Annotated in this window: 40 protein-coding genes, 1 tRNA gene and 1 pseudogene (1 of these 42 running past the window's edge); 19 read left to right on the forward strand and 23 right to left on the reverse strand. The window is 45.4% G+C overall.

Translation table 11 applies throughout. The annotated features are described in order from the left end of the window. Positions 1 to 94 precede the first annotated feature (94 nt). The 4 genes and pseudogenes from JGK20_RS08350 to JGK20_RS08365 form a co-directional block, all read right to left on the reverse strand. Positions 95 to 535: pseudogene (locus tag JGK20_RS08350) on the reverse strand (reverse transcriptase N-terminal domain-containing protein); the annotation flags it as partial. Positions 536 to 1,030: 495 nt separating this feature from the next. After that, positions 1,031 to 2,224 carry a transposase gene (locus JGK20_RS08355; RefSeq protein WP_293230039.1) on the reverse strand — a complete coding sequence of 398 codons (1,194 nt, stop codon included), beginning with the start codon at positions 2,222 to 2,224 and terminating at the stop codon, positions 1,031 to 1,033. 346 nt (positions 2,225 to 2,570) lie between these two features. Beyond that, positions 2,571 to 3,044: a TspO/MBR family protein gene (locus JGK20_RS08360; protein WP_293175689.1), complete on the reverse strand. Its 474-nt coding sequence runs from the start codon at positions 3,042 to 3,044 to the stop codon at positions 2,571 to 2,573. A 366-nt stretch (positions 3,045 to 3,410) separates the two neighbouring features. Continuing rightward, positions 3,411 to 3,992 (reverse strand): hypothetical protein, encoded by a 582-nt coding sequence (locus JGK20_RS08365; protein ID WP_293175687.1) that lies wholly within the window; start codon positions 3,990 to 3,992, stop codon positions 3,411 to 3,413. A gap of 352 nt (positions 3,993 to 4,344) precedes the next feature. Between JGK20_RS08365 and JGK20_RS08370 the strand changes: the two genes are divergently transcribed. After that, entirely contained in the window at positions 4,345 to 4,659 is a 315-nt protein-coding gene (locus JGK20_RS08370) for a zinc ribbon domain-containing protein (RefSeq protein ID WP_293189773.1), read from the forward strand. 190 nt (positions 4,660 to 4,849) lie between these two features. Here the strand turns inward: JGK20_RS08370 and JGK20_RS08375 are convergent, their stop codons facing one another. Further along, on the reverse strand, positions 4,850 to 5,704 hold the full coding sequence (locus tag JGK20_RS08375) for a DUF1232 domain-containing protein (protein ID WP_293211161.1): 855 nt from the start codon (positions 5,702 to 5,704) through the stop codon (positions 4,850 to 4,852). A 111-nt stretch (positions 5,705 to 5,815) separates the two neighbouring features. Here JGK20_RS08375 and JGK20_RS08380 point away from each other — a divergent pair, with 111 nt between their 5' ends. Further along, positions 5,816 to 6,643 (forward strand): SDR family oxidoreductase, encoded by an 828-nt coding sequence (locus JGK20_RS08380; RefSeq protein ID WP_293230041.1) that lies wholly within the window; start codon positions 5,816 to 5,818, stop codon positions 6,641 to 6,643. Between the two features lie 175 nt (positions 6,644 to 6,818). Here the strand turns inward: JGK20_RS08380 and JGK20_RS08385 are convergent, their stop codons facing one another. From JGK20_RS08385 to lysS, 5 genes are all read right to left on the reverse strand, one after another. Continuing rightward, a complete protein-coding gene (locus tag JGK20_RS08385; RefSeq protein ID WP_293204516.1) occupies positions 6,819 to 7,451 on the reverse strand; it encodes a Uma2 family endonuclease in 633 nt (210 codons plus the stop codon). A 34-nt stretch (positions 7,452 to 7,485) separates the two neighbouring features. Then, the gene (locus JGK20_RS08390; RefSeq protein WP_293230044.1) at positions 7,486 to 7,893 is read right to left on the reverse strand and encodes an Imm1 family immunity protein; all 408 of its coding nucleotides are present in this window, start codon (positions 7,891 to 7,893) and stop codon (positions 7,486 to 7,488) included. Continuing rightward, on the reverse strand, positions 7,893 to 8,288 hold the full coding sequence (locus JGK20_RS08395) for a deaminase (RefSeq protein WP_293204510.1): 396 nt from the start codon (positions 8,286 to 8,288) through the stop codon (positions 7,893 to 7,895). The genes JGK20_RS08390 and JGK20_RS08395 overlap by 1 nt, the downstream gene beginning before the upstream one ends. Positions 8,289 to 8,421: 133 nt before the next feature. Further along, positions 8,422 to 9,684: a SufS family cysteine desulfurase gene (locus JGK20_RS08400; protein WP_293230047.1), complete on the reverse strand. Its 1,263-nt coding sequence runs from the start codon at positions 9,682 to 9,684 to the stop codon at positions 8,422 to 8,424. A gap of 430 nt (positions 9,685 to 10,114) precedes the next feature. After that, positions 10,115 to 11,668 (reverse strand): lysine--tRNA ligase, encoded by a 1,554-nt coding sequence (gene lysS / locus JGK20_RS08405; protein ID WP_293175673.1) that lies wholly within the window; start codon positions 11,666 to 11,668, stop codon positions 10,115 to 10,117. A gap of 473 nt (positions 11,669 to 12,141) precedes the next feature. Here lysS and JGK20_RS08410 point away from each other — a divergent pair, with 473 nt between their 5' ends. The 6 genes from JGK20_RS08410 to JGK20_RS08435 all read left to right on the forward strand — a co-directional run bounded on the left by JGK20_RS08410 (position 12,142) and on the right by JGK20_RS08435 (position 22,150). Continuing rightward, entirely contained in the window at positions 12,142 to 12,348 is a 207-nt protein-coding gene (locus tag JGK20_RS08410; protein WP_293175671.1) for a hypothetical protein, read from the forward strand. Positions 12,349 to 12,398: 50 nt separating this feature from the next. Continuing rightward, positions 12,399 to 14,414 carry a transketolase gene (gene tkt / locus JGK20_RS08415; protein WP_293204501.1) on the forward strand — a complete coding sequence of 672 codons (2,016 nt, stop codon included), beginning with the start codon at positions 12,399 to 12,401 and terminating at the stop codon, positions 14,412 to 14,414. Positions 14,415 to 14,831: 417 nt separating this feature from the next. Next, the gene (locus tag JGK20_RS08420; RefSeq protein WP_293230050.1) at positions 14,832 to 17,528 is read left to right on the forward strand and encodes a PAS domain S-box protein; all 2,697 of its coding nucleotides are present in this window, start codon (positions 14,832 to 14,834) and stop codon (positions 17,526 to 17,528) included. A 50-nt stretch (positions 17,529 to 17,578) separates the two neighbouring features. Further along, positions 17,579 to 18,025, forward strand: a complete 447-nt coding sequence (locus JGK20_RS08425) for a response regulator (RefSeq protein WP_293155910.1) — start codon at positions 17,579 to 17,581, stop codon at positions 18,023 to 18,025. Positions 18,026 to 19,056: 1,031 nt separating this feature from the next. After that, a complete protein-coding gene (locus JGK20_RS08430; RefSeq protein ID WP_293175663.1) occupies positions 19,057 to 20,556 on the forward strand; it encodes an ATP-binding protein in 1,500 nt (499 codons plus the stop codon). Positions 20,557 to 21,061: 505 nt separating this feature from the next. Continuing rightward, a complete protein-coding gene (locus tag JGK20_RS08435) occupies positions 21,062 to 22,150 on the forward strand; it encodes a response regulator (protein ID WP_293175659.1) in 1,089 nt (362 codons plus the stop codon). 355 nt (positions 22,151 to 22,505) lie between these two features. Here the strand turns inward: JGK20_RS08435 and JGK20_RS08440 are convergent, their stop codons facing one another. The 4 genes from JGK20_RS08440 to JGK20_RS08455 all read right to left on the reverse strand — a co-directional run bounded on the left by JGK20_RS08440 (position 22,506) and on the right by JGK20_RS08455 (position 29,922). Next, positions 22,506 to 25,112: a PAS domain S-box protein gene (locus tag JGK20_RS08440; protein WP_293189780.1), complete on the reverse strand. Its 2,607-nt coding sequence runs from the start codon at positions 25,110 to 25,112 to the stop codon at positions 22,506 to 22,508. Next, positions 25,109 to 25,504 carry a response regulator gene (locus JGK20_RS08445; protein WP_293175655.1) on the reverse strand — a complete coding sequence of 132 codons (396 nt, stop codon included), beginning with the start codon at positions 25,502 to 25,504 and terminating at the stop codon, positions 25,109 to 25,111. Before JGK20_RS08445 ends, JGK20_RS08440 begins: the two co-directional genes overlap by 4 nt. A gap of 124 nt (positions 25,505 to 25,628) precedes the next feature. Next, positions 25,629 to 27,065, reverse strand: coding sequence for a response regulator (locus JGK20_RS08450; protein ID WP_293175653.1), 1,437 nt, complete (start codon positions 27,063 to 27,065; stop codon positions 25,629 to 25,631). After that, the gene (locus JGK20_RS08455) at positions 27,058 to 29,922 is read right to left on the reverse strand and encodes a hybrid sensor histidine kinase/response regulator (protein ID WP_293204496.1); all 2,865 of its coding nucleotides are present in this window, start codon (positions 29,920 to 29,922) and stop codon (positions 27,058 to 27,060) included. The genes JGK20_RS08450 and JGK20_RS08455 overlap by 8 nt, the downstream gene beginning before the upstream one ends. Before the next feature lie 367 nt (positions 29,923 to 30,289). On the opposite strand from JGK20_RS08455, the gene JGK20_RS08460 reads away from it, so the two are divergent. Continuing rightward, a tRNA-Arg gene (locus tag JGK20_RS08460) sits at positions 30,290 to 30,362 on the forward strand. Between the two features lie 273 nt (positions 30,363 to 30,635). On the opposite strand, the gene kaiC is transcribed toward JGK20_RS08460, so the two are convergent. The 4 genes from kaiC to JGK20_RS08480 all read right to left on the reverse strand — a co-directional run bounded on the left by kaiC (position 30,636) and on the right by JGK20_RS08480 (position 34,185). Beyond that, on the reverse strand, positions 30,636 to 32,198 hold the full coding sequence (gene kaiC, locus JGK20_RS08465; RefSeq protein ID WP_293175649.1) for a circadian clock protein KaiC: 1,563 nt from the start codon (positions 32,196 to 32,198) through the stop codon (positions 30,636 to 30,638). A gap of 143 nt (positions 32,199 to 32,341) precedes the next feature. Continuing rightward, complete coding sequence (kaiB, locus tag JGK20_RS08470) at positions 32,342 to 32,656, reverse strand: circadian clock protein KaiB (RefSeq protein WP_265233654.1); 315 nt, start codon at positions 32,654 to 32,656, stop codon at positions 32,342 to 32,344. Positions 32,657 to 32,755: 99 nt separating this feature from the next. Continuing rightward, positions 32,756 to 32,899, reverse strand: a complete 144-nt coding sequence (locus JGK20_RS08475) for a hypothetical protein (protein WP_293189783.1) — start codon at positions 32,897 to 32,899, stop codon at positions 32,756 to 32,758. A gap of 230 nt (positions 32,900 to 33,129) precedes the next feature. Beyond that, positions 33,130 to 34,185, reverse strand: a complete 1,056-nt coding sequence (locus JGK20_RS08480) for a circadian clock protein KaiA (protein WP_366034548.1) — start codon at positions 34,183 to 34,185, stop codon at positions 33,130 to 33,132. Positions 34,186 to 34,491: 306 nt separating this feature from the next. On the opposite strand from JGK20_RS08480, the gene JGK20_RS08485 reads away from it, so the two are divergent. The 4 genes from JGK20_RS08485 (at position 34,492) to JGK20_RS08500 (ending at position 45,623) form a co-directional block, all read left to right on the forward strand. Next, positions 34,492 to 37,725, forward strand: coding sequence for a hybrid sensor histidine kinase/response regulator (locus JGK20_RS08485; protein WP_293230053.1), 3,234 nt, complete (start codon positions 34,492 to 34,494; stop codon positions 37,723 to 37,725). A 480-nt stretch (positions 37,726 to 38,205) separates the two neighbouring features. After that, the gene (locus JGK20_RS08490) at positions 38,206 to 43,101 is read left to right on the forward strand and encodes a DUF4347 domain-containing protein (RefSeq protein ID WP_293230056.1); all 4,896 of its coding nucleotides are present in this window, start codon (positions 38,206 to 38,208) and stop codon (positions 43,099 to 43,101) included. A gap of 80 nt (positions 43,102 to 43,181) precedes the next feature. Further along, on the forward strand, positions 43,182 to 44,057 hold the full coding sequence (locus tag JGK20_RS08495; RefSeq protein WP_293175643.1) for a tetratricopeptide repeat protein: 876 nt from the start codon (positions 43,182 to 43,184) through the stop codon (positions 44,055 to 44,057). A 399-nt stretch (positions 44,058 to 44,456) separates the two neighbouring features. Then, positions 44,457 to 45,623 carry a glutathione S-transferase family protein gene (locus JGK20_RS08500; RefSeq protein WP_293230066.1) on the forward strand — a complete coding sequence of 389 codons (1,167 nt, stop codon included), beginning with the start codon at positions 44,457 to 44,459 and terminating at the stop codon, positions 45,621 to 45,623. A 260-nt stretch (positions 45,624 to 45,883) separates the two neighbouring features. Here JGK20_RS08500 and JGK20_RS08505 read toward each other — a convergent pair whose 3' ends face one another. Beyond that, positions 45,884 to 46,357, reverse strand: coding sequence for a hypothetical protein (locus JGK20_RS08505; RefSeq protein WP_293189789.1), 474 nt, complete (start codon positions 46,355 to 46,357; stop codon positions 45,884 to 45,886). Positions 46,358 to 46,653: 296 nt separating this feature from the next. Here JGK20_RS08505 and JGK20_RS08510 point away from each other — a divergent pair, with 296 nt between their 5' ends. Further along, positions 46,654 to 46,872, forward strand: a complete 219-nt coding sequence (locus tag JGK20_RS08510; protein ID WP_293175639.1) for a helix-turn-helix transcriptional regulator — start codon at positions 46,654 to 46,656, stop codon at positions 46,870 to 46,872. Here the strand turns inward: JGK20_RS08510 and JGK20_RS08515 are convergent. Both JGK20_RS08515 and JGK20_RS08520 read right to left on the reverse strand, forming a co-directional pair. Next, the gene (locus tag JGK20_RS08515; RefSeq protein ID WP_293175637.1) at positions 46,859 to 47,059 is read right to left on the reverse strand and encodes a hypothetical protein; all 201 of its coding nucleotides are present in this window, start codon (positions 47,057 to 47,059) and stop codon (positions 46,859 to 46,861) included. The genes JGK20_RS08510 and JGK20_RS08515 overlap by 14 nt on opposite strands. A gap of 475 nt (positions 47,060 to 47,534) precedes the next feature. Then, positions 47,535 to 49,148 (reverse strand): radical SAM protein, encoded by a 1,614-nt coding sequence (locus JGK20_RS08520; RefSeq protein WP_293175635.1) that lies wholly within the window; start codon positions 49,146 to 49,148, stop codon positions 47,535 to 47,537. A gap of 336 nt (positions 49,149 to 49,484) precedes the next feature. Between JGK20_RS08520 and JGK20_RS08525 the strand changes: the two genes are divergently transcribed. Next, positions 49,485 to 51,047, forward strand: a complete 1,563-nt coding sequence (locus JGK20_RS08525) for a DUF1800 domain-containing protein (RefSeq protein WP_293230058.1) — start codon at positions 49,485 to 49,487, stop codon at positions 51,045 to 51,047. A gap of 428 nt (positions 51,048 to 51,475) precedes the next feature. Beyond that, complete coding sequence (locus JGK20_RS08530) at positions 51,476 to 52,714, forward strand: DUF1501 domain-containing protein (RefSeq protein ID WP_293189792.1); 1,239 nt, start codon at positions 51,476 to 51,478, stop codon at positions 52,712 to 52,714. A gap of 279 nt (positions 52,715 to 52,993) precedes the next feature. Here JGK20_RS08530 and lspA read toward each other — a convergent pair whose 3' ends face one another. Together lspA and JGK20_RS08540 are read right to left on the reverse strand one after the other, a co-directional pair. After that, positions 52,994 to 53,503 carry a signal peptidase II gene (lspA, locus tag JGK20_RS08535; RefSeq protein WP_293175629.1) on the reverse strand — a complete coding sequence of 170 codons (510 nt, stop codon included), beginning with the start codon at positions 53,501 to 53,503 and terminating at the stop codon, positions 52,994 to 52,996. 192 nt (positions 53,504 to 53,695) lie between these two features. Then, a complete protein-coding gene (locus JGK20_RS08540) occupies positions 53,696 to 54,274 on the reverse strand; it encodes a biotin transporter BioY (RefSeq protein WP_293175627.1) in 579 nt (192 codons plus the stop codon). Positions 54,275 to 54,638: 364 nt separating this feature from the next. Between JGK20_RS08540 and pstS the strand changes: the two genes are divergently transcribed. From pstS to pstA, 3 genes are all read left to right on the forward strand, one after another. Then, positions 54,639 to 55,823 carry a phosphate ABC transporter substrate-binding protein PstS gene (pstS, locus tag JGK20_RS08545; RefSeq protein WP_293197541.1) on the forward strand — a complete coding sequence of 395 codons (1,185 nt, stop codon included), beginning with the start codon at positions 54,639 to 54,641 and terminating at the stop codon, positions 55,821 to 55,823. 284 nt (positions 55,824 to 56,107) lie between these two features. After that, positions 56,108 to 57,064: a phosphate ABC transporter permease subunit PstC gene (gene pstC / locus JGK20_RS08550; protein WP_293175623.1), complete on the forward strand. Its 957-nt coding sequence runs from the start codon at positions 56,108 to 56,110 to the stop codon at positions 57,062 to 57,064. 32 nt (positions 57,065 to 57,096) lie between these two features. Next, positions 57,097 to 57,671, forward strand: partial view of a phosphate ABC transporter permease PstA gene (pstA, locus tag JGK20_RS08555; RefSeq protein WP_293189794.1) — the 5' portion only. Its footprint extends 319 nt past the window's final position; 575 of the gene's 894 nt are visible here — the first part of the coding sequence; it begins with the start codon at positions 57,097 to 57,099; the stop codon falls past the right edge of the window.

Genomic DNA, 57,671 nt, shown 5'->3' on the forward strand with positions numbered 1-57,671 from the left:
TGCCGAAGCCTCTTCTTTTGGGAGAAGATTCTTGTGTAGCTTGCGGGTAATCCTCTACCCATTTCAGGGTTAGTTTCTACCCAACGAATCGCACTCCAGGTCTGAACCCATATTGGTTCGGTTCAAATCGCGCTTCCCATTCTGGTTCTAATGCCAGTTTAACAAGCGCCTGCAATGCCCGGTCTTTCATTGTTGGGATTCCTAAAGGTCGCTTCTCTTCTGTACCAGGCTTGGGAATCCATACTCGCCTGGTTGGGCTGACCTTTGAACTCAGGTTTATATTACCTATTAGGTCAAGGCGTTGCTTTGGGGTTAGTGATTTGACACCATCCACACCTGCCGTCTTTTTTCCTTTGTTATCCTGAGTAACCCTACGAACCGCTAAGCATTTTGCAGCCCAGGACTTCATCAACAACTTTTGGAGTCTGCGAAGCGCCTTAATATCACCACGATTGGCGGCTTGATAGATTCTTTTCTGCAACTTGAACACAACTCTTTCCAGCTTTCGCCAAGGAGTCTTGTTCCATTCATACATCGGTTTTACCGTGCTCATGACTTTTATATTGCTACTGGAGGCTCTATCTTCCGAGACACCGTGGGTCTGTCTGCATATCTCCCTCGTTACAGGGGAGCTTTCGCTTTTGACCCAATCTCTCCTTGCCGTTGCATCCGGTTAGCACCTACTCTGAAAATCGACTTTTCCAGAGAGCAAACGGTAGGTTATTTCGTTCCTGTTCGTCTTTGTTTAGAGCTTTTAGGGTGGTACTTTCCACCGGGTTTATTACAGAGTGCTTGGTTGGTCAAACAAACAATTGCCAACCCTGTGGTAAATTGAAGGTAGAATCCCTTTATTACCAATCCTTGCCCTTTTGGGACTCCCAGCGTATCAACCTGTTTCGCTGGTTATCTCTCACGATGGTTCGGATGTACCTTTGCTTTTGCTACCCATAAACTCCTGCTCAACGGGATTCTAGAATAGGTTTTCCAGTTACCGCTTTTTCACCCCGCTTTACGGATTGATGGCTAATCGCTACCGTAGGGGTGATGCTTTCACCGCAGCACCAGCGGGATGGGACTTGAACAGTGTTCTCACCCACAAGACGAACAAGTTGTCATCTAACAAGGGATTAAAGTGCGAACTCAATCCATATTGGATTACCTTATTAGAGCCTGAATTCCCCCCATTTCTGGGTTTCTTCAGAACGAAACGCACGTTCGATTTGGAAGTATAGGATTCCTCTTGCTCTATTACCTTTATTCCAACCAATTCAGCTTTGTATTTCAACATTTCAATTAGCCGAGCATGAGGAATATTGACAAAGTTTTGATTGGTTCTCTTGCCTAAATTAATCTCATTTTGACCTTGTACGTTTTTGCCAATTACTAGCATCCCTATCTTTTGTGATGCGAGCAGATTGATTATCTGGCGACTGGTATGATGCAAGTAATTATCAACTTTTTGATGGCGGCAACGAGTTAGGCGCCCAAGACGTGATGACGAGCAGCGGTTTCCTTTTAATTGAGATTGCAGTTGTGCTTTACGTTTGTTGTAGAATTGATTAATTGATTTGAGTGGTCGCCCGTTTATCAGTAAAGGGACAAACCCCGGCTGATTTGAAGTTAGCGCTACTAAATTATTCAATCCTAAATCGATACTACCTACTAATTCTTTTTTGTTTTCGATGGTGGGCTCCGGCTGAGTACAGGCATTGTAAATTACCTCAATTACATAGGAATCACATTTTGGCACTAATCTAATTTGACAAATTTTCTCTGGTTTGACCTGGGTTTTAATTAAAATATTAGTACCGGAAAGCTTGATAATTCCTTTCTTGAGTTCCTTGCTACTAATGGCTTGAATCGTATAGACTAGAATATTCCGACCCTTGACTTTATCTTTGTACTTCGGTAATTTCGGGCGACCGCTAAATTTTGTGGGGTTATTTTTGTAAGCTTTGACTGCTTCAAAAAAAGACTTCCAATTTTTGTCTAATATCATTAATATTTGTTGACTTACCTTGGCTGGCAATTCTTTGTATGCTTGATGAGATTTCATCAAACGATTCATTTCGTTGTAATTGATATAACCCCATCCGTAAACAAAACTTTGACGGATAATGTAGTTAGCGGCGTTATACAAATTTTTGGATTTAAAGGCTAGTACATCAATTTCAATAAAACGGTGTTCGGTGGATTTAATGATGTGTCTCTCTGCTAGTTGCATTTAGACTCTCCATTTTTTAACGATCGCTATAATTCTCGCTTGTTGACCTTCTGACTATATGATACTACCATTGCTTACTATTGCTTGCAAACTTAATGAAGTTTTATAATACCATTTTGGATTTGGGATTTTTAAGTTTTCCGTAAGGTGTGTCGCCATAGCCAATCTTCAAAAAAGACCGACAATCTAATAGCGACGCACCAGGGAGCTTCAACAGTTATAAGACAACCCTCAGTGTGAGATTGTCGATTGAATATAAAAATTGTTGATGGCGACACACCCTAAAAATCTTTCCCTTTTCCCTTTTCCCTTTTCCTTCTTCCGACTTCCCTCGGACTTCTATCAATTAAACATCCGCCGGATTGAGGTGCATCATCGCCCAAGTCGTGTAAGTGCCGATCGGACTCCAGAGTATGTAAGGCAGCAATAACAAGGTCGCTGATTCAGAAGCAGCCAACACGCTCAAAGCTAGCAGCACGCTTAAAATTGCGCCAGTTCCGCCGATTATCGTACCGACTTTGAGGCTCCTAACTTTGCACATAACCGACGTATAAGACATAGTTACTATTTCTAAAAGCAGGTACAAACCCATTCTCAACCAAGTCTCCTGAGTTCCCGGTGCTTGCTCCCAAACAATCACTGCTGACCAAGCTCCACAAATAAAAATTACTGTCCAAATTATAGGAATTGCTGCTTCAATTTTTAGCCATCTCGGACGCACTAATCGGTTGAACCATTGGATGTCACTGGTCGAAATTCTGTTAATCGCCAAAGCTACTATCAAGACGACTGCTCCAATTACCATCCATGATTTAATCATTTCTCTACCTTTAGCTAGATTAACTGTTTCAATTAAACCTATATTTTAGGTAATTCCGAGGCAAAGCACATCTCTCTCCAGTCTTAAATTGATAATTGCAAGGTAAATTAGGCTGTTCAACAGTTGACAGTTGACAGTTGACAGTTGACAGTTGGAGAGCGACCTCTACCTATAAGTCCTAGGAATGAAACAGTGAATAATTTTGTTTTATTTCTCCCTCGAAGGAGGAGGCTCTAAACCCATTCTTCTTGGTTAAAAACAGCAAGTTTATTGCCTTCACAATCCCGGAAACATAACCTAATTATGTAGGGTGCGCGACGCGCACCTTACCGCGACAAGTAGCGCTTAGCCTTGCAAATCAATCCGCTAGCCGAGCCGGTGATGGTGTTCTAATTCTAAACTAGAGTCATCATCTTTTCTGGGAACCAGAAGCGTATTTTCACTGCTCGGTTGCAACACAGCTTTAATTACTTGGAGAAAACGGTTGGGTTTTTTAGTTTGGCCGTTGAGTGTGCGACGATCTTTAACTTTTTGAGAAAGGTGTCGCATCACAGATAAATCGAGTTCATCGATGAAATGATCTGCTATACGTTCTCCCATTAAATCAATAGCTTCTGAATACTGATCTGTCAGCATTTCTATGGCATCGTATGCTTCATCAGCAACTTGACTTGCTACTGTTTTATTTTGATCCCCTGATGTCTGAGAATGGCTGCGGCGCCGGTCTAAAAGACTTTGATACTCAGCAACACTCATTCCCAAATTGTAGAGGTGATGGTGAGCGTGATCCATCAAATCTACTTCACTAGGATAGAAGAAACCGCGAGTGCTGTTGATGCCGTGCAGTTTTGCCCAACGCCGCAGAATAGTCTCATCTTGTAGTTGGTATCGCTCCAACATTTGAGCTGTATTCAGCTCCACTTCTGGCGTAACTTTGAAATCGCTCATCGGTAAATCCTCACTGGTGAATAGATGAATACACTTGAAACTTAAAATCAGTAGTTTGGGCGCAGTCTGAAATGACGATAAATCCTTTGACGGCATTCAGAGAAGTCTTGGGGGCATTTGCTAGCCGTCGATCGAGTCAGAGGATTTCAGGGTAGCGTAGTATTGGGCTTGGTCTCGATCGCATTCGGGAGCAACTGCACAGGGTTAATAATATAGCTGATTTGCTGTTTCAACAACCATTAAAAATAGTAAACTTTGCTTTTTTGGCTTGAATTGTTAGTAATTTTGAGTTATAATACTCACTGTTACCGTGCAATTAGTAATTTTAGTAGTTGCAAGCGAGATTCTTAGTATGCCTGTATACGATTATTTTTGTCCCACAAACAACCAGCAGTTAGAAGTTTCGCACAGCATGAACCTGGAAGTTTCGACTTGGGCCCAACTATGCGAGTTGGCTAAGTGCGAACCCGGGGATACTCCTGGAGATACTCCGGTACGCCGAATGCTGAGCGCTCCGAGGTTGATGAAGCCGACATCCGACACTGATTACAAAAATCAGGGTTTCAGCAAGTATGTGAAGCGAGATGAAGGGGTTTATGAAAATGTCACGGCTAAAGATGGTGAAAGCCGTATTATCAATCGAGAAGGTAAGCCGCTGAAAGACTGAGAATCCACAATCACTAAGTTCGTAGTGAGGACTTCAGTCCTTCTTAAAAGTTCGTAGTGAGGACTTCAGTCCTTCTTAAAAGTTCGTAGTGAGGACTTCAGTCCTTCTTAAAAGTTCGTAGTGAGGACTTCAGTCCTTCTTAATTTTTAAGTTTAGCAGGACTAAAGTCCTTACTACAAACCTGATAAGATTATTTACCAAACCAATCACTCATTTTCTGCTGTGCTTGTGCTTTAGTTTCAGCATTAATGTATACTGAAACAGTCGCTATCGCCGCCAGCAACACCCCCAAATCATCTGTAAATCCGACACCGACTAATATATCTGGAATCGCATCAACCGGAGATATAAAATAGGTCAAAGCTCCCACAACAACGGTTTTAGCCCAAGCCGGTACGTTGGGATTTTGAGCAGTGTAATAAAGCGTCAAAGCTTTTTCAACTACTTCTCGGCCAGCGCTTAAAGCAAATTTTTTAAGTTTTGCCCAAAAACTTTCATCGGAATAATCTGGTTGCGGATTGCTGAGGTTTATGGTGGTTCTTTTGGGGTCGATTAAATCGAGAGGAATGCCCTTATTTTTGAGCTGGGAAACGGCAGTATTAAATGATGCTGATGCTTGATTTTTTTTGGGCGCAGCCTCCTGTATTTGTTTCATGTCTGCGATGAATTCTTGCATGGCTTGAATTTGCAAATCGGAAACTGCGAGCATTTTTTTCGCGGATTGAATCGCCTCGCTTTCTGTGGGATGCAGGGTATTATTTGCCAAAGCAATGCCGATCAAAAAATACATGACTCCCAAGCGCAGCGGTTCTTTTGACTGACTGAGAGTTTGCAAACAGTCGCCCAGAGATGGTGGAGTCGCTGTGTAGGATTGGATTTGAGCCTTGGCTGAATCCGAAAACTTGTCTAAATTTATGGTTTTAAAGAACAAATTTAGTTCGTCAATATCAACAGAACCGTCGGCGGCTGCGATCGCAAATAAAGAACCGTAAAAAGCTAAAAGTTCGGTTTCTGAAGATGTAGCAAAAATATCTTGTTCGGACATGATGCAACTGGGATCGCTCGCGACGATCTCGATCGTACCACAAACCTGACCTCGAATCTTCGCAAAAACCGGCAATAATCTTAAAAGCTAGGACAAAATGGAGAATTTTTGATGAAAGTTGCGATCGTCGGGTGCGGCTATGTGGGTACTGCGACAGCCCGACATTTACGCGGTAAATCTGATTGTACCGTGACGGCGACAACTACGACGGCGAGCCGAGTTAGTGAATTGGAGGGTGTCGCCCAGCGGGTAGTTGTGCTTAAGGGAAATGATGCAGGTGCGATCGCGAGTTTACTGCAAGATCAAGATGCTGTTATGCTGTGCGTCGGTGCTCGAAATGCTGATGCTTACCGGGAAAGTTACTTAGAGACTGCGACAACTTTGGTATCGGTTTTACAGCAGACACCGAAAGTCAAGCAGGTGATTTATACGGGTACTTATTCTGTGTACGGCGACTGTCAAGGTAAACTGGTAGATGAAGAATCGCCCGTCGCGCCCGCCAATCCCAACGGTGAAATTCTCGCCGAAACCGAACGAGTTTTATTAGCAGCATCGAATCCAAACCTGCAAGTTTGCATTCTCCGTTTGGGTGGCATTTACGGGCCCGGGCGAGAATTAGTTAAAATCTTTGGACGTTGGGCTGGGACAACTCGTCCGGGCGCCGGGGAAGATGCGACAAATTGGGTGCATCGAGATGATATTGTTGGGGGATTGACCTTTGCATTGGACAATCGATTGCAGGGGATTTACAATTTAGTCGGGGATGTGTCGCTATCCAGTCGCGAATTAGTCGATCGCATTTTTGAAACTCACAATCTACCGAAAGCTACTTGGGATACATCTGTGAGCAGCGTGCGGCCTTATAATGCGAGGGTATCGAATCAAAAAATTAAGGCGGCTGGCTATCAGTTTATCCATCCTGAAATTAGTGAGTTTTAATTATCTAAATTTAGATCGTGTCCGCCGTTATAAAGTTCGTAGTGAGGACTTTAGTCCTCATAGTTTAAAGAGGACTAAAGTCCTTACTACAAACCTATTTTATCGTGCTACTGACTGCGGACACGATCTTGCCAACTCGCCACAATAAAAGCCAGTTTGTCCGTAATTCCTGATGCTATATTTTCCCTTTAACCCAAGTCCTAAAAGATTTCAGCAAAGCAATTTCCCCCATCGTTTGAGTGCGAGTGAAAAAAATAGCCATTTCCGCTGCTGATACAAAGGGAAAAGCAATACTAAAGTCGCGCTCAATATATTCTGTTTCTACCAACTGATAAAATTTCAAAACTCGCCCGTTATATAGCCAGAGTTCCGGGACTCCAAGTGCTGAGTAAATGGCAAACTTATTAATTGAACTGCTGGTAATATCTATTTCAATGGCTAAATCTGGCGGTGGGGCAGTTTCTAAGTCTAGTTCTTGCCTACCTCTAACTGCTGGTTCATTTGGGATATAATAACAGTTATCTGGTTCTATGCCTTTTTTAGCATTTTTGAGTTTGAGAGTAGTTGAGCCAGCACTTTTAATTTCAATGTCGAGTTCTTCTGCTAAAGCAATGATGAAATTACCGAAATTGCTCTTGTAGTTCTCATGTTCAAATAATGGCGCCATAATTTCCAGTCTCCCTTCATCGTAAGCTATGCGATAACCTCGCTTATCGCCTATTTCTTTGAGCAAGGTTTCAAAGGTTGACCAGCTAATATTTTCTAGCAGGGTTCTCTGTTCGGCTAAACTTGAAGTGGTAGCAATCATCTCAAAATCTCCTTGAGCTGAGAAAACTCTGGTTTTATTGTAGCACGGGCAAAGTTAGTTCCAGCGATTTTTGAAGTTCTCCTGATGCTGTAAATGTTTGGGCTGCCAACAGTGCAGTCTCTAAATTCACACACATTTTGGCGGAATAATTGCCTTCTTGTCCGCCGACAACTAGCTTTTCTATTGCATCTGGTTTTGATGGCTCTACTAAATTATAGAAGCTAACGTTATCAAAAGTTATGTTAACAATATATTTGCCGAATTCACCACCACCAATGCTCATATAAGACTCGTCATCTGCACCCAAGGTAACTAAAGTTTTAGTTTTCCCATTCAACTCGCGAATGGCTTGTTCTATTTGATTCCAAGTAGGACTTTTTATTAAATTACCTTCATCCTGGTTGCCAACCCAATTTTCTGCTGACAGGTTTAATACAAACATTATTGCCTCCTTGTATTTGGCGGTTTAATGGTTATTGTCTTACTTCCACTGGGAGTAATAATTTCTAATTCTTCTATATTTAACTGCCAAGCCATAGAGTTTACTCCACCTCTTAAGCCGCAGGCGGCACAAAGTTCACGATCGCAAATCAAACGTGCTTTACCTCCTCTAATTCCCGCATCGGCTGCTTGTTGAAAAGCATCGGCTTCAGCGTGGGTTTTGGTGATAGGATTGACATTAAAGGTTATTTGCCGACGATTGGGGTTGCTGCCAGAGTTGATGCCAAAAAAACTTTTACCCGCTATTTCTACTTTAGCTATGGTTGATTTATCGGTTTCGCTGCCAGCCGGTGGTAAACCTAGGCTTTGTCTATATGCACCTAGTTCATCTAACACACTTTATATTTTTGCCTTTCCTTTGGGTTGACAGCCCAATTTTACCATGTTACGTTCTGGTTTTGGGATTTGGGATTGCGAATCTGAGATTTATCATATTACTAGGGGGTGGGCAAAAGCCCACCTCACCAAATTACCCCATCATCTCACCAAAAAAGTCGATCGTCTCTTTCAACGCTTTGACAAACACATCAATCTCCTCATAGGTATTGTAAAAATACACACTCGCCCGTGCAGTAGATGAAATGTTCAAATAGCGGTGCAAAGCTTGCGTGCAGTGATGCCCGGAACGAATCGCGACGCCCTCCTGATCCAACATCGTAGACAAGTCTTGAGGGTGAAGTTCTCCGGCGCTAAAGGATGCTAGCGCTGCTCTACCTTCGCCGTTGCTGTCTGGTTGTGGCCCGTAAATCTTGATCTGGGGAATTTGCCGCAATTGTTGGAAGAGATAAGCTGTCAAGTCGGCTTCGCAGGCGTGAATCTGCTCCATGCCTATGTTACTAAGATAGTCGATCGCAGCACCAAGGGCGATCGCCTCACCGATTGCCGGAGTCCCCGCCTCAAACTTGTGCGGCAAATCAGCATAGGTGGAATATTCGAGAAACACATCAGCAATCATCTCGCCGCCGCCGAAAAACGGAGGCATTTCTCTCAGCAAGTTTAGTTTACCGTACAGAAAACCGATACCAGTCGGAGCGCACATTTTGTGGCCGGAAGCAACCAGCCAATCGCAATCCATTGCTTGCACGTCTACTACCATGTGCGGCACGCTTTGGCAAGCATCAATTAAAACTTTGGCGCCGAAACTGTGGGCAATTTTGCATATTTCTTTGACTGGATTGATGCAGCCTAAAGTATTGGAAACGTGAACCACAGATACCAACTTAGTTTTGTGGGAAACCAGCGTTTTAAACTGTTCCAAATCAAACTCGTAAGTTGCAGTCAACTCTACAAACTTTAACACCGCACCAGTTTTTTGAGCAATCATTTGCCAGGGAACGAGATTGCTGTGGTGTTCCATCACCGACAGGATAATTTCATCTCCCGCTTGCAGATTGCTTAAACCCCAAGAATAAGCAACTAAATTAATTGCTTCCGTGGCGTTGCGAGTGTAAACAATTTCTTGTCGCGATGCTGCATTGATAAATGCTGCAACTTTGTCTCTCGCACCTTCGTAAGCATCAGTTGCTTTGGCGCTGAGAGTGTGGGCGCCGCGGTGGACGTTGGCATTGTATTGTTCGTAGTAATCGCGCCAAGCGTTGAGTACAGCTAGGGGTTTTTGGGAAGTCGCTGCGTTGTCTAAATAAATTAGCGGTTTACCGTTGACTTTTTGCGTCAAAATGGGGAAGTCGGCGCGAACTTTTGAGGCTAGAGTTTTTTCTTGAATAAGTGTCATATTTTCTGAGTTAACAATGAGAAGTTATTTTTTTGCAAGATTAGGGCGCAATTCCATTTTAAACGATTTTTTGCATCAATAGGTACGTTGTTGGGCTTTAGCCCTTTTTATATATGTCTAAAGAGGGCTAAAGCCCAACAACGTACTTTAATTAATTCCGCTTTTTGGCTGCGGACTGAAGTCCGCACTACAAACGAATCTTACTGCGGTTAATTGATCGGACACGGCTTTGAGGGGGAAAAGTCAATTTGGATTTTGGGATTTGAAAATCCAAAAGCCTTTCGAGTCTAACTAGAGCTTTTCTCTAAAAGATGAGGTATGACTGACAGCTTATATAATACACTAAGAGGGCTAAAGCCCAACAACGTACCTCACCTATCTGAGAAGGGCTATAATCTTGATAAATCAAGACACCACCTACAAAATTTGACTAATCTTTCACTGGCCGCATTGTCGGGAACATTACGGCATCTCGGATGCTTTGAGTATTAGTTAAAAGCATCACCAATCTATCTACGCCGATGCCCATTCCCGCACAATTCGGCATTCCCAAAGATAGCGCTTGGATGAAGTCTTCATCCATGGGATGCGCTTCGTCGTCGCCTGCGTTTTTCTGCGCTAGCTGTTCTTCAAAGCGCTTTCTTTGCTCTTTCGGATCGTTCAATTCTGAGAAGCCGTTCGAGTATTCTGTGCCATTAATAAATAGCTCGAAACGTTCGACAAATCCCGGTTTGCTGCGGTGTCCTTTGGCTAGAGGACTGACTTCGACGGGATAGTCGATGATGAATGTCGGTTGAATTAGTTTGGGAACAACTAATTTGTCAAAAACTGCGTACAAGACGTAGCCTAAACTTTGTTGTTCTAACTTTGACAGATGCAGTTCTAGCTTGCTTGCAGAGCCGATCGCACTTTCCAAGTCCAAACTGTCAAAATCCAGCCCAAACTCGTCTCTGACAGCTTCCACCATCGTTTTAACTTGCCAGTGTTTGCCGCTAAAACCGGGATATTTGTCGCTGTAGTCGAACTTGCGCTCTAAACTGATGGTTTCTCCCTGATTTTCAATTTCCACGACATCTCCAAAGACAGCCGCCGCCGCAAAACACATCACATCTTCGACAACTGTTAAAATGTCGAACACATCTGCATAAGCTTGGTAAACTTCTAAGGAGGTAAACTCGGGATTGTGAGTGCTGTCAATACCCTCATTTCTAAAGGCTTTTCCTAGTTCAAATACTCGCTCAAAACCGCCGCAAATAGCTCTTTTTAAGAACAGTTCCGGTGCCACTCGCAAATATAAGTCTACTTCCAAAGCATTGTGGTGCGTCATGAACGGCTTAGCAGCAGCACCACCGTAAATAGCTTGGAGTGTCGGTGTTTCTATTTCGTAAAAATCTGCTTTCCAGAGATAGGAACGGATGCTTTGAACGATGCGGCTGCGGAGCATGAAACGGTTGAGCGCATCTTGGTTGCTAGCCAAATCCATTTCGCGGTGGCGGCGGCAAACTTCGGGGTCGTTAATGCCGTAATAAGCATCGGGAAATTGGATTGTAGCTTTTGATAAAAGGGTGAATTCCCGCACTAAAATAGAAAGTTCTCCCCGTGGCGTGCGGCAGCCAATACCTTGGACGCCGACAAAATCGCCGATATCAAGCAATTTTTTAATTTGTTCAAAGCTCAAACCGACTTCACCGGTGACGATTGCTTTCTCGATTTTGAGTTGAATTTTGTCTGTGGCGTCTTTTAAATCGATGAAACCAATTTTGCCGCTGTCTCGCTTGGAAATAATCCGGCCTGCTAATCGCAGGGAAATTTCTTCGGGATCGCTTTCTCCATTGGCGAGTTCTTTTCCCGGCTGACTAAATATTTCGCGAACTTGTTGGGCTGTGTGCGATCGCGCGTAGGATTGGCTAGGATACGGTTCTATGCCTTGCGATCGCAGTTCGTCTACTTTTTGACTGCGGACTTCGGCTTCACTCAGAGTCATTACTTATTGCCTGGTTAAAATTACCAATATCTTACATCTTGCACTATTCTCGTGCTGGCGCTTCGGGCGGGCTCGCCTGCTCACCCCACCAGAAAATTCACTCTTTGTGGGACAAGCATCTTGCCTGTTCCTGACCAAGCTGCAAAATGTGAGAAACACTAGACTTTATCATAACCGCGCAACAGGGATGAATTTTTCAAACAACTAAGATACACTTGCGATCGTCAGGCGTGCCTTAACTGTTGACTAACATCTGCGATCGCAACCGCCACATCCGGCGCAGACGTAAATAATCTCACAAAAAAAAACTAAACTCCTTACAGATAAACGGTTTGATTCCCACTCTCAACTGCCAACTGTCAACTGCCAACTGCCAACTGCCAACTGCCAACTGCCAACTACCAACTGTCAAAGCGGGCGAAACCTTAAAAAATTAAGTTGTCTGTCGATCGCAAGTGGTGAGATGATATGTAGTGCAGCCTCACGGCAGTTCCACAGAAACTGAACAGCAGAGACGCGGGCGATCGAACTCGACTCATCGCACCTCTGCCACAATCGACCACACATATCATGTCCGGTCGATCGATCGTACTATTTGGGTCGGGGCGGGTTTACTAAAACTCTGGTTTTCATTGGGGATTATTGGTGAACCCGCCCCTACAAGAATTACGATCGATTGACCCGATATGATATCACACACACTCTCTCTTAACATATAAAAACCAGAATTATGGCTGTTGCAACTCAATCACTCGAAGAACTCTGCATCAACTCTATCCGCTTTCTCGCCATCGATGCGGTAGAAAAAGCAAAATCAGGACACCCGGGACTGCCGATGGGCGCTGCTCCTATGGCCTTCGTGCTGTGGGATCGGTTTATGCGGTTCAACCCCAAAAACCCCAAGTGGTTCAATCGCGATCGCTTCGTCCTCTCGGCCGGACACGGCTGTATGCTACAGTACGCCCTCATGCACTTGACCGGCTACGATAGCGTCAGCCTCGACGACATCAAGCAATTCCGTCAGTGGGAATCCAAAACCCCCGGACACCCAGAAAACTTTGTCACCGAAGGCGTAGAAGTTACTACAGGCCCTCTGGGACAAGGCATTGCTAACGCCGTCGGTTTGGCAATGGCAGAAGCTCACCTCGCTGCCAAGTTTAACAAGCCCGGTAACACCATTGTTGACCACTACACCTATGTCATCATGGGTGACGGCTGCCACATGGAAGGCATTTCCGGCGAAGCTTGTTCCTTGGCTGGACACCTCGGACTCGGCAAATTAATTGCCCTGTACGATGACAATCACATTTCCATTGAAGGCGACACTAGCTTGGCCTTTACTGAAGATGTCGGCAAGCGTTTTGAAGCTTACAACTGGCACGTTATTACAGTAGACAATACTGCTCTAGACAACGATACTAACCTAGAAGCAGTTCACAAAGCTATTGAAGAAGCGAAAAAAGTCACGGACAAACCGTCCATGATTAAAGTCCGCACCATCATTGGTTACGGTTCTCCCAACAAGCGCAATTCTTACAGTTCTCACGGTGCTGCTTTGGGTACCGATGAAGTGAAAGCAACTCGCGATTTCTTGAAGTGGGAATACGCACCGTTTGAAATTCCTAGCGATGCTTTGTCACACTTCCGCAAAGCAGTTGAACGCGGCGCTCAATCTGAGCAAGAATGGAATCAAGCTTTTGCTGATTATAAAGCAAAATATCCCGCAGAAGCAGCGGAATATGAGCGCACCGTTGCTGGCACACTTCCCGAAGGTTGGGATAAAGTTCTCCCGACTTACAAGCCGGAAGATAAGGCAGATTCCAGCCGGAATCATTCTGGAAAATGTTTGAATGCTTTGGCTGCTGTCCTACCTGAATTGATCGGCGGTTCCGCTGACTTGGCATCTTCTAACATGACTTTGCTCAAGGGTGAAAAAGATTTCCAAAAAGGTCAATACGAAGGACGCAATCTGCGGTTTGGTGTGCGGGAACACGCTATGGGCGCGATCGCCAATGGTATGCTCCTCCACGGTGGCTTAATACCTTACTGCGCCACATTCTTGGTATTTGCCGACTATATGCGCGGCGCAATTCGCCTCTCCGCACTCTCCGAAGCCGGAGTCATCTATGTCATGACTCACGACTCCGTAGCCTTGGGCGAAGACGGCCCCACCCACCAACCAGTCGAAACCATCGCTTCCCTGCGCGCCATCCCCAATTTATTGGTAATGCGCCCTGCGGATGGAAACGAAACATCCGGTGCTTACAAGGTGGCAGTTGAAAGCCCCAAACGCCCCACTTTGATGGCTTTGTCTCGTCAAAACTTGCCCAATTTGGCCGGAAGCTCGATCGAAGGAACAGCCAAAGGCGCTTACACTTTGTCAGACGACGGCGGTACTCCCGACATCATTTTGATCGGCACCGGTGGCGAAACATACCTCTGCGTTGATGCCGCTGAAAAATTGCGCGCCGCCGGCAATAAAGTCCGCGTCGTTTCGATGCCTTGCTGGGAATTGTTCGACTTGCAAGATGCCGCTTACCGCGAATCTGTACTACCAAAAGCTGTTACCAAACGGTTAGCAGTTGAAGCAGCTTCTAGCTTCGGCTGGGGACGTTATTTGGGTTCCGAAGGCGACAGCATCAGCATCGACACCTTCGGCGCTTCTGCACCAGGCCCCGTTGCTCTAGAAAAGTTTGGCTACACCGTTGATAATGTCGTAGCTAAGGCTAAAGCGCTGTTGGGTTAATCAATAGCAGCAGCATAATTTTGGATGGGGCGGGCTTGGGGCTCGCCCCTTTTTTTATGGGTGAAGGAAGAAGGAAGACGGAAGAAGGAAGACGGAAGAAGGAAGAAGGAAGACGGAAAAAGATAAAACTTCAACCCGCGGAGGCGGGTTTTGTTTGTGTAGCCGCGAATGACCTTCGCCCGGTCTTCTGTAGATTTTTGAATTTTGAGATAACTTATAAGTTATTGGGTTAAATTTTCCATTCCCCATTACCCATTCCCAATTACCAATTACCAATTCCCAATTCCCAATTCCCGATTCCCCATTACCCATTTCTTTATCATGTGGACTGTTTTAAATAACCTCTTATTCATCGGGAATTACATTCCTCACGGCCACTGTTACCTTTGGCAGCGAGAGCTTGTCGCGCTGCATATAGTGTCAGACTCGATAATTGCCCTGGCATACTATTCAATACCCCTATCCCTAATTTATTTTATCAGTCAGCGAAAAGACTTGCCATTTCGCAACATTTTTTGGCTGTTTGCCGCCTTTATTATCTCCTGCGGTACTACTCATGTAATGGAAGTTTGGACGCTTTGGCATCCTGTTTATTGGGTTTCTGGCTGTCTAAAAATGATTACCGCCGCGATTTCTGCTTACACGGCTTTTGCATTAATTCCTTTAGTTCCCCAAGCATTAACTCTCCTGAGTCCAACTCAATTAGGGATGATCGATCGCATACTGCAACAAGAAATCATCGAACGCCGAGAAACAGAAGCTCGCTATCAAACCTTAACTGAAGCTTCGCCGGTGGGAATATTTTATGCAGACGCTATAGGAGATTGCTTGTATGTCAACGAGCGCTGGTGTCAAATTTCGGGAATGGGCTGCGATGAAGCTTTGGGTAAAGGGTGGTTCCAAGGCATTCATCCAGACGACCGCCAGCGGGTTTTTGACCAATGGTACAGCGCCGCTGCCGAGAAATTGCCGTTTAAATCTGAGTACCGCTTTCAAGGCATCGATCGCACTAAAATCAGTTGGGTATTCGGTCAAGCTGTCGGTCAAGTCGGAGAAAATGGGAAGGTTAAAAGTTATGTTGCTACTATTACTGATATTACAGAACGCAAGCAGGTAGAAGAAGAAAATCGACTGCTCAATGAAACTCTGGAGCGTCGAGTAGTCGCTCGCACTGCTCAAATTGAAATTTACAACCACAAATTGCAAAAAGAAATCGCCTACAGACAAAAAATTGCGTTCACTTTGTTAGAATTGACGCAACTGCAAAATGCAATTCTTAATAGCCCTAACTACACAATTATTTCTACCGAACCAGACGGTACGATTAAAACATTTAATCTGGCAGCCCAGAAACTTTTAGGCTATTCCTCCGAAGAAGTGGTGGGAAAATTTACGCTAGCAATCATTCACGATCCTGTGGAGGTCGGTAAAAGAGCAGAAATTCTTTCTCAAGAATTGGGAGTAAAAATAGAGCCTGGGTTTGAGGTTTTTGTTGCCTGGGCGCGTCGGGGAATAGCTGACGAAAATGAATGGAGTTACATTCGCAAAGATGGTTCGCGGTTTCCGGTACTGCTGTCTGTGACTGCCTTATTTGACAACAACGGAAATATTAACGGTTTTTTGGGTATCGGTCAGGATATTAGCGATCGCAAACAAGCTGAAAAAGATTTCCGCGACCTCACCATTGCCCTGCAAAATGCCGTGGAAGGCATTTCGCGACTGGACATTGAGGGACGCTACGTCAATGCTAACCGAGCTTACGCTCATACCTGCGGTTACGAACCCGAAGAAATGGTCGGTATGGAATGGATACTCACCGTACATCCTGATGATATTGAGATGCTAATCTCAGCTTATGAGGAGATGCTAATTTCTGGCAAAGTAGACGTGGAAGCTAGAGGAGTCCGGAAAAATGGAACGTTTTTTTACAAGCAAATAACTCTGGTAAAAGCTTGCGACGCCCAAGGGACATTTAACGGTCACCACTGTTTCATGAAAGATATCACCGATCGCAAACTAACTGAAACAGCTTTGCAGGAAAGCGAATTCAAGTACAGACAAATAGTTGAATTAGCAGAAGAAGGTATTTGGGTAATTGACAGCAATTCCCTCACGACTTATGTCAATCACGCAATGGCACGAATGCTTGGCTATAGTGAAGTAGAAATGTTAGGTAGACCGCTTTTGGATTTCACGGACGAACCGGAAAGAACATCAAATCTCTATCCTGTGGATTGGCGCCAGCAAGCTATTGGTGAAAAACGTGAAGTACAACTAAAAACTAAGGAGGGTAAAGATGTTTGGACTTATATTTCTACCAGTCCAGTATTCGACAATCTGGGGAATATGCTGTCTTGTTGTGCGTTGGTTTACAACATTACAGGCCGCAAAGAAGCAGAGGAGCAAATGCTGCAACTTACAGAAGATTTGAAGCGTTCTAACGAGGAACTAGAACAATTTGCTTATGTGGCTTCCCACGATTTGCAAGAACCGCTCCGAGCCGTTACCAGTTACACTCAATTACTCGCCCAGCGCTATCAAGAAAATTTGGACGATCGCGCCGATAAGTATATTAATTATATTGTTGACGGCGCGACCAGAATGCAACAATTGATTAATGATTTGTTGGCGTATTCGCGACTGGGAACGAGGGGTCAGGAGTTTGAGCCAGCCGACTGCAATGCTGCTGTCAAGCAAAGTTTGTGCAATTTGCAAATTGCGATCGCCGAAACAAAAGCTGTCATCACCTGCGACGCGATGCCAACGGTGATGGCAGATGAATCTCAACTGGTGCAATTATTCCAAAATTTGATCGCCAACGGCATCAAATTTTGCCGCGAAGACATCCCGTTCATTCAGATCGCAGCCCAAAGGCAAGAGGGCGAATGGCTGTTCAGCGTCCGCGATCGTGGCATTGGCATCGATCCTGAGTATGCCGATCGCATTTTTATCATTTTTCAACGCCTGCACGGACGCCGCGAATATTCCGGTACTGGCATAGGTTTGGCGATGTGCAAGCGCATTGTGGAACGCCATGGCGGGCGGATATGGGTGGAATCTCAGGAGGGAAAAGGAGCGACTTTTTACTTCACTATTCCTATAATTAATAGCTGAAGGGTCAAAGTTCAATTTTTTTTTCCTCTAATCAAAAGGATACGCCAGTTATGAGCGATCGAAGCACTGTTAGACCCGTTGAGATTCTGCTGATTGAGGATTCGCCCAGCGACGCCGATTTGGCAATAGAAGCCTTCGGTCAGGGTAAAATATTGAATAACTTACATTTTGTGGAGGATGGAGTTGAAGCAATCAAGTTTTTACACAAAACAGCACCCTACCTGGGCGTACCCCGTCCTGATTTAATTTTGCTGGATTTGAATCTGCCCAAAAAAAGTGGCGTTGAAGTGCTAGAAGAAATTAAAACTGACCCTAATTTAAAATTAATTCCTGTAGTGATTCTCACCACTTCAGCAGCTCCGGAGGATATTGCCAAGTCCTACTCGCTCCACGCCAACTGTTACATAACTAAGCCTGTAGACTTCGTACAATTTACTAAAGTAGTCAGGTTAATTGAGGAATTCTGGCTCGCAGTCGTCAAACTTCCTCTAAATTAAACAACAGATACTTTGCTGATGGCCAATAGAAAATTTTTTCAACTTTTTGAAATTCGGTATAGGAGGATTCACCCAGCAGTCCTGATATCGGTAAAAAATGCAAATGTAGGCTAACTGCAAACCCCAGAGCCATTTCTCATGCCAGAATCGCAAATAGTATCACTTGGCTAGAAAAAGTCTGGCAAAAAGCATTTTTTTCACAAGTGGCATAAGAGTGGAAGATGGAGTTTGATACTCCCCATGCCTAAAGGCGAGGGGATTCTTGAAGAAACCATAATCGGATCTACAAAGGCGCTATCAATTCGCCGCTACTCGCTCAACTTGAATTTCTTCAAGCATTGCGTATACTTTAGTTTTTTTTGCTTTCAGAGTCCATCACTAGCCAAAAGTTACGGTACGCTCAACAACCAGCCTTTTGTTTGCCCTTTAACTATTCCGAATCAAGTCGGATATGTCCGTTGCCGGGATTGCACCGTACTAGGTTGTTTCAACACGTAGATGGTTATTCCTACTCAATCTTCTTAATCATAACATCAATTTTCGATATGTTTCATTGATCGATAGTTCGGACAGTTTTTTAACGACTCTGTAAGCGTTACAGACTAAGCCCTGGCATTTTTAATGATTTTTTGAAACGAGCGGGCTAGACTTAAAGATTGAAAAAATAGTCAGCCCTATAGCCATCAAGGGTTTGAGATACTCGATCAGATCTAAAACTGTCCTTCGTATTGATTGATGTATGTAAAGAAATATTGAAGGCGGTTGAAACCGCTACCGACTTGGATCCGTGTCGTTAGCCCGGGGCTTGCGTTTCGCTCTTCGGTCAGCAAGGATTTTTTTCCAGCCAGAAAGTTTGTAGTGGGCGTACCCCGTCTTGATTGCATTATGCTTGACTTGAATTTGGCTAAATAAAGTGGTTTGGAAGTGTTACCAAATAATAATTTTCAAGTTGCAAATGGCAGGGTCAAGAAAAAAAGTTTAAGCTGAGATTGATACGCCGTGAAAATGTTACAGCCAAAAACCTCTAAGCTATGTGGATTAAGATTCTGTTAATAGAAGACAATCCCGCTGATGCTGATTTGCTTGCAGAACTTTTAGAAGTATCTGGGGGCGTTCAGTGGGAACTCGTGTCTGTTGAGTTCCTGCATGAGGCGATCGCCCAACTGTCCAAACAACACTTTGATATAGTATTGCTCGACCTTTCTTTACCCGACAGCCGCGGTTTGGAAACCCTAACTCGCCTGCGAGAAGTTGCTCCCGATACAGCAATGGTGGTAATGACAGGCTTGGACGATGAGGCGATCGCCCTGGAATCAGTTCGCTTGGGAGCTCAAGATTACATTGTTAAAGGTCAAATTACTACTCCATTATTAGTGCGGACTATCCGCTACGCGATCGAACGATCGCAAACATTCCAAATGCTGCGGGAAAGCGAGCGACGTTTTCGGGCGATTTTTGACTCTTCGTTTCAACTCACCAAGCTGCTGACTCCCGAAGGAGTCGTGCTGGAAGTCAACGAGACAGCCCTCGATTTTGCCGGAGTGCGATCGCAAGATATAGTCGGCCGCCCGATTTGGCAAATGGTGATTTGGCCTCAAACCCGAAATTTTTCCGAACAACTGCAATTTGCGATCGCCAAAGCCAGCCGCGGCGAGTTTTTCCGCAGCGAAATCGACTTGGTAGGCAAAAACGGCCAAATTGTCACAGTTGATTTCTCACTCAAACCTGTTAAAAATGAGACAGGACAAGTTTTGCTACTCATTGCTGAAGCCCGCGACATTAGCGATCGCAAACGCGCAGAAGCTGAAATTCTCAAAGCCCTCGCACGAGAAAAAGAACTTTCCGAACTGCGAGCCAAATTTGTCACCATGGTTTCCCACGAATTCCGCACCCCCCTGACAACCATCCAATTTTCCGCTGGATTGCTCCAAGATTACAGCGCTAAGTGGTCAGAAGAAAAAAAATCTACTCATTTTGTGCGGATTCAACTAGCCATCAAACGCATGACAGAGTTATTAGAAGATATCCTCGTAATTGGCAAAATAGAAGCAAACACCTTACCATTTCAACCGATTTCCTTAAACCTCGAAAAATTTTGCCGTCAACTCGTAGAAGAACAGCAGCTCAACGATAGCAACCAACATCCGATCGCCTTTATACATGAAGGCGGCAACTGCGACGCTCAAATGGATGAAAAACTGCTGCGGCAAATGTTGGGAAACGTCCTCTCAAATGCCATCAAATATTCCCCCGCCGGCAGTTCAGTTTCCTTGAGACTAAATTGTCAAAACGGCAAAGCTGTTTTCCAGGTTCAAGACCAGGGCATCGGGATTCCCCAAACCGATATAGAGCGGATCTTAGAAACTTTTTACCGAGCTACAAATGTCGGCACTATTTCAGGAACAGGTCTCGGTTTAGCAATTGTGAAAAGAGCCGTGGAACTTCACGGCGGCAAACTGGCGATCGAGAGTCAAGAAGGAAAAAGCACAACTTTCACTATTACCTTACCTTTAATTTGTGCTAGCCAATAAGCTGCTGCGCCAGAGAGAGAGAGTGCGAGAGGGGAAGACGAGTTGATTAATGTTAATAGTTCATTCAAATATATAGCGGTTCTCATAAAGACGAGGTATGTCACATTCTGCTACGATCGTCGGATTGATAACACACACGCGCCCAGAGCCTCTTTACCGGAGTTTAACCTCAGAAAGCTTGGAAGCATCTCAGTTTTGGAAAAAGCATTTTTTTTACAGTGCGAGCTCCCGACAGCACTACAAATACAGAACTGAGATGCTCCCGAAAGCTTATAGGAAAGAAACTATCGATTACCAATTACCCATTACCAATTACCCATTACCAGACATACATCATTTTTTGGATAAAGGTTATACAATTTAAATGCAGTACAGCTTCACGACTAAATTATCAACTATAAGTATCCGCCACTTAACGCTCAGTTAACAACACAAACAAACAAATTTGTCAAGTATCCTCACACAGATTTTTTGCAACAACTACTAACGAAAAGGAGCAATAACCGTGGCAAAGATTTTAGTAATAGAAGACGAAGAATCGATTAGAGAAAACATTTTAGAGTTACTGGAAGCCGAGAATTTTGAAGGCATTGGAGCGAACGACGGTAAAGTCGGTATCAAATTGGCGATCGCACAAATCCCCGATTTAATTTTGTGCGACATGATGATGCCGGAAATTGACGGTCACGGCGTCCTCAAAGCTTTGCGTTCCGACCCCATAACTGCCACAATTCCGTTTATTTTCCTCACAGCCAAAGCCGATAAAAGTGACATTCGCACTGGCATGGAAATGGGAGCAGACGATTACATTACTAAACCTTGTACGCCACAAGAACTGCTAAAAGCAATTGCTATTCGACTTGATAAACAGAAAACAATTAGCAAGCAATCTCAAAAAACCCTAGACGAATTACGCATTAATATTAGTATGTCGCTCCCCCACGAATTGCGGACTCCTTTGAATGCTATTCTGGGCTTTTCCGAGTTAATTTTGTCAGAATATCAGGTGTTCGAGGATTCAGACATCTTAGAAATGATCGGTCAAATTAACACTTCAGGTCATCGCTTATATCGGCTGATTCAGAACTTTTTGCTGTATGCAGAACTTGAGATAGCAGGCACAAATCCCGAACTGCTAAAAGAAATGCGCTGTAGCCAATTTAGCTGCGTACAATCTTTGCTCACTCAAAAAGCGCTCCAGCAAGCGAAACAGGTGAATAGAACAGATGATTTAAAATTAAATTTGCAGGATGCGTCGGTAGCTATTGATTCTATGAGACTTACAAAAATTGTTGAGGAACTGCTGGACAATGCCTTCAAATTTTCTTTAGAAGGAACGCCAGTTTTATTAAGCACTTTCGTGGAAAATGAGACTTTTATTCTGTCTGTCAAAGACCAAGGCCGCGGCATGACTCCCGATCAGATTGCACAGCTAGAAGCTTACAGGCAGTTCGATCGCAAACTTTACCAACAACCAGGTTTGGGATTGGGCTTGGCCATTGTTCAACGCCTAGCAGAATTGCACGGAGGAAAATTTAAAATAGAAAGTTTGCCACAGCAAGAAACAATAGTTTCCGTTTCCCTGCCAATCTAAACAATTTTAGATTTTAGATTTTATATTTTAGATTTTAGACTTGGGGATGATTTACTAAATCGGGGTTGGGATCTTCCCTAAAGTTACATTATTTTGGGAAAAAGTAAACCAGAATTATGGTATTCTAGATTAAAATTGCATATTTAAATCTAGAATACCCATCTCCCCCTCTCCCGGGAGCATCTCAGTTTTGTATTTATAGTGCGAGCACGCAAGAGCTCGCGTATTGTACAATACGCGAACTCTTGCGTGCTCGCACTCAAAGAAAAAATGCTTTTTATAAAAATGATATGCTCCCCATTCTTCCCCTCTCCCCCTCTCGAACATAACAGACAATCTCTCGGGCAAACAAAGCTTATGCAGGAGCGATCGCCCGTTTCACACATCGGTGCATATAAATTTGAGCTACCTTATCCCCAGGATTGACTTGCAAGCACGCCGAAAACAATCTTGTAGCTTCGAGAAATTTGTCACTATTGTAGAAAACCAAACCTTGCTCAAACATTGTCTTTGTATCTAACTTTTTCTGCCGCAACTCGGGCGGATCGGCCGTAAATATTTCATAAACCGTTACCATGCGCGATTTGCCTTTGACTGTAACGCGATCGATCAACCTAAAATCATAAACATCATTTAACTGTACAAAAGTATTGTGAGTAATTAACATCGAAACTCCATACTCTTTCGTCAAACTTTCCACGCGAGAAGCTAAATTAACCGCATCGCTAATCACCGTGCTATCCATCCGATTTTGCCCCCCCACCGTGCCTAACATCAAAGAACCCGTATTGATGCCAATGCCAATTTGTAGCGGCGCGCGATCGGGCCGACTGCGACTCATATTATACTCGTTAAGCTGCTGTAGCATGGCAATTCCAGCTTTCACCGCATCGTCCGCACTGCCATTAAACAGCGCCATAATTGCATCGCCAATGTATTTATCAATAAACCCAAAATTTTCAGTAATTGCAGGCTCCATCCGCGACAAATAAGCATTAATAAATTGAAAATTTTCTTCAGGACTCATCTGTTCTGAAAGAGCCGTGAAATTCCGAATATCTGAAAACAACACCGACATTTCTTTCTGCACCTGATCGCCTAATTTTACATCCAGAATACTTTCATATCCCAGAAAGTGTAGAAATTGGTGCGGCACAAACCGCCCGTAAGCATCTGTTAATTTTTCTTCCGCTGCTAAAGCCTTTTGCAGCTCATCTGTGAAGTTGCGGCGCTCGGTTTCTACCTCTTGACGCTCTGTGATATCTTGAAAAACTGCGATCGCGTAAACAATGTTTTTCCGTTCGTCGTAGATTGGAGTCGCCCAAATCTCGATCGGCACAATCCTCTCCGGGCGGTGAATTTCTGCATCATCAGAGTGCACCACTTCCCCCCCCAGCGCCCGCACAATCGGTTGTCTCTCGCTTGGATACAGCTCATTAGTTCCGGCGCAGTAAGTTTGATAAACTTCCGGCAAAGTGCTAGGAATAACATCAGAAACCAAGCCTTTGCCAAGTATTTTCTCAGCCCAAGAATTCATGTAACAAGGTTTCCCAATACCATCAACCACAAATATACCCACCGGCACCGCTTCCAGCAATTGAGTCAGCCGATTTTCGCTTTCTAACAGTGCTTCATTGAACTTTTCTTCAGCTATCAAAGCTTTTTCCAAATCATTCGTAAACTTCAGGCGTTCCGCATCTACAAGTCTTCGCAAAGTAATATCCTCAGCAAAACCCTGGTAGTAAAGCAGTTCACCCCTAGCATCAAAAACAGTACGTGCATCCTCAGAAATCCAGATAATACTGCCATCTCGGCGGTAAACTTCCGACTCAAACTCAGACACAGTACCGTACTGTTCCATCAACGCAAAAAACTCTTGACGGCGGTGCGGTTGCACGTACAATTGCCGCTGAATCTCATTAACACTTGCCATCAATTCTTCAGGGGAATCATAGCCGTAAATTTGAGCGAGAGCAGGATTAGCGCTAATCAAAGTTCCGTCAGGTGCAGTCTGAAAAATACCTTCGAGAGCATTTTCAAATATCCGGCGATACTTCTCTTCAGCTTGCACCAGCGCTGCTTCAGCTTGCTTGCGTTCCGTAATATCAGTAAAAGCAATAATCCCGTAGCAAATATCCCCGAGAGAATCATAAATAGGAGTCGCCCAACTCTCCACCGGAATAACCTTATTACCAGTCCGAATTTCCACACCCTCAGTCCGCACACTTTCGCCCCGCAGCGCCTGCATAATTGGCAATTCTTCCACAGGACATCTCTGATTAGTTCCGGCTTTATAGAATTGATAAATTGCTGCTTTCTGCTCCGAATTAATATGGGGTACAGTGCCTTTCCCAAATACATCCCGCGCCTTTTGATTAGCATAAAAAGATTGACCGTTCGCATCAAGCACGCACACGCCCAACGGCATCGCTTCCAGGTATTGCGTCAACCGACTTTCGTTTTCGTGGAGTTTAGCAATCAGCATCGCCTGCTTGCGGTTTAATCTTGCCAACTCCTGATTCATTTCCTGAAGTTCTATTTGTTTTTCAGCTAATTGTTTATCTTGAAAATATCTGTAGATTGCCTCAGTAACAGTTAATTTTAAATCATCGGTTTGCCAAGGCTTAGGTATGTATCGGTACAATTTAGCATAATTAATAGCATTGGCTACCGCCTCCAAATTAGCCTGCCCCGTCAGCATAATCTTGAGAGTTCTCGGCGAGATGGCATGAACGCTTCTCAATAGCTCGTCTCCTTTCATATTCGGCATGATATGATCGGAAATAATCAAAGGAACTTCATACTGTTCTGCTAAAAGTTCAGACAGCAATTCCAAAGCTTCTTCGCCGCTTTGGGCAGTTTCAATTAAATATTTATCTTCAAAGGCTTTTAGCAGGTCTATTTCCAGACTATCGAGTATAGTCTGCTCATCATCCACACAAATAATCACAGGTTTTTTCATAACTTTGCTAGACCAGACTTAATCGCTTCAATTAATTCTTGATTTTGCCAAGGTTTTTGTATAAAAGCATGAAGATTGGCTTGAGATTTTGTGCGTTCAATTGCTTCTTTGTCCGCTTGTCCTGTCAGCATAACTGTCACAATCTGCGGATATTTTTGATGAATTTTAATCAGCAACTCATCTCCTTTCATTCCAGGCATCAACCAATCAGAGACAATAACTAGAATGTTAACCTCATCTTCACACAGCTCTTCAATAATCTCCAGTGCTTCGGCAGCACTTTCAGCAAATTCGCAAAGATATTTACCCTTAAATGCCTGTTGCAGTTCAATTTCCAGACTTTCCAACACCGCTACTTCATCGTCAACACACAAAATTGCTGGTTTAGACATCGCTAGTTTCCTCCTTTCGTCTGGCAGGGTGAACCCGGATGGGCAGCACGCCGTTTTCCAAATTCTACATTCCGCGCGCCTAGACTGCAAATTTTTAGCCCCAGATTTCAGTCTGGTGTTTTACCTACTCAATTAAATTAATCGGCAAAGACACTGTAAATGCAGTTTGACCGGGCACTGACTCCACATCAATTGTACCCTGATGTTTTTTAATGATTTTTTTGACAATATCCAATCCTAATCCGCTGCCTTCTCCCGCTGGTTTGGTCGTAAAAAACGGCTCAAAAATTTTCGGCAAAATCTCCGGTGAAATTCCAGCGCCACTGTCGGTAATTTTTACGGCAAAGTTGGTATCTTGCTGCAAGGCGTCAATTGTTAAAGTTCCTTGATTGTCCATCGCTTGTAAGGCATTGTGAATTAAATTTGTCCAAACTTGATTGAGTTCGTCTGGATAACACAATACCGGAGGCAATTGAGCTTGATAGTTTCTGACGATTTCTACACCTTGTTTTAGCTGGTTCTGATAAAGAGTTAATACAGTTTCAATTCCATCAGTGATATTCACTTCTAGTTTATCCCCATGCACATCGTAACGCGCATAATTTTTGAGAGCAAAAACGACTTTTGCAGCGCGTTCTGTAGCGGTAGCGATGGTTCTGGCGCTTTTTTGAATACTAGCAAAATCGTAGGCGGTTTTGATAATATTTTCGCTGTCAGGGTCTTTGAGCAACGGCACGAATTCTTGCACATTTCCTTGCAATCCGATATTGACTAAAATGCTAGCAAGGCTGTCAGCATTATCAATCCCTTCCGCATCTAGTTGCTGCTTCACGCCTCTTTTAAATTCCCGTTTTTCTCGCGTAGATAAAGAGTAAGTTTGTTGGCGGGAACTGTACATTAAACTCAAAAAATCATGCTGGCGTTCGGCAGACAGTTCTTTAAAAAAAACTGGCAAACTGTCGAGATTGTTATCCAAAAAGCCGGTAATATTCCCAATAGACGATCGAATCGCCCCTAGCGGCGTATTAATTTCGTGAGCAATGCCTGCAATCAGTTGCCCTAAGGCAGCCATTTTTTCCGATTGAACTAATTGCTCCTGAGTTGCTTGCAGTTGCTCTAAAGTGATTGTCAGTTCATCGTTTTTCTGTTTGAGTTTTTTTTGCAACTGGCACATTGCTAAATGGGTTTCTACTCTAACTAGCACCTCTTCCATCTGAAAGGGTTTGGTAATATAATCTACTCCGCCTACAGCAAAAGCTTTAACCTTATCTAGTACGTCATTTATCGCGCTGATAAAAATCACCGGAATGTCGCGAGTGCGTTCATCAGCTTTGATTTTTTCGCAAACTTCATACCCGTTCATTTCGGGCATCATAATATCCAGCAAAATCAAATCGGGAGGCATACCTTGTGCGGCCGAAAGTGCTAACTCGCCGCTCGGTACGGGGCGGACTTTATAGCCCTTGCCATTCAAAATTCCGGCTAGCAGTCGCAAATTCGCTGGGGTATCGTCCACTACTAAAATATTACCGGGAGGGGTACTAGGAATGTCATTATTCATGTGAGCTTGCTTGAGAGATTAACTTTAAAACTTTGTCGTACTCGAAATTTTCTATACAATTGGCGATCGCAGCAGCAGTTACTGTATCCTTTAATCTAATTTGGTCGATCGAACTCTCAATGAAATCCATATCCACTTTTAGTATGGCCAGCTTTAAATCAGCTACCAGCGACTCAGGCAATTTAAGGAAGTCAGCCGCAGTCATTTCGCGATCGCGCTCTTTGACTGCCGATGAGTTAGCTTGCCCCGGATCTTCATAAATATAGCGTACTCCGATATGTTTGTGCATAGCATCGAAAATATCGGCTTCCCGGAAAGGTTTCCGCATAAAAGCATCGCAGCCCGCCGACAAAATTACAGCCCGTTCTTCCTCCAAAACGCTCGCAGTCAGCGCAATAATAGCAGTAGCTTGACCTTTAATAGTGCCTTTAATGTATTGTGTTGCTTCGTAGCCGTCCATCACGGGCATTCTCATGTCCATCCAAATTAAATGCGGCTCCCAATTGTCCCAAATCTCAATAGCTTCTTGACCGTTAGTAGCTTCTTTCAGTTCAAAACCCAGAGGATTGAGAAGCTTAATCAACAGTTGGCGGTTGAGCAGTTTATCATCTACTATCAAAATTCGATAGGGGTGTTGGTTGGGTTCCAAGGCAATCACATTGCGAGTTTGTTTTGGGATAGAAATATCAGCCGCCTCCACCGCAATAACTTGAATATCAAACTGAAAATTAGTGCCCTTCCCAACAGCAGAATTGACGCTGATTTCGCCACCCATTAATTCCACAAATTTGCGGCTGATTGGCAATCCCAAGCCTGTACCTTCTTGGGAATCTTTGCCTGTCTGGGTTTGCACGAAAGCTTCAAAAAGATTGTCTAATTCATTGGCAGCAATACCTGGGCCAGTATCTTCGACTTCAAAATGAATAAAGAAGGATGAGGCAGAAGTTGAACCGTCATTGTGGCTTTTATAACTCGCATTTTCTGACAAAGTTAAATGTGGAGATTTAATGTTATTACTGACCTCAATTCCTGTATTTTTGTAGGTTTTTGATACAAGATTATTTACTGATTTTTTCTCTCGGTCTTGGCTGATTAAATGCTTGCTAGCTCTGACACAAACACCGCCATATTCTGTGAATTTAAGAGCGTTATTTAGCAAATTAATTAATATTTGCCGCAATTTTAACTCGTCAGTTTCTACGTATTGCGGTAAGTCGGGACTGCGATCGAAAACTAACTGCAAATGCTTGTCGTCTGCTTTGAGTTGAAACATATCGTCCAAGTCGTGTAGCAGGCGATAGAGGTCGAATTTTTTGGGATTGAGGGTGGTGCGCCCCGATTCAATTTTAGATAAATCGAGCACGTTATTAATCAGGGTGAGCAGGTGTTCTCCGCTGCTGCTAATTATGCTAAGATTTTCTTGGTGTTCTCGGGATAGGGTTTGGCTGCGAGTCATCAGTTGGGAAAAGCCGAGAATTGCATTGAGGGGCGATCGCAATTCGTGACTCATGTTAGCCAGAAAGGCACTTTTAGCTTGATTGGCTACTTCCGCCTTGTCCTTGGCTACAGCCAATTCGGCAGTCCGCTCTTGCACTCGGTGTTCTAAAGTTGCAAAAGATTGTTGCAGTTGTTGAGCCATGCTGTTAAATGACTTGGCTAATTCTCCCAATTCGTCGGAACGTTCGCTTTCTACTGTGGTGTCCCATTCGCCTTTAGCAATATTTTTAGCTGCTGTATTTAAGCGCAAAATTGGATTTGTCACCCACCGAGAAGTCTGAATGCCGATAACTACAGCTATGGCTAAAGCTGCCAAACAAAGCCAAATTGTCATGCGAGTATTGGCATCGATTTGTTCGGTGAAATCTGCTTCAGGAACAACTACCACAATCAGCCAGTCCAAACCTTTGCCGTCTTGGAAAGGTAGGACTTTTACAAATTGTCGCTTGCCGTCTATTTCAAAATTTAAGATATAGGAAGTTTTAATTTCCTTTAATTCCCGAAAACGAGCTGCTACATATTTAGCTGTAGCTTGAGTCGAGGGGTCAACACTCTCTTCTGCTTTAAACAGTTCTTTTTTATTATCTTTGGTACGGAATGGTTGTTCGGCTGTTGAAGTTGCGAGTAACGTACCATTTCTTTCGACAATAAATGCTTGACCGGATTTGCCGATCTTGAGACTGTTTAAAAATATTCCAATATGGTCGAGACGCAAAGCAGCAATTAATACTCCTTCTAGCTGGTTGTTATCGTATACAGGTTGGAGTGCGCTGAGTATTAATGTTGGTTCAAGAAACGAAATATAAACTGAGCTCCAAGTTGGTTTGCCGACATTAGCTGCATTTTGGTACGAAGGATGTTCGCGGATGTCAAATTTTTTGACCATTGCTGCTACGGTAGTGCGATCGCCTGTATTGTTAGTATTGTATGAATAAAAATCAAAGCCAGTAGATTTGCCTGACATATTAATCATGAGAGGGCCAGTTGAGAGTTTTTCTCCGGTTCTATAGTCTCCCTTGTTGTTAGCAATAGATGTAAAATTTATATAAGGATATAATTGTACTTGTCGCCAAAGATATTTCTCCCAATCTGATAAATTTTCCATGTTTAACAAGCCCAGTTTGACAGTATCGAGCTTGCTTTGATTGATTTGATGGGGAGTAGTCAGGTAAACTTGCAGGTTTTGCTCGACACGCAAACTCACCTCGCTCATTAACTGAGTGGCAAGATTATTAACTGCTTTTTGTCCGTTTCTAAAGGAGAGATATCCTACGAGTCCCACGGCTGCGACGATTTGCAGCACAAATGGAACTATGAGAACAGTTCTCAGCGATAATTTATCTAACATTTTATCAATCATAAGATTCAGAGGTTTGGTGAACTTAGCCTAGAACCGTTCTTGGAGAGCTTATCTTAACAGCAGCGCCATCTACTACCTACTAGCTAGAGGAAATTGATGCGGGCTGTATTAGCTGTGGTAGACGCTGAACCGCGATCGAATGTGAGCCTAATCTTTGCTTAGATTAAAGTATATTATTTTACCCATTGTCCTATTATTTTGAGGATAATTGTCAAAATTTGCCGTCTCAGGCTGCGAGAAGTGCCTGATACACGATACGCGCGGGCGAGTAGAACCCGCATCGGCCCAGCGGTTTGGAGAGGGTCGATCGAATTTGCTCGATCGACTAGCCATTTTCGACAAGACGTGTTATACTCGAAAAAGTCGAGGGCACGTAGCTCAGTGGATAGAGCATCAGGTTCCGGTCCTGAGGGTCGGGGGTTCAAATCCCTCCGTGCTCACTGAAATTAATAAAAAGATCGATCGTTCGCGATCGATCTTTTTTATGACCAATGTTCAACAGTTGACAGTTGACAGTTGACAGTTGACAGTTGACAGTTGGAGAGCGACCTCTACCCAGAAGGATGAGGATTGGAGTAATGAATAGTCTGATTTTAATTTCTCCCGGGCTTGGGGCTTTCAATCAATTATTTCTGGTAAAGGAGTTCTGGCTGTGCGGGCGATTTCAGAACACAGCAGCGCGCACCGCACACCCTACAACAGACTGCCGATTGTCAAATATCGTCATCGTTTTGACCTTGCACGCCCTGGAGAATCCGCGATAACTCACTCTTCTCATTAACCGAAATCCGAGTTGGAGAACCGCTGATTATCCGTTCGTAGCCACGGAACGAATCTTTAATTTGTGGGCCTCTTTCAGTAATCGTGTATTCTCGAATTCCTTTGTCGTGCCACGAACCGCGCATCTTAAACACATTAATTGCCCGCGACATTTCGCCTCGAATCTCTACATACTGAAGCATGATAATCGTGTCAGTAATTGTAGAAATATGGGAGTCCGTAATCGAATGAGAACCCATAAACTGGTCGCTGGTATTCGTAAAAAAGCCGGTGATTTCTTCCTGCTTCGCAAAACCAGTCACCCCAATCACAAATTGTCTGAAAGCATTATTGCTGACACCCCTAGCTAGGGCTGAAAGCGAGTCTATGGCAATTCGAGAAGGTTTGAACTCAGCAATTTCTGATTTAATCGTCTGCAAGTGGTCTTCCAAGCCCGCAGATTCGGGGTAAGTACACAGCAGCTTCAGCAGTCCTTTGTGTTCCATTTCCTCAAAATCAATGCCCCAAGAATAAGCATTGCGGAACAACTGAGCTCGCGACTCTTCATAGGCAAAAAGTAGTGCCCGATTGCCGTTCATACAAGCATTCTGCAAGAACTTGCTTACCAACAGCGTTTTGCCGGTTCCCGTCGCACCGGTAGCCAAAATAATCGAGTCTTTAAAGAAACCGCCGCCGCACATCTCGTCGAGAGTTTTATCGCCGGAAGAAACCCGCACGTTAGAAGACTTTTGAGTTAATCGCATGGCCCCCAAGGGGAAAATATTAATACCATCATTGGTCATAGTAAAAGGATATTCACCCTTCATGTGAGTTGTACCGCGCAACTTCAAAATTTCGATGGTGCGGCGGCGGCGTTCGCCTTCCAAGACGTTGCGAACAATCACGACATTATCCGACACAAACTCTTCCACTCCAAACCGCGCCACCGGGCCGTATTCTTCAACCCGTTCGGTAGTCATAACTGTAGTTGCGCCTACTTGTTTGAGGCGCGCAACTAAGCGAAAGATTTCTCGGCGCACCACAGATGCAGCTTCGTACTGCTGAAATACGGCTGTTACTGAATCTATAGAAACGCGCTTGGCTTTGTACTTGCGAATGGCGTACTGAATTCGCTCGATTAAAGCAGATAAATCAAAGTTTCCCACAATATCCTGACCTTCTGGATCGGGGGAAGCATCTAAAATAAATAGCTTGCCTTCATCTATTAGCCGTGCCAAATCCCAACCGAAACTGCAAGCATTTTTAATAATATCTGTCGGAGATTCTTCAAAAGTTACGAGGACTCCAGGTTCGTCAAAATGGATGATTCCGTTATATATAAATTGTACGGCAAATAAAGTTTTTCCCGTTCCTGACGTGCCGCTGACTAGGGTGGTTCTGCCGATCGGCATTCCGCCGTGACTGATGTCATCGAAACCCTCAATCATCGTGCGAATCTTTTCAACGCCTGCCGTTACCAATCCTTCTGGTTGCACCGTTTGACTAATTTCATTCATGTCGATTTTTGTCAACTCTCAGTATTCTTTATTTCTCACTCATTAACCCAGCCCATGAGTCTTTATACCCAGCTTGTAATTTGGGTTCTTGCTCAATAACTAATGACTGCTGACTGCGGATCAATGACTGTCTTCTGATTATCTTATGAATTCAGGTCTTCTTCGCGAAGTTCTTCATAGAGCAAATCTAATCCTATCAGAACTTTCTCACGATCGGACAAATCGCCGATAATTTTTCGCACCGGCGGCGGCAGGATTTTCGCCAGGGTGGGGGTTGCTAGAATTTTGTCCTCTTCTGCTAGCTGAGGATTTTTGAGAACGTCTATGACTTTCAGGGCGTAGACTCCTTGAAATTCCTGTTCTAGGATGTCTTTTAGGGTTTTCAAAGCTCGCACTGAGTTGGGAGTGTTCCCGGCAACGTACAGCTTCAGAATGTAGGTTTTCTTCAGAGGACTCATGAACTTTTTTAAATGTTGAGTGTTAGTTGTCAGATGTTAGTTGTAGTTGTTATTGGTCTTGAATCCGCTGTTCTTTGTTATTTTATAATAATTTCAGCGTCACGATCGCGCTGCCGACTGTCTTCTCCTTTCTAGTTTGTTAAATTTTTCCTTGCTTCTTGCTTTTTGCTTCTTGCTTTTGCCAGAAAGAATTGGTTGAAAGCCGGAACCCTTGTAGGGAGAAATTAAAATCAGACTATTCATTACTCGAATCCTCGGACTTCCAGGTAGATGTCGCCCTCATCCCTTCGACTGCACTTGGGGGGCAAGCTGTCAACTGTCAACTGTCAAACGATTTAGGATTTTGGATTTTGGATTTTCGATTGGGGATTGAAGATTTTTAATTGTCAACTGTCAACTGTCAACTCTTCCTTCTTCCTTCTTGCTTCTTCCTTCTTCCTTCTTCCTTCGTGACAACTGTCAACTGTCAACTGTCAACTGTCAACTGTCAACTGAACTTGAGATGTTTCTTTGGGAATCGATCGCCTGTACATCTCGCATAGATGAGCGATCGCGTCAATCAGAGTCAAGCGGTAATCGAGCAATATTTCCTCGCTGCGGCCTTCTAATTTTAGCTGTTTAGCAAATTCGTCCATCAATTCCATGTGAATTTCTACAACTTGAGTCACGGGAACATCGGCAAAAAAAGCTAAATTTACAAATTCATCTATTTGATTGTTGACCGCAGTATCTTCATCAAAATAATTTAAAACGATGTCGCGATAACTTGACTTGAGTTGCTCCAAAAACTTTTGCTTCTCTTCTCCCGAAAGATTTCGTAAAAAAATCTGAGAATTTCTTTTATAATACACACCTAAGTATCCTAATCGCTCCCGTAATTTTTCCGCAAGTCGGCGCTGCTGTCGTTGGAGTAAACTTTGAGCAGTCAATTGGGCCGTGGCATCGACCCTTGCGGATTGGTCATTGACAGGAACCGGAGTTGAAAGTTTCAGAAATTGTGCGATCGCCCGATCGATACTTGTACCTAGGTCGCTCGATCTCGCGATTGGTAGTTGCACCTCAGCCGGGTGATAAAAAAAAGCACAACTTTTTTGATCTTGACTCTTCTCGGCGGTACTCGCCGCGCCCTCCAAAGCATCTGAGGGTGGTGCTTCTTGGCTGCCATCCCCTGCCGGCTGGGGCAAAAAAAACACAGCAGGTAAAAAGAGCGATCGTTCTTGCAGCTTGCTCAAAAGCAATTGCAAATCCCTATCTACGTCATCTACGTCAAAAACCAAACAATCGAGGTGGTAATTGTGCTTGAGGAATCCCAAAAACTCCACCGCCGATTTAATGTGCGTTAACGTATAGCGTTCCCCGCTCAAAAGCTCGATCGCATCGCTGGCATTTTTTTCAGAGCGGATAAAAATACCGATCGACAGTTGGGGCAGCAAACCTCTAGGTGAACTACCCAAGTTGCCCGAAAGTGCTGGATCGCTCAGAGTTGATATCTCCTTATATAATAAAATACTTAACATTTTAACAATCATTTAAACATTTATTGTAACCAATCTTAACTGCAAAATATGGCGATCGGCTTTTAGCAGCGGGATCGTCAGAGTGTACTTATTGGCAGATGTGTCAAGCACCCCTATCCTGATTTCTGCAATTAAGCTTAAGGCTTAAAATAATTGGTAGTTGCCTCAAATCAGGTGCAGGCATCAAATTCGTAGGTCTCGGTGCAGATCCGGGGCTCGATCGAGAACTGGTATAAAACTAAATAAGATACAAAAGATCGGCAGCTACATTGGTATCAAAAATATTACTGCTATTGATAGCAGACTCTCAGGTTTGTTATGTCAACCACCAGCCCCAGTCTCAACAATTTTATCGAGCTAGTGCCCCTGTGCCTCCAAACGGCGGCGCTATCATCGCTACAGTCAATTTTCAGCCAGGGCAACTGCGATCGAATTGCAGTAGTCAACGAACAGCTACAACCCCTAGGATTAGTTTACCTGAGCCGCTTTTGGGTCTGGGCGATCGATCGCACAAACGACTGGGAGCAACCTTTGTCAGCAAGTTCGCTGCCGATCGAGCCGATCCGGGTAATCCCTGGGACTCTGAGCGTCAGCGAATTCTGGGAATATTTGCAAATAGAGGAACTTAACACCCCTGCGGAGTCTGGCCTTAGCGCCGGTGGTGGCTCCAAAAGCCCGATCGGCCTGACAGATGCCAGCGGGAAATTTTTAGGAATGCTAGAGTGTCAGAGCCTGCTGCAATTCGCCGCAGTTAACAGCAGCCTGAGGCCCGAAGCCACAGCAGTCAAAGAAATTGAATTAACCACGGTTTCCGCAGCCATCGCCACAGCCCTAGGATCTCAAGTGCGCTTCCTAGAAGCAGGATTGAAACCCTCGGAAAACCTCAACTCCCTAGTCCAACTCCTAGAAAAACTGCCCCTACCCCTGAGATTGCAAACTCCCACCGGCCAAATAGTCAGCCAAAACGCAGCGTGGCGGATTTTGCTGGGAGCTGGCCCAGATCCAGTTCCCGAACCAACAGCAAATTTGGGCAAACACTCGCCCCACAAACCAAGCCATGTAGCAACAGAATACAAGAGCGTTGAAGTAGATGCCGTCACATCTGAGTGCAGGAGCCTAGTAGGAGCAAGTCGATCGGGCGAGGGGCTGCGGGATAGCTTCGCCGCGCGTGATGGAACCGCAGCCACCAGTTGTCCGCTACCCCTGTACGCCGCCGCCTCTCCATCTACCTTAACCGCTCCAGCTTGGTGTCCCACCGCCGGCAAACCAGATACATATATTTGTGATTGTCCCGTACAAACAGGTCAAGAACGGATCTGGCAATTTGTCAAACAGCCTCTCTCAAATCAACTAATTTTAGTAATGGGACAAGATGTCACCGAAGAACATTTAGTCGCCAAAGAACTAGCAGCAAAAAACGCAGATTTAATCCACCTCAACCGACTAAAAGACGAATTTTTGTCCTGCATCAGCCACGAACTAAAAACCCCTCTCACCGCCGTCCTCGGTTTGTCCAGCCTCCTCAAAGATAAATTGATCGGAGAACTCAACGATCGCCAAACACGCTACGCCAAACTAATCCATCAAAGCGGGCGGCATTTGATGACAATAGTGAACGACATTTTAGACTTGACCCGCATGGAAACCGGGCAGCTAGAACTAATTCCCGAACCAGTCGAAATAGCAGCCACCTGCAAAAGAGCCTTTGAACAAGCAAAACAACTGCAACAGCAAGAAGAAAAATCACCTTCCCAGCCCAGCCAAACCAAGGGCGAAGCTTCTCAAGAAGAACCACCTGTAAAAATTGAATTTACACTCGAAATAGAGCCGGGACTGAGCTATTTAATTGCCGACGAACTAAGGCTGCGGCAAATGCTCGTTAACTTGCTTTCCAACGCCCTAAAATTCACCGAAGCTGGCGGCAAAATAGGATTGAAAGTAAATGTTTGGGAAGGTTGGCTCGCCTTCACAGTTTGGGATACCGGCATCGGCATCCCGGCTGACAAACAGCACCTGATCTTTCAGAAATTTCAACAGCTTGAAAGCCCGCTCACCAGGCGCTTTCAAGGAACCGGACTGGGACTGGTACTGACTCAACGGCTCGCCCGTCTCCACGGCGGAGACGTTTCGTTTATTTCCTCAGAAAACCAAGGCTCTGAATTTACATTGTTGCTGCCCCCAAATCCTCCGGGAAATAGCGGGGAAGAATTCCCAGCACATACAGGGAACGAGGAAGAATTATTCAAACCAAAATATCAGATTCCGATCGCCAATTCTCGCTCTCGTTTAGTGTTAATAGTCGAAGCAGTTCCTAAATATATCGAAGATTTAAGCAAAGTCCTCTCTGGTTTGGGCTACCAAGTAATAGTCGCCCGTTCCGGCACCGAAGCGCTGGAAAAAGCTCGCAGGTTCAGTCCCGAAGCGATTTTCCTCAACCCGCTGCTGCCGCTGCTGTCCGGCTGGGACGTGCTGACGCTGCTGAAGAGCGATCCGGATACTCGATCGATTCCGGCGATCGTCACAGCCACCAGAGGCGAAAAAGAACGGGCTTCTGTCAACCGCGCCGAAGGCTTTTTGAGCTTGCCGGTGGAAGAAGCCGCTTTACGGCGGCTGTTGGCAGACTCGATCGGTCGCCCCGATGCCAGTACGAGCAAGGTCAGGAGTTCTTTAACCGTGTTGTGGCTCAGCCCGCAAAACAGTTCTTCTCAAGGTTCTGCTTTACTCCTTAACCCCAACTACTGCCGAGTTTTGGAAGCAGACGACCTCGGCCAAGCAGAACTCGTGGCGCGAATTTGGCGGCCCGATGCGATCGTCTTGGACAGTACGAGCCAACTGCAAAACCCCTTAGCTTTTATCGAACAGTTAAGTCTGTCTCGAAATTTGGGTTCTCTGCCCTTAGTGACTTTAGACCCCGTAACGACGCAACTAGCAAATCAAGTCAAAGGATTGTCGGTATTTCCCTGTTTGTCAGGCGGGAGTCCTGAAGGCAGTGAAACCTCAGGCAACGGGTTGAGGGCATCTGCCTTGTGGCAAGTGATTCAAGTAGCTGCGGGCATGAGTTGGAAGCCCAGCATTTTATTTGCTGACATTTTGACATTACCGGACTTGCACTGCACGACTCGGGGGAATCCGACGGGAGAATTGGCAAAGGGCGATCGATCGACCAAAGCCGAGATTCCCGTACCCCATGCCAAGTTTTCTACTCCCAACTTTCAAGCTTTGATTCAGTACATCCAAACGGCCGGCTTTCGAGGGGCGATCGCTCCCTGCTGGACAGAAGTTTTGCAGCAATTGCAATATCAAAGTGTGGACTTAGTGTTGCTGTGCTTGCGCGATACTCCCTCAGAATCGTCCGCGATGCTGCAAGCGCTATCGAACCTGCGGCAAATGGCTGTCAAACTGCCAATTTTAGTCTGGGACGATCGCTCTGCTGTAAATTCGGAATCGGAGGCGATCGACTTTCTGCTGCAAGAAGTATCTGCCAAAATTTTGCCTTCTTCCTTGTCAGCAGCACAATTGTTAGACAAAATTCAACAGAGCATTCAGGGGTAGAAGAGGTTCATAACAATTAACCTAATTATCTTGGCAATTACTGATTGATTCGCCTACAATGACTTATTTACTATAAAAGTCGAACCATCAGGACACGGCAATGCCCATTGGTGTCAACTTAAGCTCAAACCCAGTCACAGATCGCTGTTTGACCATTAAACTTAGATCCCCCCTAGCCCCCCTTAGGTCGGGGGGGACAAGAAGTTACTCAAAGTCCCCCTTCTTAAGGGGGATTTAGGGGGATCTAGACTTGGCATAAAACCCAGATTTCTCAAGGGTTTCAGCCTTGAGTTGACACCAATGGGCTCTTGGAGTGTCCCTACAATTAATCGGGCGATGGTTATATCTTTTGATTGGGCGATGACGTTCCGCCCCGCAAGCTACGATTATTTTGTGGTAGAGAAACGGCATTGCCGTGTCCAGAGTTGCCGTGTTGTCTATCATCAAACCAGAAATAAATAAACAATTGGAGCGAAATCTATGACGAGTACACCTAAAATTTCGGAACTCGCCGTCATTGATTCCAGAGTAGAAGATTTCTCAACTCTCGCCGCCAGCGTCAAACCGGGAACAGAAGTAATTGTACTCAACCCCGAAACGGACGGAATAGAACAAATTGCCACCGCACTGAAAAACCGTACCGATATCAAAGCCGTTCACATCATCTCCCACGGCGAACCGGGAAGTTTGTTATTAGGTTCAACACAACTAAAATCAGACAATCTCGATAGCTATCAAAAATCTTTAAAACAGTGGTTCTCGCCATCAATTTCAAATTCCACACCTGACATTCTCCTCTACGGTTGCGAAGTTGCTCAAGGAGAACAAGGCAATAAGTTCATCTCAAAATTAAGCGAAATCACAGGCGCAGATGTTGCCGCTTCCGACGACTTAACCGGCAATGCAGAATTAGGCGGCGACTGGATCTTAGAAAAAGCAACTGGAAATATTGAAACACCTTTAGCCTTTCAAATTGGAGTAATGGCAGCTTACAAAAGTGTCTTGCCTAACTTTAATGTCACAGATACTGTCACTCTTGCTAATGCAATTAACACTTCTATTGACAGCGATACAATAACTTTACTCAACAACATTACTCTCAATGCTGACCTGCCAATTATTACTAAAAATTTAAATTTTATTGGCAACGGTTTCGGAGTTAGCGGTAACAATACTAGGCGAGTTTTTTGGATCGGGAACGATGTCGCTCAACCTCCGACGCTGACTACTCCTACTGTTAATTTTACTAATCTGAAAATTATCAACGGATTGGCTAAAGGTGGCAATGGCGGTAACGGTTTTACGGGTGGAGGTGGAGGTGCGGGATTAGGAGGCGGTGTTTTTATTCTGAATGGAAATGTCACGTTTAATCGAGTGATATTTGATGGCAATAGGGCGATCGGCGGTAATGGCGGCAACGGCATTACAGGGGTCAATGCAGGCGGTGGTGGCGGGGGAATGTTTGGCAATGGCGGTGACGGCGGTGCAACTGGTGGAGGCGGAGGAGGCGGTTTAGCGGGCAATGGTGCAAACGGTACGGCCAACGGCGGTAACGGGGGTGGTGGCGGTTTGCTTGGGGGTGCTGCGGGTACTGGTGGCGTTTTAAGTCCAGGTACTGATGGCGGTAACGGCGCAGGTGGTGGTGGTGGCGGTGGTAGCCCTAACTTTAACCCGAGTAATGGTGCGATCGGTGGTTTTGGCGGTGGCAATGGTGGAGGCGGCAGCATCGGTGACGGCGGTAATAGCTTTTTCTCTATTCCGTTCCCAAACTTCGGTGGGGGCGGTGGTGGTGCTGGTGGTAGCAACGGTGGCTTTATTGGCAGGCGTGGCTACAGTGATTTAGGAGGAGATGGTGGTGGCGGTGGTATTACTATTAGTAGGGCCGCTCCAATAGGCTGGGGCGGTGATGGTGCTGGAGGTGGCGGTGGCGGCGGCAGGGGACTAGGAGGTGCGATTTTTTATCAAAGCTCAGGCAGTCTTACCATCATTGACAGCACCTTCACTAACAACTTAGCAACAGGCGGTGCTGGTGGCATTGGCAGCACAGCTAATAATGGCTTGGCTAATTTGGGTTCAGGTGGCGCTATTTTTACGAGAGGTACAGTAACGGTAACTAACAGCAGTTTCTCTGGCAACATAGCCAATAATAACAGCAGTGAAAATGCGGGTTTGGGAGGGGCGATCGCTGTTATAGGAAATGTCAGCTTGACGGGTTCAACTATCTCCAACAACACGGCAGGTATTGGAGGCGGTGTTTACAACGAGGTTAGCGGAACTCTCACCGTAACCAACAGCACTATCTCCGGCAACACAGCTAACAGCACATTTGGTGCAGGAGGAAATGGCGGTGGGATTGCCAACTTTGGCGGTGACATTTCCTTCCCTGGAGGCAGTCTTACTGTAACTAATAGCACTATCTCCGGCAACACAGCGAGTAACTTTGGTGGAGGAATTTCTAATTGGGGAGTTGCAACCCTAACTAACAATACAATTGCGCTCAATCAAGTCACAGCAGGCAACGGTGGCGGAGTTTCTAATTTTCCTTCCGGCCCTACTCCTACCACAAATGTCAACAACACGATCGTCGCTGGCAACACCGCTACAACAAACCCCGATGTCAATGGCACTTTTAACGGCAATAAAAATAATTTAATTGGCAATCTTACAGGCAGCACCGGTTTCAATACCGCAGGTACTGACAAATCTTTCGCTACCCTCGGCATTACCAATATTAATCAAGTTCTCAATCCAACTTTAGCCCTGAATAACGCGCCAACTAATTCGCCTTTAACTCACGCACTGATTTCCAGCAGTCCTGCGATCGACACTGGAAATAATGCTAACATTCCCACAGTAATTACTACCGACCAACGCGGGACGGGTTTTCCGCGAATTCAAAATGCTACTGTCGATATCGGTGCATTTGAGTTGCCACCACCGATTATTAATGTCTCGGAAAATGGTGTCAATATTCCCGATAACACTGGCAGTGTTAATTTTGGCATTACTCCTGTCGGCACTCCGATTACTAAAACTTTTACTGTCACGAATACGGGTGCAGCTAATGTAGTTCTAAAGCCTTTAATCGCTCCTGCTGGCTTCAGTTTGACCAGCAATTTAGGTGCGACAACTCTCGCCCCTGGTGCATCGACAACCTTTGCACTGACATTTCCCGGTGTCAGCAATACCAGCAATACGCTTTCGTTTCCGAACAATGTTATCAGTCAAAACCCGTTTGACTTTACGATTAGCGGTACTGTTGCCAATATTCCGACGGTTAGTTCGATCGCCCGTACCACACCTAATCCAACGAATGCTACGACTGTTAACTATACGGTAACATTCAACGAAAACGTTACCGGAGTTGACGCCACAGATTTTGCGGTGACGGGGACGGGGGTAACAGGAAGTGCGATCGCATCTTTAACAGGTAGCGGCAATACCTACACAGTAACAGTCAACACCGGCACTGGCGACGGCATTTTAGGATTAAATCTCGTCGATGACGACAGCATCAAAAATGCTGCAAATTTGCCGCTAGGCGCTACGGGTGCGGGAAATGGCAATTTTACAGGGCCGATTTACGCGATCGACAAAACTCCTCCTACTGCCAGTTTGACTCCGGTTGGTGCGATCGCGACAGCCGGCGGTAGCAGTCAAACTTTAACTGTGACATATGGCGATGCAAGTGCGATATCTTCCTCAACTCTCGACAGCAGCGACATCCTCGTCACGAATGCCAGCGGTTTCAGTCAATCGGGAACCCTGGTAAGTTTTGCACCTGCTGGAGACGGTACGCCTCGCGCTGCAATTTATCAAATTGTACCTCCAGGCGGTACTTGGGACAGCGCGGACAACGGCACTTACAGCGTGCAGTTGCAAGCAAACCAGGTAAGCGATACTGCTGGCAATTTAGCGGCGACAAGGGTTTTGGGAACTTTCGCTGTGAATGTTGCAACTCCAACTCCCAATCCAACTCCAACTCCGACTCCCAATCCAACTCCGACTCCCAATCCAACTCCGACTCCCAATCCAACTCCGACTCCCAATCCAACTCCGACTCCAACTCCAACTCCGACTCCCAATCCAACTCCAACTCCCAATCCAACGCCAACGCCAACTCCAACTCCGACGCCAACTCCAACTCCAACTCCGACTCCAAATCCAACTCCGACTCCCAATCCAACTCCCAATCCAACTCCAACTCCGACTCCAAATCCAACTCCCAATCCAACGCCAACTCCCAATCCAACTCCAACTCCCAATCCAACGCCAACTCCCAATCCAACTCCGACGCCAACACCTACACCGACGCCAACTTCGACGCCAACACCTACACCGACGCCAACACCTACACCGACTGATACGCCGACACCAACGCCAACTCCAACTCCGACTGATACGCCGACGCCGACACCAACGCCAACACCGATTGATACGCAAACTCCGGCACCAACGCCGACTCCAGCCGATCGCACTTTCAATGACTGTATTTGCGATCTTATCGATCGCCCGGATCTCAATAAACCCCATAGTGCCGATAATATTATCAACAGCAACGGCGGTAGCGAAATTCAGTTTGGTACTGCCGGAAATGATGCTTTTTTTGGCAGCATAAATCCCAATTTATTTGCAGCGGAAACAGGCGATGACAACTTAATCGGCGGTGAAGCAAACGACACTTTTAACGGCAATGAAGACAATGATTTTATCGATGGCAATCAAGGAGACGACCTGCTTTTTGGCGGCAAAAATCAAGACTTTATCCTCGGCAATGAAGGTCAAGATTCAATATATGGAAATCTCGGCAGTGATTCAATTAACGGCGGCGAGCAAAGCGATTTAATTAACGGCTGTGAAGGTGATGATTTTATCGAGGGCGACCAAGGAAATGACAGCTTGCTTGGTGGCAAAGATAACGATCTAATTCTCGGCAGTCAAGGTGAAGATTCGCTGTTAGGTAACATGGGCGACGATACTGTTTGCGGTGGAGAAGGTAACGATTTATTGAGGGGCGATGAAAATAACGATCTGTTAGATGGTAGTGCCGGAAATGACTGTATTTACGGAGGCGAAAATAGCGACACTCTCATCGGTTGCAGCGGTAACGATACCTTGAGCGGCGATTTGGGTAATGACAATCTTTGGGGAGGTACAGGTAACGATGTATTTGTGTTAGTTTCCAATGGCGGATTCGATACAATTGGCGACTTTACTGTGGGTGAGGACAAGTTGGCATTAGCACCGGGATTGACGTTTGATATGCTGAGGATTACTCAACGAGAAGGCGCAACTTTTATTAGTTTGAGCAGTGGCGAACCTTTGGCAACTATTTTAGGGGTGCAAGCTAGTGCGATCGCCCTTAATATAATCTAGTCCTGCAAGGCTTATTTGGAGAATTATGGGTTATCATAGGCGATCGAGAAACCATTATATTTTTTGCTGGGGCTGATCGCGTGCCTAATCGTCTTCCTCTAATATCTCTGCTGCTCGCACTCGGTTTGTGGACAATGCCCAAGCCCGTTGCCTGTCAGGCACTCCTGCCTTACACCCTGCAAATCGACTCAGCCGGACTCGAACAGACAGCCTTGAGCCTTGCAGAACGAGCCGTTCAGCTAGCGAGACTCCAGCAGTTCCAACTCGCCGTCCCCAGCGCCGAACTCGCGACGCAGTTAGCCCCCAAGAATGCTCAAACTTGGACTTTGTTAGGCAGCTTGTACCTTCAAATCGAGCAGTTTGACAAAGGCATTGAAGCTTTAGGGCAAGCTCAATCTCTGTCGCCAGAAAATGCGTCAATTAAATTTGTCTTGGGAGAAGCTCACTTTCGGAAAGCGAACTACGAGAAAGCAGCCGAATACTTGCAAGCAGGGTTAAAAATAAAGCCCGACACTCCGGGCGCATTATTTGATTTAGGTAACGCTTTTTACAAGCTAAAGCAGTTCGATCGCGCGATCGCCCAATATGAAAAAGCCTTTGCTTTAGAAAAAAAACTCTGGCCCGCTATCAACAATATTGGATTGGTCAAATACGAAATGGGAGATATCGATAACGCCATCCGCCGCTGGCAAGAAGCGATCGCGATCGACGACAAAGCAGCAGAACCAATGCTAGCTCTAGCAGTAGCACTTTACACCAAAGGCGACAAAGAAAAAGGTTTATCCCTGGGAGAAGCCGCCCTGAAATTGGACAAACGCTATGCCACAGTAACTTTTCTCAAAGACAACCTCTGGGGCGATCGCTTGATTGCAGCCACCCAAAACTTCCTGGCAACTCCCCAAATTAAAGCAGCACTCGCCAAAATTCAAGACGCCCCACCATCTCCCCAATTGTAACTAGAATTCTAGTTAGGTTAGTCGTGAGGATGGAGAGTCCTAAAAGCATTTTTTAGCTGAGGAGCCGTGTAAAAATAACTTGATCAGGTGCATTGCTAAACTGTATTTAATTTAAAGGCTCCAATTAAAAAGTTACGCAACTTATTTTTACATGATTCCTGAGCAAAAATGTACTCTTGGATATGGATTCCAAGGCAGATCCTTAGAATCAGTTAATCCAATCTCCAATTTGAAATCTAAAATCTAAAATCCCAAGTCTAAAATAATATTACCAAGAAGAATGGGTTTAAAGTTTAAAGCCTCCTCCTTTTAGGGGAAAATAAAACAAAATTATTCATTGCTCCAATCCTCTTCGTTTTATGGAGAGATAGCTGTCCCAGCTCAACTGTCAACTGTCAACTGTCAACTGCCGACTTTCAAGTCGATACAGTCAACGGCCCCACCAACTCTCAATCCCGCTTGCGCCTCTTCGGAAAAACCGAATCCGATGTGAGAGTCACCCTGTACCGCGACAATCATGGCTGGTGTCCCTATTGCCAAAAAATCTGGCTGTGGTTGGAAGAAAAACAAATTCCCTACCGCATTGAAAAAGTTACCATGTTCTGCTATGGGGCAAAAGAAAGTTGGTACAAGCGTAAAGTGCCGTCGGGAATGTTACCCGCGATCGAACTAGACGGCCGCATCATTACCGAAAGCGATGATATCTTAATCGCCCTCGAACAAGTCTTCGGCCCCTTGAGTTTGGGCATGAAAAACCCCGAAGTCCTTCCGCTGCGGCGCCTAGAGCGACTGCTGTTTAGAGCGTGGTGCTCTTGGCTGTGCTACCCGGCGAGTTCAACCGCAATAGAACAACACAACCGCAAGCAATTTATCAGCGTCGTCGCCGATGTCGAAGCAGCACTCGCGCGATCGCCCGGGCCATATTTTCTGGATGAGTTTGGCACTGCGGATGTAATTTTTACGCCCTACGTCGAACGGATGAATGCCAGTCTTTATTACTACAAGGGATATTCCATGCGGGAAGAAAACCCGCGCTTTGCTGACTGGTTTGCAGGGATGGAAAGTCGCCCCACCTATCGCGGCACTCAAAGCGACTTCCACACGCACGTCCACGATTTGCCACCTCAAATGGGCGGGTGCTATGAAAACGGTGAACCGCAGATGCTAGTCAACAAAACCCGCGTAGATAATGGGCCTTGGGCCGGACTCCCGGATGTCATGTATCCAGAACCGGAAACCTCCCGCGCTGAAGCACTCCAGCGCGTCATCAAACACCGCCACAAGATCGTTCAAGTCAACCCTGCTGATGACAACTTATTCGATGAGGCTTTGCGCTGTGCTTTAACTTTGATGGTGACTGGCGAAAGTTGTACGCCGCCGGTTGGTTCTGATGGGGCTTTGCGGTATTTGCGCGATCGGGTAAATGTGCCCCGCGATATGTCCATTTACGCGGCCAAACGGCTGAGGGAAAGCTTAGAGGAAACTGCCGCCCTCGTGGGTGACGGTCAAGGTGAGCCTATTCCCGTGAAGCACCGGCGAGATCAAGATCCGGCTAATTTTGTATAGGGGGGCGATCGGAATCAGGCGAAACGATCGTTGCTGCTGCTGGCGCAATGACTCACGCGCTTAGTTGGTGATGCAGGAGAATAATCGATCTGACGGGGTGACAGGTTGCCTGAAAATCAGACAGTCCGGCAATCCTAGACAAATCGCCTAAAAAAAGATAGGGCAAGAAAGCTTCGGGAGCATCTCAGTTTTGCATTTGTAGTGCTGTCCCCGCTCGCACTCAAAGAAAAAATGCTTTTTACCAAAATGAGATGCTCCCTTTAGAAACTTTCCATTAAGGTTTTTTCTTGAGCGTAAACATCGCGCAATTGTTGCAATGCTGAGGCAGAAATTACCAATTTAACTGTAGCGACTAATTTACCCCACTCGTGCAAGCTGTCAACTGAAACAGCGGCTTTGAAGTTGTACGTATAAAATTTAGTCCAAAATTCTGGTGCTTGGGTGCGTTTCCAGCGTTTGTACCAGCCGAGATAGTCTTGGGTGCAGGCCGGTTTTACTTCTAAGATTGGGGGGAAATCGGCGTAGCTGACGAATCTGCTGAGGCCTTTGGCGTGTACGTACACCATGTTGTGACAGCATTCGATTCGGTAAATTTGGTCGGGCGTGATGTTGAACAAAAGTGCTACGGTTTCTTCGGTGACAAATCTCGATCGCGGATTGACCATCAACGATTTGTGAATAATTTTTGAGGCGCCGATCGCTGACGACGATCTTAACTGATTCTCTAATATCATTGTAGTTGCATCTGGTGGTGGTAGCTCAGTCTATCTGCTAGGTGCGATCGACAGTAATTATCTCTCGGCATTAATTATAACGGGCGATCGCCTTTAGTTTCGTTGACTCTGCCGCCAAACGGATACAAGCGCCGATTTCTCCCGTAAGCGGCCCCAAATTTTAGACCAACGTTCCAGCTTCTAGATTCATCTTTAGAGTCAATCTAAAATCTAAAATCTAAAATCTAAAATCGAATGACCTGGGCGATCGCTTTTTGCTATATTATACTAAATCCAAAATTTTGTAAATAGTTTATATGAGTAAAGGTTTAGTCAGGTTGCGGGTTCGAGAGTTGGCGGCCGAGAAGGGATGGACGCTGAAGGAGGTTGCCCAGCGATCGGGCGTGGGGTACAGTACGATTAGCAATTATGCCCGCTCTCAGGGGATGGCGATGGTTGACTTTGCCGCAGTGTACAAGTTGGCCCGCACTTTTGACGTGATGATTGAGGATTTTGTGGTCATCATGGAAAAGTAGGTGCTGTTTGGCGATCGAGTTTTGATTGGGCGATCGACCTTTTGGTGGAAATTATAGCAGTTTTAAATGCGATCGACAATTGCCCCGAAATTCGGACACGGCAGTGCCGTTTCCCTGCGGGAAATTTGACGATCAAAGCAACAGTAATTGTAGGGTGTGGATCCTGCGAAGAATCCCTAACTTGCATATCGAAAATCTCAAAGATCCGCACCTCTGCACTCGCCCGATCGCAAATAAAGTCGATCGCCTACAATCAAACTAACCCCCTAGAGCCTGAAAATAGGATAACTGTCAAACTTTCTTTTGCATTCCGCCATTTCCTAACTCTTAAACTGCAAATACTCCATTTTAAAATCTAATACGGTTTACTTAAGATTGTCTTTCGAGAGGAACGAAGCAAACTGTATCTATTTTTCATGGGAGTTTCACGACTAGCAGTACATGAGTGAACCGTATTGCTTTATATATAAGAAAGAGCGCTGAAGCGCAACTACGTACCTTTATTATCTTAAGTGAACCGTATTGCTTTATATATAAGAAAGAGCGCTGAAGCGCAACTACGTACCATTATTGTCTTAAAATCTACATTTTTCCATGACAAATGCAATCGATTGAAATATCGAGAACCAGAAATATTGATTCCAAATCTAAAATCCAAAATCTCAAATCGAATGACTCATAGCCTCAGCCAAATGCTTCTTCAAAGTCGCTTCTGGTAAGGGCCCTTTTAAATGACTCCAAGGCAAAACCTGATTTAAATCCCACTCTTGGAAAACATAAAAATCCATTTCCGGTAACTCTCCCCGCAACTCCTTAAAAGCCCGCCGATAACTTCCCAAAGTATCTCCGTAGTGTCGCACTAATTCCAACAGCTTAGACAATCTGCGATCGCCCTTCGATAGCAAACCCTGAATCACAGACCAGTTATAGCTTTCAGGTCTAAATTCTAATCCCAACTTCCGCAATTCTTTATCTAAAAACTTCAGCCTCTTCTCTGCATCTTTATTCACACCAAACCACTGAAAAGGAGTATGAGATTTCGGGACAAAAGTGCTGCATCCCAGAGTCAAGCGCAAACCCGGAGCGGCTTTTCTAATCGCCTTCATCATCGCCACTGTCTCCTCCAAATCCTCCATCTCTTCGCCGGGGATTCCCGCCATACCGTAAAGCTTAATCCCTTTTAAGCCACCAGCCTTAGCATTAATAGCAGCTTGAATAATTTCATCGTTAGTGAGTTTTTTATTCACAATCTTGCGAACTTGTTCGCTACCACTTTCCACCGCAATCGTCACAGACTTGCTATCTCTGTTTGTCAATATTTCCGCTAACTTAACTGTCACCGTGTTCGTGCGTACCGAAGAAAGACTCAGCCGCACTCCGTCGTATTTCGGATGGTTTAAATGCTCCAGCAATGCTTCAAATTCTGGGTGCTGAGTCACAGAAGCACCCAACAAACCCAAACGATTAGTCACAGCTAAACCGCGATCGATCGCCGGAATTAGCGAATCCTCCAAACTCGCAGTTCTAAATGGTAAAGTGAGATAACTTGCCAAACAGAAACGGCACATTTCTGGGCAACTCCGCACCACTTCCACCATATAAATATTTTCCCAAGCCGCTTTTTCTGTCACTACAGTAGAAGCAGACAAAGTATTGCCGCGATAAGTCTGTTTTTCCACCATACTAGGAATTTCAGAATCCACAGGATGAATCGATTTAATCCCCTCCGTGGCATCCAAATAAGTTACTTCGTACAAACTGGGAACGTAAACCCCAGGAACTTGCGCTAAATGCCGCAATTTAGTTTGTCTGTCGGCACTACGAACTTCTTTACAAGCATCAATAAAATTATCAATGAGATGTTCGCCATCTCCCAGCAAAATTACATCAAAAAATTCTGCAAAAGGTTCGGGATTCGCGGTAAGAACCGGGCCACCACCAAATACTATTGGATGATTGTCAGTTCTTTTTGATGCCCAAATCGGAATTTCTAGAGATTCCAATAAATTGAGAATATTTACATAATCGAGTTCCCAAGAAAGCGAAAATCCCAGCAATTCTGGATGTCGGGGAAGTGGTTCGTTGATATCAGTAAATAAACGGCTGACTTCAATATCCGATCGCACGGCTAAAGTTGCCCACACTATCTGATAGCCGAGACTGGTAATCCCCACCGTGTACTCGTTGGGAAATGCAAAAATAGTCGGAATAGCATCAGCATCGGGGGTTGCTGGGGCAAATAGCAGGCGTTCTTCGGCAAATGGATTAGGAGTCACGGGCAAGTTTAGCTTTAGGAAAATAATATCTCTTTCTTTTCTAATTTTATGCTATGGACTGACCGCCGGACAGCGATCGCCTGCGGAGATACGGATAATAAATTTGTGTCATCCGCGTATCCATGTTGGGCGTTGATGACTAACAACCGTAGGAGTTACGCACTCGCCCACAAAGAAACCGGGTTTTTTTAACTCTTATTGAGAGTTTTAAGCAAGTATTGGTTAAAAAATCCGGTTTTCCATCGCCAGTGCCGAAATCCTAAACTATTGAACCTTTTTGCCGCCCAACCAGTCTAAGGCATACAGAATTAACCAATAGTTCCCCCAGCAGCTACTATGAAACTGAAACTCAAACATGGGGCATTATTTCTCTACTTGTGGCTGTGCCCGATCGCCTCCAGCAGCGCCGCCAGTCCCCCCGACAATTCCAAAATTCTGCATCTCCTCAACCGCATTAGTTTTGGCCCGCGATTGGGCGATATCGAAAAAGTGCGATCGCACGGCACAGAAAATTACATCCAACAGCAACTCTCCCCAGAAACCATCCCCGAACCTCAGAACCTTACCTCTCGCATCAACAGGTTAGAAACCCTGCAAAAAACACCAGCAGAACTCTTTGTCGAATACGGTGTCCGCCGATCGCAAAACGGTCAAAAACCAACGCCAGAAGCAATCAGAGCCGCCAGCATCAAGGCTCGGATAATTCTCCAAGAAGCAGTTAAAGCTCGTTTATTGCGATCGGCAGAAAGTCCCCGCCAATTGCAAGAAGTTATGGTGGATTTTTGGTACAATCACTTTAATGTTTACTCAGATAAAGGATTAAATAAACTCTGGGTAGGAGCCTACGAACAAGAAGCAATTAGACCCTACGCTCTGGGTAAATTCCGGGACTTGCTAGGTGCAACTTCCCGTCATCCTGCCATGTTGTATTATTTAGATAATTGGCAAAATACCGATCCAAAAAGTATCGGAGCCAAAGGCGGATTTCGGGGATTAAATGAGAATTATGCGCGGGAGTTAATGGAGCTGCATACCTTAGGCGTCAATGGGGGTTATACGCAACAAGATGTTATCGCATTAGCTCGCATTTTTACAGGCTGGGGATTTGGGCCGCGACCATCTGAAAAGGACGGTTACAGCTTTTATTTTGATGCCAAACGCCATGATTTTAGCGATAAAGTATTTCTCGGGAAAACTATCAAAGGTTCGGGCGAAACCGAGGGAAAACAAGCTTTAACTATTTTAGCCAAAAGCCCAGCCACAGCCAAACACGTCAGTTATAAATTAGCTCAATATTTTGTGGCTGACAGCCCACCAAATGCGTTAGTCGATCGCCTCAGCCAGCGCTTTCTCGAAACTGATGGAGATATCCGCGAAGTCTTAAATACTTTGTTCCGCAGCCGAGAATTCTGGGATAAAAAAAATTACAGCGCTAAGTTTAAAACTCCCTACCAATACGTTATATCGGCGGTGCGATCGACAAATAAGACAGTAGAAAATTTTCAACCGCTGTACACAACTTTGCTACAGCTAGGAATGGCACCTTACGGCTGCCCAACTCCCGACGGTTACAAGAATACTCAAGATGCTTGGCTGAATCCAGATGCGATCGCCCGTCGGTTGAGTTTTGTCACGGCTTTGGCCACCAATCCCTTGTATTTAAACTCTCCTCCCGCTGACAACAATCAGTCGGGATGGATGTTACCTGCGATCGCAACTCCTTCTAACTCCTCTTTGCCAATGGGCCCGAGAAATAGCAACCAGTTAATAGATCCGTCGCAGTTAGCTAATATTTTGGGGAATGATTTCTCGGCGAATACCAAAAGTGCGATCGCCTCCAGTCCGGCTAATTTACGCCCCGCTTTGATTTTGGGCAGTCCAGAATTTATGCGCCGATAAAAGAAGGAAGAAGGAAGAAGGAAGAAGGAAGAAGGAAGAAGGAAGAGGGAAGAAGGAAGAAGGAAGAAGGAAGGGAGCATCTCAGTTTTGCATTTATAGTGCTGTCGAGAACTCGCGTGGGTGTATAAGCACGCGAGCGGGGACAGCACTACAATAAAAAATGCTTCTTGTAAAACTGAGATGCTCCCAGAGGGAAGAGCGTTAGCACTTTAACTTCCAATTACCAATTCCCAATTACCAATTCCCAATTACCAATTACCAATTACCAATTCCCAATTACCAATTCCCAATTACCAATTCCCAATTACCAATTACCAATTACCAATTCCCAATTACCAATTACCAATTACCCATTACCCATTACCCATTACCCATTACCCATTACCCATTACCCATTACCCATTACCCATTACCCATTACCCATTACCATGAACAGACGCCAATTTTTAATCCAAACCGGATTGCTTTCAACTTCGACAATTATGTCTGTCGGACTCCACGGTTTAGCCGTGAAAGCCGCCGCACCCAAGAACAGCAAACGATTAATTGTCATCTTTTTGCGCGGCGCAGTCGATGGCTTAAACGTAATTGTTCCCTACCAAGAAGCGAATTACTATCAATCTCGACCCAAAATAGCTATCCCAAAACCGGGGCTGCAAGGCGGTGCGATCGACCTTGACGGCCGTTTTGGACTCCACCCCGCACTCAGCGCGATCGCCCCGCTGTGGCAGCAAGGAACCCTCGCATTTGCCCACGCTTGCGGTTCTCCCGATCCCACCCGATCGCACTTCGAGGCGCAAGACTACATGGAAAGTGGCACTCCCGGCAAAAACAAGACCCCCGACGGCTGGATGAACCGCCTGCTGTCAGTCATATCCGCCAATTCCCCCGTCCAAGCCCTGAATGGTGGCACCTCCACACCCCGCATCCTGTCGGGAAAAATGGCAGTTGCCAGCTTTAGACTAGGTAAAAATGCCAGCCGCCCGATCGCCATTGACAAACCCCAAATCGGTACCGCATTCGATCGACTTTACAGCGATAGCGACCAACTAGGTCAAGCATACCGAGAAAGTCGCGCCGCCCGCCAAACCCTGCTGGCTAACTTAGATGCAGAAATGAAAGCCGCCAATAACGGCGCACCCTTAGCCGATGGTTTCCCCGGCGACGCGACGCAATTGGGGCGGCTGATGGCGAGAGACTCCAGCATTCAGCTAGCTTTCCTCGCCCTCGGAGGCTGGGATACCCACATCAATCAAGGAAGTTCCCAAGGCCAATTAGCCGCAAGATTGCGCCCTCTGGGACAGGGTTTAGCGAATTTGGTGCAGGGATTGGGTGATGTTTACTCCGAAAGTGCGATCGTAGTTATCTCAGAATTCGGCCGCACTGTGCGCGAAAATGGCAACGGCGGCACGGATCACGGACACGGAAATGCGATGTGGCTTTTGGGTGGTAATATTAAGGGCGGCAAAGTTTATGGCGAGTGGCCGGGATTGGATGAAAGTCAGTTGTATCAAAAGCGCGATTTAGCCGTGACGACGGATTTTCGAGATGTAATTGCGACTTTGTTGCAGAGTCATTTACGGCTGGATGGGGAAAAGGTCGATCGAGTTTTTCCCGGTTATAAATCAAATCGAATCGTTGGGTTAGTTTCAACAGTTGACAGTTGACAGTTGACAATTGACAGTTTGATAGCGACCTCTACCCTTAAGTTCGAGGATTGGAATAATGAATAGTCTGATTTTAATTTCTCCCTCAAAGGGAGAGGCTTTCAACCAATTCTTCTGGTAAATGAGTGAGAAAGCCGTAGGGTGCGTCGCCATTCACAATCTCTCAAAAAAATCGACTTTTCGAGTAGCGAAGCACCTGTGTTATCGCCAGCAGAGTGCAAACAACATTCGTTTGACTCCGCCAACAATTATGTCGTACAAAGACTTGAGAAAATACTATTACTCTGAAATAGAATCGCTATCATCTCGGTTTCTCGGCGGCGGTGCACCGTGAAAAGTTGCAATCAACAAACAGATAATCCCAGCATTAATAAACACATCGGCCAGATTAAATACCGGGAACCGAATGATCCGAAAATCGATAAAATCTACAACGTGGCCCAAAATAAATCGATCGATCCCGTTACCCAGTGCGCCCCCCAAAATCAAACCGTAGCCAGCTTGTTCCCAGCGGTTAATTCGCGGCCCGAACCAAGCCAAAATCATCAATCCCACACTCACACCCAAAGACAGCCAGCGCAACCAACTCGCCCCACCATTGCTAAACAAACTAAAAGCCGCACCGGTATTAACAACATAAGTGAAGTGAAATATCCCCGGTAACAGCGGCTGAGTCTGCGGAGGAACCGTCAAGTCAAAATTTTGCACCACCCAAAACTTGCTCAGGTGGTCTAAAACTAAACTGATAATAGCAGCTACCCAGAACAAGGGATTTCTTTTAAAACGCATGGATTAGGGAATAAAAGATAGGGCATCGGGCATGGGATAATTCACTCAAATCTCGCGTTTCAGCAGTTTAGCCGATCTTTCCCACCCGCAGCGAGATGACTTTCCCGTTGCAGAATGATACTATAACCCAATTTTGCACAATTACCAATGCCCTATGCCCTATGCCCTATGCCCTATGCCCCAATTCCCCAATTAATAAAACATCAAGCGGCGCAAAGTAAATGACAGAAGTGCGATCGCACAAACCACAGCCAATTGGCCTGGCAGAGGATAAACAGAATATTTCAGAATCTCATTCAATAAAGGTGTTTTTTTACCCGGAATCAGCAAGTAATTAAAAATCAGATAAATTAAGCCGATCGCGTGAACTGTAAATAAACCGCACAAACAACTAAAAGCGATCGATTCCAACCGCGAAGCAACCTTAAAAGCGACCCAGCCGCACACCCAAGCACCAGGCACGAAACCCAACAAATACCCAAAACTCGCTTCTTTAATGTAGCCGATGCCGCCACCTTGAGCAAAAACTGGCCACAAAGTCAATCCTAATACCAAATAGGCAATTTGCGAGAGAGCCGCCGCATTTTTGCCACCCATGCAGCCTACTAGCAATACTGCTCCAATTTGATAGGTAACACCTAAAGAGTACGCCTGAAGTCCGCGATCGTCCCAAAACCCGATCGGCATTGTCACAGATGCAGGCAAAAAAGTGCCTCCTATCGTTAGGAGCAAACCAATAACAGCCCAGATTAATTCGATAGGAGCAGGCATGATCGTCAAACGGTGTTCGTCAGAAGGTATTCCTCAGATGCCAGCTTCAACGCTAGCAGCATTTAAGTTCTCAATACTAGCACCTTGTCAAAACAACCACCATTGTAGGGTTTTATGGTTCTCAAGTCTGGATGTGCCGATCGCCTAATGTGGAATTGTTCGCGATCGCGCGATCGCATCCTTGTTTCTCTACTAATTTATTTGGCACATATCTAAAAAAATCACACTTGTCAAGCTCATGAATGAATTTAATCTTGGTTAACATTAGATTAAGATAAAATGTAAAGATTTTTAACCTAAGCTTTACTTTCGCGCGATATGCTAGTGCGCGACACCCGTATAACGATCGCAAATTTCTATACTTATGATTTTTCGTATCAACTTGATAAATCCGAATCGTGTTACCACAGCAATTTCTGCTATGGCGATCGCCCTCAGCTTAGCAGCTTGCGGCGGCGGCAGCACAACCACCAGCAGCAGCCCCAGCCCCGGCAGCGACACCGCAGCAACCCCCGGCGCTGCCCCCGTTGCAGCAGCAACCAACACCAAACTCGCCCTCGCCTCAGACGTAGCAATCACAGCAGCAGGCGCATCATTCCCCGCACCTCTATACCAGCGTTGGTTTCAAGACTTCAACAAAATCAACCCCAAAGTACAAATTAACTATCAATCAGTAGGTAGCGGCGCCGGAATCGAACAATTCACCAAAGGCACAGTAGACTTTGGCGCTAGCGACACCGCCATGAAAGACGACGAAATCGCCAAAGTTCCAGCAGACAAAGGCGTGATTTTGTTGCCCATGACAGCCGGCAGCATCGTTATCGGCTACAACCTGCCAGACGTACCCGAACTCAAACTGCCACGGGATGTTTACACAGAAATCTTCCAAGGTAAAATTACCAAGTGGAACGACCCCAAAATTGCCGCAGCCAATCCAGGCGCTAAATTGCCAGACCAAGCCATCACCGTCATCCACCGTTCCGACGGTAGCGGTACAACAGCCGTCTTCACCAAACACCTGAGCGCCATCAGCCCCGACTGGAAAACCGCAGTAGGTGACGGCAAAACAGTAGAGTGGCCCAAAACAGGTACTTTTATTGGTGCAAAAGGCAACGAAGGCATCACAGCCCAAATCCTGCAAACCGCAGGCAGCGTCGGCTACATAGAATACGGCTATGCCAAAAACAACAACGTCAAATTTGCATCTTTGCAAAACAAAGCAGGCACCTTTGTCACACCTACCGACGACTCAGCTTCTAAAGCTCTAGCAACAGTGCCCCTGCCGGAAAACCTGCGAGCATTTATCGAAGACCCAGAAGGCGCTGAATCCTATCCAATTGTCACCTACACTTGGATGCTCGTCCCCAAAAAAGTTGCTGACCCCAACAAAGCTAAAACCATCGAGGCAATGGTTGAATACGGCTTAAATGAAGGTCAAAAAGTTAGTTCTGAATTGGGCTACGTTCCTTTGCCTGCAAGTGTTAAAGAAAAAGTAGCCGCGGCGGCCGACGGCATCAGCGCCGACTACAAAATTGAAGTTGCCAAATAGCGATTGAAGGAAGAAAGAAGAGAGATATTTCTGTAGGGGCGGATTCACCAACAATAATTGCCTAAAACCAATAATCTCGTAAACCCGCCCCCACCCAAAGGTAAATCGCAATCTACGTCTTTCAAAATCAAAGCGGCGGGCTTCACCAGAAATATTTGTTGAAAAGTCACGGGATTAATCAACCCGCCCCTTTGATTTTTTTATTCTTTTTCTTTCTGCTTTCTTCCAGCTAGCTTTTTCTTAAAATTAATCTTTCTCACTACTATTATTTGGGTTTTTTGTTTATGGTTTCAGATAATAATAGCCCTCAATTAGAGAGTCGATCGCGCTCAAGAGCAGAAAAGTCGTTAGACCAAGCCTTTATCTGGCTGACGCGCATTTTGGGCATCGGAGTGGGTGTAATCTTGCTGGTAATCGCCGTGACGGTTGCTTATAGAGCGTTACCTGCGATTCAACAGTACGGTTTGGGATTTCTATTTAGCAGTAGCTGGAATCCGGTTAAAGAAGAGTACGGCGCGCTGCCGATGATTTATGGGACGATCGTCAGTTCGGCGATCGCGCTCCTAATTGCGGTACCATTAGGAGTAGGGACTGCAATCTTCCTGAGCGAAGATTTTTTGCCGCTCCCAGTACGCACAGCTTTAGTTTTTTTAGTAGAACTTTTAGCCGCCATTCCCAGCGTAGTCTACGGTTTGTGGGGAATTGCTGTATTGATTCCCATACTTACCAGCATCGGAAAGTTTCTCAACGGTAACTTTGGATGGCTGCCGATTTTTAGCACTCCGCCAGTTGGCCCGGGAATGTTACCTGCCGGAGTAATCTTGGGAATCATGACTTTGCCCATTATTACTGCTATCTCCCGCGACTCTTTAGCCAGTCTCCCGCCCGAATTGCGACAAGCATCTCTAGGTTTGGGAGCAACTCGCTGGACAACAATTTTTAGAGTGCTAGTACCCGCAGCTTTTTCCGGGATTGTCGGCGGAATCATGCTCGGCCTGGGCCGCGCGATGGGAGAAACAATGGCAGCCACCCTGTTAATTGGCAATTCCAATCAGTTAAGTGCTTCAGTGCTAGCTCCTGCAAATACTATTGCTTCTTTGATGGCAAATCAATTTGCCGAAGCTTCCGGCTTGCAAGTGTCTGCTCTGATGTACACGGGACTAATTCTGTTTATCATGACGCTGATTGTTAATGTTTTGGCAGAGTGGATTGTTTCTCAAGTAAGAGCCAAGTACAACTAGAAGTTTGCCACAATTTCCTAATAGCTTTATTTATGTCAAATCCCGTCCCTGACGAGAATTCTTTAGAACAGAAAGTAGGCAGTTTAAAGAAGGTCAAAAATAGCCCTAGAACTCTGTTAAATCTGGCGATGACCGGAATAGCTGGAGCTTGTATGGCTATCACTCTGCTGCCTTTGTTTGCAGTCCTTTCCTACGTAACCATACAGGGTTTTAACCGCCTAAATTTAGACTTATTTACCAAATTGCCACCCCCGCCTGGACTGTCGGGAGGCGGTATCGCTAACGCAATTATCGGTACATTAATGACCGTAGGAATTGCCTCTCTAATTGCTGTTCCTTTTGGCGTATTGGCCGCCGTTTATTTGTCAGAGTTCAGCAGCGGCGAAGTCGCTCGCTGGGTGCGCTTTGCAACTAATGTCCTCAGCGGAGTTCCATCGATTATTGCAGGTGTATTTGCCTACGGTTTGTTCGTGGTAAATATGGGAGGTTTTTCGGCAATTGCAGGAGGCGCGGCGCTGGCTGTGCTGATGTTACCGACGATTGTGCGGACTACTGACGAAGCTCTACAAATTGTCCCGCAGGATATCAGATGGGCGTCGGTTGGTGT

The sequence above is a fragment of the Microcoleus sp. PH2017_05_CCC_O_A genome (genome assembly GCF_020738785.1).
In the GTDB taxonomy this organism is placed as follows: domain Bacteria; phylum Cyanobacteriota; class Cyanobacteriia; order Cyanobacteriales; family Microcoleaceae; genus Microcoleus.

Excerpts from the sequence above, each read along its gene's own strand:
- JGK20_RS08360 (WP_293175689.1), bottom strand. The coding sequence starts at position 3,044 with ATGATTAAATCATGGATGGTAATTGGAGCAGTCGTCTTGATAGTAGCT.
- JGK20_RS08480 (WP_366034548.1), bottom strand. The coding sequence starts at position 34,185 with ATGATTGTTAAAATGTTAAGTATTTTATTATATAAGGAGATATCAACT.
- lspA (WP_293175629.1), bottom strand. The coding sequence starts at position 53,503 with ATGCGTTTTAAAAGAAATCCCTTGTTCTGGGTAGCTGCTATTATCAGT.
- pstC (WP_293175623.1), top strand. The coding sequence starts at position 56,108 with ATGGTTTCAGATAATAATAGCCCTCAATTAGAGAGTCGATCGCGCTCA.
- JGK20_RS08455 (WP_293204496.1), bottom strand. The coding sequence starts at position 29,922 with ATGATTGATAAAATGTTAGATAAATTATCGCTGAGAACTGTTCTCATA.
- JGK20_RS08380 (WP_293230041.1), top strand. The coding sequence starts at position 5,816 with ATGAAAGTTGCGATCGTCGGGTGCGGCTATGTGGGTACTGCGACAGCC.
- kaiC (WP_293175649.1), bottom strand. The coding sequence starts at position 32,198 with ATGAATGAAATTAGTCAAACGGTGCAACCAGAAGGATTGGTAACGGCA.
- JGK20_RS08400 (WP_293230047.1), bottom strand. The coding sequence starts at position 9,684 with ATGACACTTATTCAAGAAAAAACTCTAGCCTCAAAAGTTCGCGCCGAC.
- JGK20_RS08485 (WP_293230053.1), top strand. The coding sequence starts at position 34,492 with ATGTCAACCACCAGCCCCAGTCTCAACAATTTTATCGAGCTAGTGCCC.
- JGK20_RS08490 (WP_293230056.1), top strand. The coding sequence starts at position 38,206 with ATGACGAGTACACCTAAAATTTCGGAACTCGCCGTCATTGATTCCAGA.
- lysS (WP_293175673.1), bottom strand. The coding sequence starts at position 11,668 with ATGACTCTGAGTGAAGCCGAAGTCCGCAGTCAAAAAGTAGACGAACTG.
- JGK20_RS08425 (WP_293155910.1), top strand. The coding sequence starts at position 17,579 with ATGAGCGATCGAAGCACTGTTAGACCCGTTGAGATTCTGCTGATTGAG.
- JGK20_RS08530 (WP_293189792.1), top strand. The coding sequence starts at position 51,476 with ATGAACAGACGCCAATTTTTAATCCAAACCGGATTGCTTTCAACTTCG.
- JGK20_RS08365 (WP_293175687.1), bottom strand. The coding sequence starts at position 3,992 with ATGAGCGATTTCAAAGTTACGCCAGAAGTGGAGCTGAATACAGCTCAA.
- JGK20_RS08445 (WP_293175655.1), bottom strand. The coding sequence starts at position 25,504 with ATGTCTAAACCAGCAATTTTGTGTGTTGACGATGAAGTAGCGGTGTTG.
- JGK20_RS08515 (WP_293175637.1), bottom strand. The coding sequence starts at position 47,059 with ATGCAAGTTAGGGATTCTTCGCAGGATCCACACCCTACAATTACTGTT.
- JGK20_RS08370 (WP_293189773.1), top strand. The coding sequence starts at position 4,345 with ATGCCTGTATACGATTATTTTTGTCCCACAAACAACCAGCAGTTAGAA.
- pstS (WP_293197541.1), top strand. The coding sequence starts at position 54,639 with ATGATTTTTCGTATCAACTTGATAAATCCGAATCGTGTTACCACAGCA.
- JGK20_RS08450 (WP_293175653.1), bottom strand. The coding sequence starts at position 27,065 with ATGAATAATGACATTCCTAGTACCCCTCCCGGTAATATTTTAGTAGTG.
- kaiB (WP_265233654.1), bottom strand. The coding sequence starts at position 32,656 with ATGAGTCCTCTGAAGAAAACCTACATTCTGAAGCTGTACGTTGCCGGG.
- JGK20_RS08385 (WP_293204516.1), bottom strand. The coding sequence starts at position 7,451 with ATGATTGCTACCACTTCAAGTTTAGCCGAACAGAGAACCCTGCTAGAA.
- JGK20_RS08355 (WP_293230039.1), bottom strand. The coding sequence starts at position 2,224 with ATGCAACTAGCAGAGAGACACATCATTAAATCCACCGAACACCGTTTT.
- JGK20_RS08525 (WP_293230058.1), top strand. The coding sequence starts at position 49,485 with ATGAAACTGAAACTCAAACATGGGGCATTATTTCTCTACTTGTGGCTG.
- tkt (WP_293204501.1), top strand. The coding sequence starts at position 12,399 with ATGGCTGTTGCAACTCAATCACTCGAAGAACTCTGCATCAACTCTATC.
- JGK20_RS08475 (WP_293189783.1), bottom strand. The coding sequence starts at position 32,899 with ATGAATAGTCTGATTTTAATTTCTCCCTACAAGGGTTCCGGCTTTCAA.
- JGK20_RS08505 (WP_293189789.1), bottom strand. The coding sequence starts at position 46,357 with ATGATATTAGAGAATCAGTTAAGATCGTCGTCAGCGATCGGCGCCTCA.
- JGK20_RS08510 (WP_293175639.1), top strand. The coding sequence starts at position 46,654 with ATGAGTAAAGGTTTAGTCAGGTTGCGGGTTCGAGAGTTGGCGGCCGAG.
- JGK20_RS08440 (WP_293189780.1), bottom strand. The coding sequence starts at position 25,112 with ATGAAAAAACCTGTGATTATTTGTGTGGATGATGAGCAGACTATACTC.
- JGK20_RS08430 (WP_293175663.1), top strand. The coding sequence starts at position 19,057 with ATGTGGATTAAGATTCTGTTAATAGAAGACAATCCCGCTGATGCTGAT.
- JGK20_RS08540 (WP_293175627.1), bottom strand. The coding sequence starts at position 54,274 with ATGCCTGCTCCTATCGAATTAATCTGGGCTGTTATTGGTTTGCTCCTA.
- JGK20_RS08390 (WP_293230044.1), bottom strand. The coding sequence starts at position 7,893 with ATGTTTGTATTAAACCTGTCAGCAGAAAATTGGGTTGGCAACCAGGAT.
- JGK20_RS08375 (WP_293211161.1), bottom strand. The coding sequence starts at position 5,704 with ATGTCCGAACAAGATATTTTTGCTACATCTTCAGAAACCGAACTTTTA.